The organism is Serratia sp. NA_112.1, assembly GCF_052691715.1.
Genome location: NZ_JBQZFO010000005.1, coordinates 172,224 through 229,894, shown reverse-complemented (window position 1 = coordinate 229,894; position 57,671 = coordinate 172,224). Strand labels below are relative to the sequence as shown.

Here is a 57,671-nt window from a genome sequence, read left to right as displayed (position 1 = left end):
CCAGCAGGCCCCGGCATTCAATGGTGAACTGCAACTGGTTTCCGGCAAGGTTAGCTTCACCAATGGGGGTTACCTGCCGGCGCCGGTGCTAGCGCTGCAGCTCAAGGGCAAGGCGCCGGACAGCTTCCAGTTACAGGGTAAACTGCAGGCGGAACAGATTGGGCCGATAGCGCTGTGGGGCCGCTGGGACGGTGAGCGTTTGCGCGGGGAAGGCTGGTGGCCGAAGCAGTCGCTGAAAGTGTTCCAACCCTTGATCTCACCCGATCTGAATATCAAACTGCGCGACGGCGAATTTTATGCCCAGTCGGCCTTCTCTGCTGCCCGGGAACAGGGCTTTGAAGCCGGTGGTCACTGGGTGGTGAAAAATGGCGGCATGTGGCTGAAAGACGGCGAGATGAGCGGCCTGGATTTTGTGATGTCCTACCGACTGAAAAATCATCTCTGGCAGTTGGGGGCCAAAAAGCCGGTGATGTTACGCATCAAATCGTTTAGCAACCTGTTTGAAATGCAGAATATTACCGCCGATTTGCAGGGGACTTACCCTTACAGCGAACAGGCACCGCTGACGCTGAGCAACGTTGGAATGGATGCATTAAACGGCCATATCAGCCTGTCGGCGCTGCGCATGCCACAGCATGACGCCGCCGTGTTGAAACTGGATAAAGTCGATCTCAGTGCCTTGTTTACCGCGCTGAAACCAAAACAGTTTGCCATGTCCGGGCGGGTGGATGGCGAACTGCCGTTGTATCTAAATCATCCCAAATGGCTGGTACGCAACGGTTGGATCGCCAACTCGGGCATGCTGACGCTGCGGCTGGACAAGGATATGGCCGATGCCATCGGCAGCAATAATCTGGCGACCGGCGCGGCGATCGACTGGCTGCGCTATATGGAGATTAACCGCTCGAAAGCCAGGGTTGATCTCGACAACCTCGGTGAGTTGACGCTAAAGGCGCGCATTGACGGGGTTAATCCGCAAAAAAGTGCCAAACGAGAAGTTATCCTGAACTATAGCCATCAGGAAAACGTGTTTCAGCTGTGGCGCAGTCTGCGCTTTGGCGACAATTTACAGGAGTGGCTGGAACAGGCCCTCTCAAAACCTGGGGAACAACCATGAAAATCATCAGCGGGCCATTGCTGGTCGCCGTGCTGGGCACGTTTTTGCTGAGCGGTTGCGTGCCGCGCATCGAGGTCGCAACGCCTAAAGATCCGATCACCATCAACATGAACGTGAAGATCGAGCATGAGATCCACATCAAGGTGGATAAGGACGTCGATAATCTGCTGAAAACCCAAAGCGGCCTTTTCTAGGAGCCAACATGAAGAAACGTTATTTAGGTTTGATGGCCGTCGCCTGGATGTTCAGCAGCATGGCGATGGCGCTGACGCTTGATGAGGCCAAACAGCAGGGCCGAGTGGGGGAAACGCTCAGCGGTTATATCGCGCCGGTGAAGCAGGATGCCGAAACCTTGACGCTGGTGAAAAACATTAATGCCGGGCGCACCGAAAAATACCAGCAAGTGGCAGACAGCAATCATATCGCCATCGACGATGTGGCACGTATGGCGGGGCAGAAGCTGGTAACGCGAGCCCCGGCTGGGGAATACGTGCGAGGTATTAACGGCCAGTGGCTGAAGAAATAAAAAAACGCGCCGTTGGGCGCGCAATAAAATACAGCATTGGATTTTTATGAGGGTAGTGCAGGTGTGACAGGACTTTAGTCATACGGTGGTGACTTCGCGGGGCATTACGTCCCCGCGAGTGATATCAGGCGGCAACCACATGAGTCAGTAAGGTCTTGGCGTCGGTCTGCGCTTTGGTCGCGACGTCCGGGCCGTAAGCGATGCCTTCTGCGAACACGAATTCAACGTCGGTGATACCGATAAAGCCCAGGAATAGACGCAGGTAAGGTTCTACCAGGTCAGTCGGGGTGCCTTTATGAATGCCGCCGCGGCTGGTCAGGATGATGGCGCGTTTGCCTTTCACCAGGCCTTCAGGGCCGTTTTCGGTGTAACGGAAGGTCACGCCGGCGCGGGCAATCAGGTCGAAATAGTTTTTCAACTGGGTCGGGATGCTGAAGTTGTACATCGGTGCCGCCATAACGATGGTGTCATTGGCCTGCAGTTCAGCGATCAGTTCATCGGACAAGGCCAGTGCTTCGGTCTGACGTGGGGTCAGCGGCGTATCGGAAGGGCGCAGTGCACCAACCAGCTCACCGTCCAGTACCGGAATTGGCTGGGCAGCCAGGTCACGCACGGTAATGGTGTCGTTGCCATGAGTGTTTGCCCATTGCTCAACGAAGAAATCGGCCAATTGGTTAGACTGAGAGTAGCCCGCCAGGATGCTTGATTTAAGAACCAATACTTTGCTCATCGGTAATTCCTTAGGTTAAGACAGTGACATCAGGACGGTGCGTCCCTTGCATGCAGTACACTGTATTCACATTTTACCGGCAGTGATAGCGCAATATTTCGAGACTTTTGTTCGATTTTATTGAATAACATTTTCGGCCTTAAGCGGCGGGATTATGGGGAAAAAGCGGCTTGTGCTATTCTTCGCGTCCAAAGCTAAAAACTGGCTAATTCATTACCAAACCGTTGCTGATGCTTGATACAGCAGCGATGAAACAAGGAATACCGAACGTGAAATCTCCGCTCGCGGCATTGTCTGCCCAACTGGGCGAGCTGATGCTCCGTGATCAACAGCGCCTGCAACGTCGGCTGCAGGGCGCACGAAAAATCAAAAATTCCGATGCTCAATTGGCGGCTGCCGTTGAAATCGAAAGTGACATGGCGCTGGCGTTGCGTAAGGTGCAATCCCGCGCTGCAACCTGCCCGAAAATAACCTATCCTGAAAGCCTGCCGGTCAGTCAGAAAAAACAGGATATTCTGCAGGCGATCCGTGACCATCAGGTGGTGATTGTTGCCGGTGAAACCGGTTCGGGGAAAACCACCCAGCTACCGAAAATCTGCCTGGAATTGGGGCGTGGGGTCAAAGGTCTGATCGGCCACACCCAACCCCGGCGTCTGGCTGCGCGCACAGTGGCCAACCGCATTGCTGACGAACTGGAAACTCCATTGGGCGGCAGCGTCGGTTATAAGGTGCGTTTTAACGATCAGGTTGGGGAAAATACCCTGGTCAAGCTGATGACCGACGGCATCCTGCTGGCGGAAATCCAGCAGGATCGGCTATTGATGCAGTACGATACGCTGATCATCGATGAAGCGCATGAGCGTAGCCTGAATATCGACTTTATCCTCGGCTACCTGCGCGAACTGCTACCCAAGCGCCCGGATCTGAAAGTCATCATCACCTCGGCAACCATAGATCCGCAGCGGTTTTCGCGTCACTTCAACAACGCGCCGATTATCGAAGTTTCCGGCCGCACTTATCCGGTGGAAGTTCGTTATCGCCCGGTGGTGGACGATGCTGACGATACCGACCGCGATCAACTGCAGGCGATTTTCGATGCGGTGGATGAACTTGGCCGCGAAGGGCCGGGGGATATCCTGATCTTTATGAGCGGTGAGCGCGAAATCCGTGATACCGCCGATGCATTGAACCGTCTTAATCTGCCGCATACCGAAGTCTTGCCGCTGTATGCCCGGCTTTCCAACAGCGAACAGAACCGGGTATTCCAGTCGCACCATGGTCGGCGCATTGTGCTGGCAACCAACGTGGCGGAAACCTCATTAACCGTCCCGGGCATCAAATATGTGATTGATCCGGGGACGGCGCGCATCAGCCGCTACAGCTTCCGTACCAAGGTCCAGCGCCTGCCGATTGAGCCGGTGTCTCAGGCCTCGGCCAATCAGCGTAAGGGCCGCTGCGGCCGCGTGTCGGACGGTATTTGTATTCGTCTGTATGCGGAACAGGATTTCCTGTCGCGACCGGAGTTTACCGATCCGGAGATCCTGCGCACCAACCTGGCGTCGGTGATTTTGCAGATGACCTCGCTGGGGCTGGGGGATATCGCCGCTTTCCCGTTCGTCGAGGCGCCGGACAAGCGCAATATTCTGGACGGCGTACGCCTGCTGGAAGAGCTGGGGGCGATTAAAACGGCAGAAAATGGCCATTACCAGCTTACTTCGCAGGGCCGTCAATTGGCACAGTTGCCGATCGACCCACGCCTGGCGCGTATGGTGCTGGAAGCGCAGAAGAGCGGTAGCGTGCGCGAGGTGATGATTATCACCGCGGCGTTGTCGATCCAGGATCCGCGTGAACGGCCAATGGACAAACAGCAGGCGTCGGATGAAAAGCACCGTCGCTTCGCGGATAAAGACTCGGACTTCCTGGCCTACGTGAACCTGTGGGACTGGCTGAAAGAGCAGCAAAAAGAGCATTCCTCCAGCCAGTTCCGTCGGCTGTGTCGCAATGATTTTCTGAACTACCTGCGGGTGCGCGAATGGCAGGATATTTACACCCAACTGCGCCAGGTGGTGAAAGAGCTGGGGCTGCCGGTTAACAGCGAACCCTCTGATTACCGCAGCGTACATACCGCGCTGCTGACCGGGTTGCTGTCGCACATCGGCCAGAAAGATGCCGACAAACAGGAATTCACTGGTGCCCGCAACGCGCGCTTCTCCATTTTCCCGGGGTCCGGCCTGTTCAAGAAGCCGCCGAAGTGGACCATGGTGGCCGAACTGGTGGAAACCAGCCGCCTGTGGGGGCGCATTGCCGCACGTATCGAGCCGGAGTGGATAGAACCGCTGGCTCAGCATCTGGTGAAGCACAGCTACAGCGAGCCTCACTGGTCTAAATCCCAGGGGGCGGTGATGGCCAGCGAAAAAGTGACGCTGTTCGGGCTGCCGATTGTTGCCGCGCGCTCGGTCAATTACAGCACCATTGATCCGCTGCTGTGCCGTGAGCTGTTTATTCGCCATGCGTTGGTGGAAGGTGACTGGCAGACGCGACATGCGTTCTTTGCCGCAAACCTGAAACTGCGTGCCGAAGTGGAAGAGCTGGAACATAAATCGCGCCGCCGTGACATTTTGGTGGACGACGAAACCCTGTTTGCTTTCTACGATCAGCGCATTCCAAACGATGTGGTGTCCGGACGCCATTTCGATAACTGGTGGAAAAACGCCGGTAAGCAAAATTCAGACCTGCTCAGTTTTGAAAAAGAAATGCTGATCAAAGACGGTGCCAATCAGGTCAGTGCGCTGGACTACCCAAACACCTGGTACCAGGGCAACCTCAAACTGCGCCTGACTTACCAGTTTGAACCGGGCACTGACGCCGATGGCGTTACGGTACACATTCCGCTGCCTATTCTTAATCAGGTTGAACAACAGGGCTTCGAATGGCAGATCCCGGGCATTCGTCGGGAACTGATCATTGCCCTGATCAAGTCATTGCCGAAGCCGGTACGCCGCAACTTTGTACCGGCGCCGAACTACGCCGAAGCTTTCCTGGGGCGGGCGACGCCGTTGGAAATGCCGCTGTTGGATTCGCTGGAGCGCGAACTGCGCCGTATGACCGGCGTGACGGTGTCACGTGAAGACTGGCAATGGGATCAGGTGCCCGATCACCTCAAGATGACATTCCGGGTGGTGGGGGAAAAACACAAAACCCTGCGTGAAGGCAAAGATCTGACGGCATTGAAGCTCAAGCTGAAGGATAAGGTGCAGGAAACGCTGTCGGCAGTGGCGGACGATGGGCTGGAACAAAGCAATCTGCATATCTGGAGCTTTGGCAAACTGCCAGAGTTTTATGAGCAGAAGCGCGGTGGCTACTCGATGAAGGCTTACCCGGCGCTGGTGGACGAAAAAGACAGCGTGGCGATCCGCCTGTTCGACAGCGAGCAAGAGCAGCGACAGGCGATGTGGCAGGGCACGCGTCGCCTGCTGCTGTTGAATATTCCTTCGCCTATCAAATATCTGCATGAAAAGCTGCCGAACAAGGCCAAACTGGGGCTGTACTTTAACCCTTACGGCAGAGTGCTGGATCTGATCGACGATTGTATCTCGTGCGGCATCGACAAACTGATCGCAGAACACGGCGGGCCGGTGTGGCAGGAGGAAAACTTTGCCCGTCTGCAGGAACTGGTGCGCGGCGAACTGAATGAAACGGTGGTGGGCGTGGCCAAACAGGTCGAACAAATCCTGACTGCGGTGTTTAACATCAACAAGCGCCTGAAAGGCCGGGTTGATATCTCGTTGGCGCTGGCGCTGTCGGATATTAAAACTCAGCTCGGCGCTCTGGTTTATCGTGGGTTCGTCACCAACAACGGCTGGAAACGCCTGCCGGATACCTTACGTTATCTGCAGGCGATTGAACGTCGGCTGGAGAAGCTGGCCATCGATCCGCACCGTGACCGCGCGCAAATGATACGGGTGGAGCAGGTGCAGCAGGCCTGGCAGCAGTGGCTGAACAAGCTGCCGCCGAAACGCCTGCAGGATGACGAGGTGAAAGAGGTGCGCTGGATGATTGAGGAGCTGCGCGTCAGTCTGTTCGCCCAGCAACTGGGCACACCTTATCCGATCTCAGACAAGCGTATCCTGCAGACTATCGAGCAGCTTTCGGGTTAGGCGGCGCACGCAGGCAGCCTGCACAGCTCAGGCACAGCAGGCTGCACAGTAACAGCGTTGCAGTCAGACTTTGTCCAATGGCGGCCAGAGACAGCCCCGCGCCAATCAACAGATAGTAAAGCAGGCCAAAGACGGCCCCGGCGGTGCCCAGGCGCTGCCGGTAGCGGTTCAGCGCCTGGCTCAACACGTTGGGGATAGCCAATCCGAAAGCCAGAGTGATCAGCATGCAGGGCAATAGCATCATCAGGCTGTGCTGCCAGTAACTTAACGCCAGCGCGGCACCGAGTGCCAGCAGGCTACCCAACAGAATCTGGGTTTTGGCGCAGACGCCTCTGGTCAACAGATAACGGTTCAACAGTGATCCAAGTAAGCTACCCAGTGCTAATACGATGCCGGAATAACCAAACTGCTGGCTACTTAACCCCAGTTGTTCGAAAATGAACGGTGCCAGGCTGAAGTAGCTGAAGACCATGATATTAAAGCCCGCGACCAATAACGCGGAATACCAGATTTGTCGATCGCACAGAATATCCCAGCCGCTGCCTGTGGCGGTTGCAGCCACTGCTACGGTTACCGGCCGCGTTTCCGGCAGGACCCGCCAGCACCAAATCAATAGAACTAGCGCCAGTAGCCACTGGGCGGCAAATATCGCCATACTGCCGCCCCAGGCGACTAACACCCCACCGGTCAACATGCCCAGCACTGGGCTGAGCGACAAGGCGATGCCGAGGATCGAAAAGACTTTTCCCAGCGCCTGTCCCTGATAGACATCACGCAGCATGGTTTGCGTCACTATGGAGCCGACCGCAGCGCCGAACGCGATGCTCGCGCGAGCTATCAGCAACAGCGTGAAGTGCTGACTCAGCAGCGCCATCACGGCCCCGATGAGATAGACCGCCAGACCCGCCAGCATGGTTATCCTGCGGCCCAGGCGATCGCATATTACCCCCCAGAATGCGACACCCAGGGCAAAAGCGAAGAAATAGACTGACAGAGTTTGGCTGGCCTGAGCCGCACTGACGTTGAAGTCGCTACGTATCGCCGTGAGTGCCGGGCTGTAGAGGGTTTCGAGCACCTGGGGCGCCATAATGGTGGCCACCATCAACGGCAGGGGTAAACGTGACATGAGAATTAACCTTTACGGGTGAAGAATCGCGCCAGTATAGGGAAATACTCAGTGTTCAATTACAATCATCAGGACAAAGAATAACGAAAAAAGGACATTGTGATGGCATGGCTCTCCCAACAAGATAGCTTTGATCCGGACGTCTGGTCAGCGCCGGTGTTGGGCATGGCTGCCGAGTTAGTCGGAGGGCATGATTCTGCTGAGCATAGGCATCGCCGTGCACAATTACTCTATGCCCCTCGCGGTTGTATGACGGTGACCCTTACCGATCGCTGGTTGATCCTGCCGCCAACGCGCTGCCTGTGGATCCCTGGTGGCATCCGACACCGGGTGCAACTCCGGGGGCAGGTGGCTTATCGTTCCGTCTGGCTGGACCCTGAGTTGACATCCGTTATGCCGCAAGAATGCGCGGTGCTGGCGGTAAATCCCTTGTTGGCGGCGGTGGTTGAACGTATCGCCTATTGGCCATTCAATCAGGCTGTCAATTGCCCGGCTGCGCGTGATTTGCTGCCCGTATTGGTCAATGAGCTACATGCGGCAAGGTTGGAGAGTACCGGCCTGATATTACCGCGAGATCGGCGGTTGGTTCACTGGCTGGAGGGGCTTGATCGGCGAGATGAACTGCCGGGATTGGCGGTTTTGGCGCAGAGCCTGAACCTACATGCCAAAACGCTGACGCGCATTTTCCAGCGCGAGAGCGGGCTGAGTTACCAGCAATGGAGCCAGCAATGGCGGCTGATGCGGGCAATTGAATTGTTGGCAGAGCTGCCTTCAGTCAGCTCAGTCGCCCAACGCCTGAGTTTTTCCAGTGACAGCGCCTTTATTGCGTTTTTCCGTCAGTTCACCGGTACCACGCCCAGGCGCTTTATGATGGGGGATTTGCCTACGGAGACCGGCGAGGAACCCCACGCCGGTACATGACTGTTTACTTTCCTGCCGCCAGCGCGTCCAGCGCATCGCGAATGCCGGTCACTGCCAGCGCACGGTTATCGGCGCGGTAACGATCTTTGGCTGCCGGTGCAGAACTTTGAATGGCAATCAGCCGCCAGCCGTCGGCAGTTTTCAGTAGTAACGGCGAACCGCTATCGCCGGGCAGGGTATCGCACTGGTGTGACAGGACGCCTTGTTGCGCCCAGCCGGTCACTTTGCAGTTCAGGTGGCTGTAGAGATCGTCCAGATGATCCTCCGGATATCCCGCCTGGGTAATCAGCCGTTTGGCTTGTTTCATTGCCTGGGTCAGCGCCTTGCTGTCGCCTTGCCACAACGGCAACGGCTTAATCGGCAAGGTTTGTTTATCCTTCAGACGGATCAGGGCAAAGTCATAGGCCGCCGCCGCAGGTGGTACAATCCAGCCTTCACCGTCAGGTTTGAGTTTTTTGCCCAGTTTGCGATCAACCAGCGTCTCAAGATTGTCGGTTTGGTATTTCCAGGTCTTATTGCCGGCCACAAAACGTAGCGCAATGGCTTTGTCCAGTTGGCCCGGTGGTGCCAGCACGCAGTGGCCTGCGGTGAGCGCCAGATGCGGAGAGATTAACGTAGCGGTGCACAAATTACCGCTGGCGGTTTCCACCTGTCCAATTGCCTGCCACGGCCAACCGTCGGTTTCCGTCACTTTTATGCGTTCATCCTTGCCAAAAAATAAGCGGGTTTGCTCAGCAGTCGACGCATCGGAAGGGCTGTCGGCCCGTGCTGAGAGGGAGAGTGCGAGCGGGAATGAGCACAGCAACAGCAAAACGGTTATGCGCATAGGTTTCTTGCCTGGAAAATACGGATCATCCATAAACACACGGAATGGTAACTATAGACTGATTTAGTCGCCGTGTGGATGGACAGTGATTGATTTTTCAATAATTTTCAATCCAGAGGGCTGTGCGGCTACAGATAAAAAAAGGCGGCAATCAGTCCGCAGAGGATAAGCGTGGTCAAAATTATTTCAAATAAGTAGCGGCGCAGCATGATGAGAACCCCCGATGAAAAAACACCCGGCGAACCGGGTGTTGGATAACTCAAGCCTGAACGGGTGAGGGGAGCCTCACGTTAGTTGCTGTTATGCCGCTTTTTTGTGGTGTTTTTTAGTTGCCTGGGCTTTCTGAGCAGGTGCTTTTTTGTGGTGTTTTTTGGCTGTCTGAGCTTTTTGAACCGGCGCTTTCTTCACGTGATGTTTTTTCACGTGAGTGGTCTTGGCTGGTGCAGCCGTGGTGGCGGTCGCCGTCGCCGCTGGTGCGGTAGTGGCAGCGTCAGCAGCGAAGGCAACAGAAGACAGACCCATTGCAGCGGCAACAACCAGAGCTAATACTTTTTTCATTGTTGATTCCTCAAATTACTCATCATGTATCAAGCCCACTGCGGGGCCGGTGATAAGATAGTAGGCAAACTGCGGAATGCTTTCCGTAAGTGATTGGTTTCGGCGTGTAACCTAATGTACATCTCGAAAACGGGTGGCTTGACTAACCGGGTACATCGTTCTTTTTGATCCATTTTAGTTACAACATACTTTAAGTGGATAGCCAACCCGCACTCTGCGGCCTGGGTGTCTTGGATAGGGGCCGTACACTATGGAATACTCATGGCAAAGCAGGGGAAAAAGGCACGGGGTTAGCCGTGCCAGGGGATCTTACAGGTAACGGCTTTCCAGATGCTTACGGAAATAGTCTGGGTTCAGGCTCTCACCTGTCGCATTGGCGATCAGGGTATTGGTAGGGAAACGGCTACCGTGCCGCCAGATATTCTGTTTCAGCCAATGGAACAACGGGGTCAGGTTGCCTTCGGCAATGTCACGGTCCAGTGTTGGCAGAGCTTTGCGTACGCTGTGGAACAGTTGTGCAGCATACATGGCACCCAGGGTGTAAGTCGGGAAGTAACCGAAGGCACCGTCGGTCCAGTGAATATCCTGCATACAGCCGTTACGGTAGTTGCCGATAGTATCGAGGCTCAGGTAGCCGTGCATTTTCTCGCCCCATAGCGCCGGGATATCTTCTACCTCGATCTCGCCTTCGACCAGAGCCTTCTCGATTTCATAGCGTAGTATCACGTGCGCTGGGTAGCTCACTTCGTCAGCGTCTACACGGATCAGACCTGGCTTCACGCGTTGATTTAGTCGGATGAAGTTACTTTCTTCCAGCGCCGGTTGCTCGCCGAATTTTTTGACCACCAGTGGACGCAAGATCTTCAGGAAATCGCTGCCGCGTGCCAGTTGCATTTCAAACAGCAGGCTTTGTGACTCATGGATAGCGGTAGAACGTGCCTGGGCTACCGGCTGACCCAACCATTCGCGTGGCAGATTTTGTTCGTAACGAGCATGGCCGGTCTCATGCACGATACCGAGCAACGCGGTCAGGAATTCTTTATCGTTGTAGCGGGTGGTAATACGAACATCTTCCGGTACGCCGCCGCAGAATGGGTGGGCGCTGACGTCCACGCGACCGCTGTCGAAGTTAAAACCGAGCAGTTTCATCACGCTCAGGCTAAGTTGACGTTGAGTTTCCACATTGAACGGCCCCTGCGGAACCAGACAAGGCTCCTGAGCCTGTTTAGCCACTACCTTTTGCAGCAGGTCGGGTAGCCAGGTTTTCAAATCGCCAAAGATGCGGTCAATATCGCGGCTGCGCATCCCCGGTTCGTAAAGGTTCAACAGGGCATCATAGCGACTGCTACCTACCGCTTCGGCACGGATCTGCGCTTCCTGACGGCTCAGCTTGACCACTTCACGCAGATTTTCCGCGAAGCCTTCCCAGTCGTTGGCAGGGCGTTGGGAGCGCCAGGCGTGCTCGCAGCGTGCGCCAGCCAGGGATTTAGCTTCGACCAATGATTCTGGTACCAGCACGGCGTTGTCGTAATGTCGACGCATTTCCAGCAAATTAGCCTGGTCCATGTCGTCCAGCGTTTCTTGCTGCGCGCGTTCAAACAGACGACCGGTTTTATCCGAGGTTAAAATCTGATGTTGCAATACGCTTAGCTCAGCCAGTGCCTCTGAGCGTGCTTTGCTGCCGCCCGGTGGCATCATGGTCTGCATGTCCCAGCCGGCAATGGCGGAGAGGTGACCGAAGCGTGACAGGCGGGTGAAAATGGTACGCAGTTCGTCGTAGGAAGAAGGGGAATGTGCAGATGTCATCGTTTAGCTCCATTTTTTGTAAACCGGATAACTCTTTCGCGTGTTTATGCTGCCACCTAAACGGGGTTACACCGGGTCTGCTTTTAAATTGAAAGTGGGCTTTAGCGGCCAACAGAAGCGGAAGCTGGCACCGCCCAGAGGACTGGCGTCAACGTAGACCTGGCCCTGATAGGCCACGGAAATGGAATGAACAATCGCCAGACCCAGCCCGCAGCCGCCAGTAGCGCGATCGCGGCTGGGATCGAGACGTACAAAGGGCTCGAATACCCGCTCACGTTCTTCCGGTGGAATGCCTGGCCCATCGTCCTCTACCTGCAGGCAGGCGTTGTCACCGTCAAACCACAGGCCGATGCGCAAGCGTTGCTCACTATAACGCAGCGCATTATTCACCAGATTATCCAGCACCCGTTCCATTAGCCGTAAATCGACGCCGCCAAAATCACCGACGTGCGGGATGTTCAATTCGATTTCACGTTCCGGGTGGATCAGGCGCAGGTCGTCAGCCTTGTCTTCCAACCATTTGGGTAAATCCAGCGGTTCTATATTGAGTGTTACCTGCGGACGGTCCAATCGTGCATAGGTCAGCAGTTCGTCAATCAGTGACTCCAACTGACCGATATCGCGATTCAGCGCCTGCTGTTCACTGTCGGAAAGGTTATCGCTCATCGCCAGACGGTAACGTAGCCGTACCAGCGGGGTGCGCAGTTCATGGGCGATACCGTCTATCAACTGTTTCTTGCTGGCGATCAGCGTATTGACGTTATCCGCCATCTGGTTAAAGGCCACGCCAAGCCGGTTTAGGCTGGAGGTAGGGTCGAAATGGGTTCGCTCATCCAGATGCCCGGCCCCCAGACGTTGAGCCGCGTTTTCCAACTTCAGCATGTCCTGCCAGTGCGGACGCATCCACAGAAATACCGGCAGTGCCAGAGACATGCCGATAAACACCAGCAGCGCCAAATCCAACAGCCGCATTTGGTGCAGGTAGAACAGATAAGGGATCGGGCCGACTACCAGCACGTAGTGGCTACGTGGGATGCGCTGCATAAAGGTGTATTGGTCGTCAAGCGCGATGATTTCCCCAAGACGCAGCCGTTTTTTTAAATCTTCACTCAAATCCTGTTTACCGAGCGGCTCGATATGCAGTTTAAACGACAGATTTAAGTCCAGCGTGGCGATGGTCTTGTTCCAGTCTTTCAGCGGAATTTCCCGCAGTTCGCTGCGCATCAGGTACAGCGAGCTTTTCATCAGGTCGTCCATCGACTGGCGGCCTGCGCGTTCGGCGGTGACTTTGTACACCAGACCCACCAGCATCGCCATCACCAGGAAACACACGAAAAGCAGCAGAAAGAACTGCACAAAGAGCTTTCTCATTGCTGCACGAACTCCCAGGCATTTGGAGCGAACAGGTAGCCTTTATTACGGACGGTTTTGACGCGGAAGGGTTCCAGGGCATTGTCGTACAGCTTGCGGCGCAGGCGGGAAATAGCCACGTCGATACTGCGATCCAGGCCGTCGTAACTCACGCCACGCAGGTTTTGCAGCAGGGCTTCTCGATCCATTATTTGCCCGGCGTGGGTGGCCAGTTCCCACAGCAGATCAAAGTCTGAGGTGGAAAGGGTGATGACCTCTTCACCCAGTGTCACCTGCCGGTTGACCGGGTCGATGCATAACAAGCCAAAGTGCAGGGCGTTGTGTTGCGTGAGCGGTTGCGTTGACTCTTCCTTTGGCTGGCCGCCATGCTGACGCAGGTGTAAACGCAGTCGCGCGAGTAACACTGCCGGTGGCGTGGTCTTCAGGATGTAATCGTTAGCGCCCATTTCCAGCGAAAGAATATGGTTCATATCGCTGTCGAGTGAGGTGAGCAGCACGATCGGGCCGGGGAAGGTTGGACGCAAATCACGGCACAGCGTCATACCGTCCTTACCGGGCAACATAATATCCAGCATTACCAGATCCGGCTGCTCCAGCTCGATGCGCGCCTGTGCACTGTCGCCGCGTGGCTCAATCAACACTTCAATGTCGTGCTTGCCCAGATAGGCGGCAATCAGTTTGCCGACTTCGGGATCGTCTTCTACAAAAACAATTTTATGCATATTCAGCGGTTTTATCAGAATAACGAAGTTCAGCATAACGCGGGGTTCCGCGATACGCCATGCAGATCCTGGTGTTAGCGCAGTGGACGTCCGCCGTCGACACCATGGGTGCGGCCGGTGACATAGCGGCTGTCCAGCAGATAGTTCACCAGATTAACCACTTCGCTCTCGCCTGGGGCGATTTTCATCAGTGATTTTGCCAATGCCTGTTGCCGATAATGCTCGTCGTCACCCGGATTGAAAATAATCAGCGCCGGTGCGATGGCATTGACTTTCACTTCGGGTGCCAGCTTGCGGGCAAACGAACGGGTCATATTGTCCAGCGCAGCCTTGCTGGCAGCATAGGCAATGTGTTTGTCGCTGCCTTTCTCCACCACATAGTCGGTCAGATGGATGATATCCGCGCCGGCTTGCCCCTGGCCCAACAGACAAGATTCCAGCAGTTGATTGAGCAGATAAGGCGTATAAACGTGAATTTGCAGCATGGCCGCCATCACTTGCTCCGGCGGCACTTCCGGTGATTCGGCCTGCCAGGCGCTGGCGTTGTGGATCACCGCGCGCAGTTTGGGGGCAGCCAGGCGAACCTGCTCGGCGAAATGATAGATACCGTCGTGCGTTGAGAAATCGCACTGAATGCAGGTTGCTCCCAGTCTTTTCAGTTCGCTCAGCGCCGGGTAGTCGCTGCGATAGGCAATGATCACGGGAATATCGCGTTGCAAGAATGACCTGGCCAAGGCTAGTCCAATCCGGCGTGCGCCGCCCGTAATCAGCACCGGTGCAGAGTTGTGAAGTTCCATCGATTAAAGCTCCTGGACAGACTGGCAAACAATAGGGGAATTATGCCATTATACGGCGGAAATTCGTTAAAGCTTCGCATCGATTATCCATTTCAGGATGTAATACACGGCAATGAGAGGAAGGGATGAACAGCAGTCACCTTGCACCCGTCGCCCGCAGTGAGAAAATCTGTTTTGATTACATGGATTTTCTGTCCGCATCGTGCAAGAAGCACTGGCGCTTTGTTGATGCAATTTATGGCGTGATGCCATTTTTTGGCATGGTATTGAAATCACAGGCTTCCGCTTCGCAAACACGGAAAGAGCAGTTGAAAGCGTTGGCGCTGCAGGTGGTTTCCACCCAGGTTAGCGATGAAACCAACATCGTGCGCCTGATCGATCTGGCCCAGCAGCAGGGGCTGGCAGTATTCGACATTAAGCTGCCTTACGCTTTGGACACGCAGCAGTTGGCGACCATTCAACAAGAGTGCGTTGAGGGAGTGATTATCTCTCAGGTTGGGGAACGCATGACCATCAGTCTGCGCACATCTCAACGTAACTGACCGGGTGATCCCACCCGGCCATTCTTCACTTACTGCAGCATAAACCAGCCGGCCGGGATCGTGGCCATCAACAGCAGAAAGATACTGCTTTTTTCCAGCCGATTCAGCAATTTGACGTCATTATGTCCGCTTCGGGCATAGATAAACACCAGCAGCCCCGGTGCATACAGCAACACCGACATCAGCAGATGCATTAACCCAGAAGCGTAGAGCAGCCAAATACCGTACAGGCAGGCACCTGTGGCGGCGAACATCAGCCGTTTGTCCTGACGACGGATCGCCACCTTAAACAGGAAGGCACCGACCAGGAAATAAGGCACCAGGATCATTTCCGAGGCGATGGTCAGCAGAGAATTATAATTGCTGCCGGTCAGCCAGATCAGCACCAGGGCGAACTGCACGGCAATATTGGTCAGCCAAAGTGAAGCCGAAGGAGCGTGATTCTTGTTCTGCTTGCAGAAAATTTTTGGGAAGGCGCCGTGTTGTGCCGCCAGCAGCGGGACTTCGGCGGCCATAATCGTCCAGCTCAGATAGGCCCCGCAGACCGAAACAATCAGCCCGGCAGCGATAATCACGTCACCCCAGGGGCCAATCAGGTCGACCATCAGCACCGCCATTGAAGGATTGCGCATTTCGGCCAGTTCGCTGCGCGGCACCACCCCCAGGGACAACAAAGTCACCAGCAGGTAAACCGCCAGTGCGGAGATCACCGCCAGCATGGTGGCACGGCCGACATCCTTTTTATGACGCGCCCGTGCTGAAACTACCACTGCGCCTTCCACACCGATAAATACCCACAGGGTAATCAGCATGGTGTTTTTTACCTGTTCCCACACCGGCTTACCGAGAGCGACGCCGTGGAAATCCAGCGTAAAGACGTCCATGTTGAACGCCATTGCCGCCAACACGGCAAACATCCCCAGCGGTAACAGCTTGGCCAGGGTCGCCACCAGATTGATGCTGGCTGCGGTTTGCACGCCACGTAACACCAGCGCGTGGACGATCCACAGCAATACGGACTCCGCCAGCAGCGCCTGCCAGGTATTGCCATCACCCAGAATGACGTTACCGCCGCGGTCGGTGAATAAACTCAGTGCGGCGAACACGATCACCAGATAAGAGACATTGGCGATCACTGCGCACAGCCAGTAACCCCAGGCGGAACAGAATCCCACCAGTTCACCAAAGCCTTCTTTCGCATAGGTAAAGATGCCGCCGTCCAGATCGGGACGCAGGCGGGTAAGCAACAGCATGGCAAAAGCCAGAAACAGGATGCCGACGCCGGTGATCGCCCAACCCAATAGCAGGGCCGCCGGGCTGGCAACCTGCGCCATGTTTTGTGGCAGGCTGAAAACCCCGGCGCCCAGCATTGAGCTCAGCACCAATGCGGTTAACGCGGTAAGACCTAGTTTTTTTTCCAATGACGGATCCTGAACGCAGAATAAACAACTGGAAGGGAACTGCTTGGCAGTAATAACCTAATGACAATTACTGAACGAATAGACAATAGCCCTAAAAATTGGCGCAAATTCTACGGCTGGATGCGTGTGGATGCAATGATTAACTATGCGTGATTTACAAAAAACTATTCAACTGGCAGGGCGGTGGACGACAAAAAAACGGGCAGCTCAATGGCTGCCCGATGGTAAACCGCAAATTGAAACTTATTTGAACAGGTCAGCGCTGACGGTTAGGTTGCCGCCGCTCTTGTTCTGCCACTGGCGGGTCACGTGATAATATTTGGCGCCTTTCTCGGCCGCACGTTTGGCAACTTCGCTAGAGACATCAGTCATGCTGTTGAAGTGGCCAGTGAAGGTCACGGAATCAAACGGCACCATCTGCGCGGCTGTCACATTGTTCACTTCCTGAATCTGAGTACCGTTCGGTAAAGTGACAGTATAACGTTTTCCGGTAGAAGACTGGGTTTCGAAGAAACGGCCTACGTCACGACTTGGTGAGCCAGAAGAGGCAACACCCGGAATTTCAACCTTGGCAGCAGCAGCGCCACCGGCAGCCAGTGCGGCCTTACCGGCTTCAGAGTCGGCTGGAATGGCATCCGGGCTCTGAACGGTACGTTTAGGGGCATCGGCTTTATAGATATAGGCGGTAATGAACTGGTTACCCCCCTGGTTGGCATCAACCTGACGCACGATAAAGTAGGAGGCTGCACCTTTCTTTTTCGCTTCTTTAGTGATGGCATCGTTGATGTCCGGCTGGCTGCGGTAGAAACCGCTGATGCTCACCGTGTCGTACGGCTCCAGCAGGAAGGCCTGTTCCTTCGGCAGCTCGGTCACCCCGTTAATCACGCGGTATTTCGGTTCTTTGCTCACTTCCGGCGCATCTTTATGATAAAGATCTGCGGTGACGCGCCAGTTGCCGCCATTGTTACTGTTGTTGCTGTCCTGGATATAGAAGGAGTCTGCACCCAGTTTGTCTGCACGGCGGGATACGGCATCAACGGCTTCATTGATGGCATTAAAGCGGCCGGTAATCGTGATGCGATCAAACGGCTTCAGCGCCGCTGCTTTTTCAGGAGTTAACTCTTGTGCCGCCTGAGCAGACAGCGCAGTGAGTGATAACAAGGCTGATGCGATGATCGTGTTCTTCAGCTTCATAAAAAATCCTTTCGCCTAGCGCATTAACGTTTATAACGTGCTGAACTGTTTAGGTGTAATTCAGCCGCCGATTATTACATGTAATCTCGGCAGGTGTCTCAGCATTTTATGTCATCGCATGAGACAAATCCCATGAAGGATTGTTTACGTCATTTGCCGTGTCATCGCCATAAGTTTCAATAATAAAGCCTTTGATGGCATAAGTGTTAATTATTCACAATTTTATAACTTCCATTCATTTTTACCGCGCAGGGCCAGATTTCTCCAGGTAAGCGCCCGTCACAATTCTGCAGCAAAAACGGTGTTGTATACGGCTTTTTGACTTTAAATTGCGATTTGTCATGTCGTTGTTTGAATTTTTATGTAAAAACAGACCTGAATGCGTAAGCAATTATGGATCATCGACCATATTTTCAGTAGGTTATAGATGGTGCCTTAATTCGTTGCCGACAAGGTTAATAAAAACCTGTCGGCCGGGGCCATCGCTATGGGTAGGAAGATAATAAACATCATCATAGACAGGTGAGAAGGGAACATTATGCGTATTGGTGTACCAAGAGAACGGTTGGCCAATGAAGCCCGGGTCGCAGCAACGCCGAAAACGGTGGAACAACTGCTGAAGTTGGGCTTTACCGTCGCGATTGAAAGCGGGGCGGGTAAACTGGCAAGTTTTGACGATAGCGCTTATGAAGCCGCTGGGGCAACAATCAACGACACCGCTGATGTCTGGCAGTCGGATCTGATTTTAAAAGTAAACGCACCGCTTGAGGACGAGATTGCGTTAATGCGCGAGGGCAGCACCCTGGTCAGCTTTATCTGGCCGGCGCAAAACCCGGAGCTGATCGCGCAGCTGGCCGCTCGCAACGTCACTGCGATGGCGATGGATTCTGTACCGCGTATCTCTCGCGCACAATCCATGGACGCACTGAGCTCAATGGCCAACATCGCCGGTTACCGTGCAATTGTTGAGGCCGCGCATGAGTTTGGCCGCTTCTTCACCGGGCAAATCACCGCTGCCGGCAAGGTTCCCCCCGCCAAGGTTATGATTATTGGTGCCGGCGTAGCGGGCCTGGCGGCCATCGGTGCTGCAGGCAGCCTGGGGGCGATTGTTCGCGCCTTCGACACCCGTCCGGAAGTCAAAGAGCAAGTACAGAGTATGGGCGCGGAATTCCTCGAGCTGGATTTTGAGGAAGAAGCGGGCAGCGGCGATGGCTATGCCAAAGTGATGTCCGAAGCCTTTATCAAGGCCGAGATGGCGCTGTTCGCCGCCCAGGCGGCCGAGGTCGACATTATTGTCACCACCGCGTTGATCCCGGGCAAACCCGCACCGAAGCTTATCACCAAAGAGATGGTAGCCTCGATGAAACCGGGTAGCGTGATCGTCGACCTGGCGGCGCAAAACGGCGGCAACTGTGAACTGACCGTGGCCGACCGCGTGACCGTTACCGACAACGGCGTGAAAATCATTGGCTATACCGATTTGCCAAGCCGCCTGCCGACGCAATCCTCACAGCTTTACGGTACCAACCTGGTTAACCTGCTGAAACTGCTGTCGAAAGAGAAAAACGGCGAAATTGACGTTGATTTTGAAGATACCGTCATCCGCGGCGTTACCGTGGTACGCAGTGGTGAAGTCACTTGGCCGGCACCGCCAATCCAGGTTTCTGCCCAGCCTAAACTGACGCAGGCCGCAGCACCGGTTGTCAAACCGGCAGCAAAACCGGTTTCACCCTGGCTGAAATATGGCCTGATGGCGCTGGCCATTATCCTGTTTGGTTGGTTGGCCAACGCCGCACCCAAAGAGTTTCTGTCTCACTTTACCGTGTTTGCGCTGGCCTGCGTGGTGGGTTACTACGTGGTATGGAACGTCAGCCATGCATTGCACACCCCGTTGATGTCGGTCACCAATGCGATCTCAGGGATTATCGTGGTCGGTGCGTTATTGCAGATTGGCCATGGCGGCTGGGTGAGTTTCCTCTCCTTTATCGCCGTGCTGATCGCCAGCATCAACATTTTTGGTGGATTCACCGTCACTCAGCGCATGCTGAAGATGTTCCGCAAGAACTAAGGGGTAGCATATGTCTGGAGGATTAGTTACAGCTGCATACATTGTTGCCGCTATCCTGTTTATCTGTAGTCTGGCTGGCCTGTCGCGTCACGAAACGTCAAAGCGGGGCAATCTGTTTGGCGTTGCCGGGATGGCCATTGCGCTGATCGCAACCATCCTCGGACCGGATTCCGGCAACGTGGGCTGGATCATCATCGCGATGATTATCGGGGGCTCCATCGGGGTTTACCTGGCGAAAAAGGTCGAAATGACCGAAATGCCAGAGCTGGTGGCGGTGCTGCACAGCTTTGTTGGCCTGGCAGCGGTGCTGGTGGGGTTAAACAGTTACCTGGATCACGGTGCGCCAATGGAGCCGGTGATGGAGAATATCCATCTGACCGAAGTGTTCCTCGGCATCTTTATCGGTGCGGTCACCTTTACCGGTTCGATTGTCGCGTTCGGCAAGCTGCGTGGCATCATCTCTTCCAAACCGCTGGCACTGCCAAATCGTCACAAAATGAACTTGGCGGCACTGGTAGTCTCCTTCCTGCTGCTGGTGGTGTTTGTTCGCGCCGACAGCGTGGGTTGGCAGACAGTGGCGCTGGTGCTGATGACCGTTATCGCGCTGGCGTTTGGTTGGCATCTGGTGGCCTCCATCGGCGGTGCCGATATGCCGGTAGTGGTGTCGATGCTCAACTCCTATTCGGGTTGGGCGGCAGCGGCAGCAGGCTTTATGTTGAGCAACGATCTGCTGATCGTGACCGGTGCGTTGGTGGGTTCTTCGGGGGCCATCCTGTCTTACATTATGTGTAAGGCGATGAACCGTTCGTTTATCAGTGTGATCGCCGGTGGCTTCGGTACCGATGGATCTTCGACCGGTAATGCGGAAGAAATGGGCGAATATCGCGAAACCACCGCGGAAGAAGTTGCTGAGCAGTTGAAGAACTCCACTTCGGTGATCATCGCCCCAGGCTACGGCATGGCGGTAGCGCAGGCGCAGTATCCGGTGGCAGAAATCACCGAGAAACTGCGCGCTCGTGGCATCAAGGTGCGTTTCGGCATTCATCCGGTTGCCGGGCGTCTACCGGGCCACATGAACGTGTTGCTGGCCGAAGCCAAGGTGCCATATGACGTGGTGCTGGAGATGGACGAAATCAATGACGATTTCGCGGATACCGACACCGTTCTGGTGATCGGTGCCAACGATACGGTGAACCCGGCTGCACTGGAAGATCCGCGCAGCCCAATCGCCGGAATGCCAGTGCTGGAAGTGTGGAAAGCGCAGAACGTCGTTGCCTTTAAGCGTTCAATGAATACCGGCTATGCTGGCGTGCAGAACCCGCTGTTCTTTAAAGAGAACACCCAGATGCTGTTTGGCGATGCCAAAGAGAGTGTGGAAGCGATACTGCGTGCGTTGCAGGCGTAATGCTAAGAAATAAAAACGGGCCTTTTTGGCCCGTTAGGTTGCTGACAAAGCAGGAAAAAACGTGGTTTTTCCTGCTTTGTGGTGAGCAGCCGAAAATCAATAAATTGATTTTCCTGATTTTTATTTATCGGCATCTACTCGTTCTGGACAGGAATGAGTTTTGTCATCAGTCTGACGGGCCTTTTTGGCCCGTTTTTTTATGCGTCAATCATCAATCCTCGTCGTCATGCTCATCGTCTTCGTCGGCTTCGATCGGGCAATTGAAGTTTTCGGGCTTAATCACCAGTAGGTCACATTTCAGATGGTCGATCACATGTTCTGCCGTGTTGCCGATAAACGCTGCCGAAATGCCGGTACGACCGAGCGTGCCCAATACCACCACACCCGCTTGCAAGTGCTCGGCCAAATCGGGGATTACTTCTTCGGGCAGGCCTTTTTCAACGTGGGTAAATTCTTCTTTAATGCAGAACTTTTGCCTTAACGCCTTCATGGCGATCAGGTGCTGCCCGCGAATGGCGTCGTTGTAGACGCTGGGGTCAAAGTCCGGTAGTTCGATAGCAATATTGATGGGGGTAACGGGGTAGGCACCAACCAGGTGAACTTCAGTTTGGTTGACGTTTTGCGCTAGTTCAACGGTTTCCTGCACCAGCTTGATGTTCAATGGGTCATGGTAAGGTTCTTCGCTGGCAAGATTGACCGCCACCACCGCTTTGCTGCCTTCCTGCCAGGGTTGGTCTTTGACCATCCACACCGGGCAAGGGCATTTTCGTAACAGATGCCAATCGGTTGGGGTGAAAATAACGGATTCGAGGCGGTCGTGTTGATGGGCCATTTTTAGCAGCAGGTCGTGCTTGCCGGCGATCACTTCCAGAATAATCGCTTCATAAGGGCGGTTATGCCAAACCACTTTGATTTCAATAGGAACGCCTTCGTCGAGGTAAAAACGGCATTGCTCGTTGATCCATGCGGCACGTTGGCTGATAACGCCTTGTCGCATCGCCGTCCTTTCATCCGGGGAGAGCAAGGTCGTCATCTCGTAAGAGAAGTCGTAAATAGGGAGGAAGGCCTTAATGCGCCCGCCATTTCGTTTAATCAGGTACACCGCCCGGCGCAGCGCCGGCTGGTCATCCTGGTTGGGGTCAATAGCCACCAGAAGATTCTGATACTTCGCCATAGGGCCTCCTTACAGCTGAAAATCAAACAGTCTGTCAATTTACAGAGTAACCCAACATTGAAAAACAGAACAGCAGCAGAGATGTGCCGGGTCAATAATTCTGTTGAATTACTAACCCAGCTTGGGATCAGGCGTTTACGGTCACGTTAATGCGTGGCGTACCGGCCAGCACCGACAGGGCGTCGACGTTTTCGATAGTGATGTATTTGCCTTTAACGCTGAGGATTTCGCTTTTCTGGAAGCGGCCCAGCAGACGGCTGATGGTTTCTACCGTCAGGCCAAGGTAGTTGCCGATGTCGCCACGAGTCATGGTCAGGCGGAACTCACGTGGTGAGAAACCGCGTTCTGCAAAACGGCGCGACAGGTTATAGACGAAGGCGGCCAGGCGCTCTTCGGCATTTTTCTTCGACAACAGCAGGATCATGTCCTGATCGCCTTTAATCTCGCCGCTCATCAGACGCATGATTTGCTGGCGCAGGTTAGGCATTTTACCGGACAGGTCATCCAGAGTTTCGAACGGGATCTCGCACACCATGGAGGTTTCCAGCGCCTGGGCGAAACTTGGATGCTTCAGGCCGCCAATGGCATCAAAACCGACCAGATCGCCCGCCAAGTGAAAACCGGTGATCTGCTCATCGCCTTGCTCGGTGATGGTATAACTTTTGATGGTCCCGGAGCGGATAGCGTACAGCGATTTCAGTTCATCGCCAGCCTTGAACAGGGTCTGGCCCTTCTGGATAGGTTTTTTCCTTTCGATAATGTTGTCGAGCTGGTCCAACTCATGAGCATTAAGGGTAAAAGGAATACACAGTTGGCTGATACTGCAATCCTGACAATGGATCGCACAACCACCAGACTGGATACGACGAATCACGCGTTTTTCCGGGATCATAGATTACGCTCATTCAATAATTGATATGCGTCAATTTTAACATCTTTTGCGGCAGGTGATAAGGGTAGCATTAATAACAACGGGGGAATTCTGTGCGAATTACACGCAACCATACCGCAGTATATTCTGTGGTTTCCTGAAATGTTTTATTTCTTTGGTAGTTATATCAATGTGTAACGCTTACCGCAGTTGGGGTGTTTTGCGATGTCCCGGCTGCGGTGCGATTTGCGATTAAAGCTATTCGTTCTGCAAATAGCCTTCATGCTTTAACAGCCACTGTTTGCGCTGAACCCCGCCGGCATAGCCGGTCAAGGCGCCTTGCGAGCCAATCACCCGGTGACAGGGCACCACGATGCTGATGGGGTTGGAGCCGTTGGCCATACCGACCGCGCGTGAGGCCGTCGGGCGACCTATGCGTTTTGCGAGTTCGCCATAGGTAATGATCTCCCCACAAGGGATCTGGCGTAGTTGCTGCCACACGCTACGTTGGAATTCGGTACCGGCAGTCATCACCGGCAATTGGTCAATAACATCCAGTTCACCTGAAAAATAGCGCTGCATGGCATCGGTCAGACCGCCAGGGTTGGATGTGTCTACCAGTTGGAAGCGATCGGCACGGTAGTGGGTATTCAGCAGTTTCATCAGGCGTACTTCATGCTCAGTCCAGTCGATAGCGCGTAACCGGTCCTGTTCATCGGCAATCAGTACCAGTTCACCTACTGGTGTCGCCATACGGTCAATAAAAAAAGTTTGCATATGATTACTCCTTTCGTTTGATGAGGGGATTATTACACGAAATGCGGGGGAGCGATGGCGGATTCCGGACATGAAGATGGGGCGATAAGAAAGTTCGCCCCATCTCAAGGTATGTTTCGTTCAGCTCGGGATGAACACCATTAATGAATCTGCGGATTGATAAAATAACACTGTATTTCTTCTTGGCTATATTAACACTTATTATCTGCTTTCAAGAATGTGATTTCGTGGTTAATTATAACTTACGGTCACTCTCTTAAGTGATGAGTTATTATTAACGAGTTCGGTAGTTGCGGAGGAAACTAATTCTGATGACATCATCTCTAAAGGCCTTGTGATAAAGCCAAAGGTTTCATCACTGATTTCACGGTAACAGGATGAGATGAGTTTTCCATTATTGTGGCTTATTTCACAGGTGGGGGCGGCTATCTTCCCGGTGAAATGGATCGTCCCGCCCTGTACTGCCTGCAGGGGGGCGGGGAGGAAAGCCAAAAGAGCCAATGCCATGAGAGAGTAGAACATTATTAATTCCCTTTTTAAATGAAGTGATAAAATAAGTATTTCCAATTAAACAAACTTTAAACACCTGTGTGGCGGATATCTATACTCGAAAGTTTTCCGAATGTCCGTGTTAAATGGTTTATATACTATTCTTAATTTTTATTGCCGAAAGACTTGATAATAGAGAGGGAGAGGGAAAAAACTATGATTTAGATCATGGTGACGGTGGCTTAATGATTAGCCGGCGAATGTAGCGGATATACTGTGAACTACGTCACGTTAAAAAAATGGTTATGGCCGCAGTTGAGTCTGAAATGGCGGCCAGGTCTGGTGCTTTATCCTGAGTTACAGCATGCCACTGCTGCCACAGATGCGGATTTTCTCGGCTACCACTTCTTTCATCGCCAGTTTTCCGGGCACGATATACTTGCGCGGGTCGTTAGCGTCCGGGTGCTGAGAGAAATAGCTTTTTACCGCATCGGCAAAGGCGATTTTTAGCTCGGTAGCCACGTTGACCTTGCAAACGCCCAGTGAAATGGCGCGTTTGACCATGGCTTCAGGAATACCGGAAGCGCCGTGCAGTACCAGCGGAATATCGACCTGTTCGCGGATTAGCGCCAGACGTTCAAAATCCAGTTTGGGTTCGCCGTGGTACAGTCCGTGGGCGGAACCAATCGCCACTGCCAGTGAATCGATACCGGTCGCGTTAACAAATTCTCGTGCGGCGGCCGGATCGGTAAAGAAGCTGTCGGTAGAATCGACAATCAGGTCATCCTCCTGGCCGCCGAGCCGGCCCAGTTCCGCCTCCACGCTGGCACCGTAGCGGTGGCACAGCGCCACGGCCTCGGCAACCTTGGCAATATTTTGCGCGAATGGCAGGTGTGAACCGTCGATCATCACCGAGCGGATACCGCTTTTGACTTTATATTCGATGTCATCCATTTCTTCGTGATGGTCCAGGTGCAGCGCCAATGGTAGATCGTAACGATGGGCGGCGGCCTGGCAGATGCCGATCAAATAGTCGGTGCCGGCATAGCTAAAGGTGCCGGGCGTACCCGCCATAATCACCGGTGAGCCCAGTTCGGCGGCGGTTTCTGCCACCACCTGTACGGTTTCCAGATTATGGACGTTGAACGCCGGCACGGCATAACCCTGGCGCTGCGCTTTTAACAGCATTTCGCGGTTGGATATCAGGTACATAGAGACTCCTCACGCCACAGAAGACGGGTAACGGTAAATGGTAACGCCTTTCACCACCCGGTTAACTTCACCGGTCGGGCACGGATTATCCGGCGTCAGGCCAAGTGCCAGCGAACTTTCAAATGCCAGCATCTGGGTGAATAACAGGTAAGGGAACAACAACCAGACGTCATCTTCGGCGTGGTGCAGGTTCAGCATTTGTTCGCACAGCGCCTGAGTACTGCCAGTCAGGCCGACCATCTGCATTGCCAGGCCGTCGCGTTGCAGCTCGTTCCACAGATCGCGATCGTACTGACGGGCATAACCGCCGCTGGAGAACATCAGCAGTACCAGCGTTTGGTTATCGACCATAAATTTTGGCCCATGACGCAGGCCGAGCGGCGAGTCGTAGCGGGTGACAATCTGCCCGGCCGTCAGCTCCAGCATCTTCAGCGAAGCCTCTTCCGCCAGACCGGTAAAACAGCTACCACCCAGTGTGATATAACGCCGGAAACCGTTGGCCGCCAACGCCTTCACCTGAGGTTGCAGACTGTCACGCAGCTCATGGCAGCGCGCTACCATTGCCGTCAGTGGCCGTTGGGCTTCGGCGAGAGAATAGGGGCCGAGCAACAACGCGGCGGACATCATCATGCAGCTAAAGCTGGAGGTCATGGCGAAGCTTTGATCGTTGGAACCCTGTGGCATCACAAGCGAACAGACGTTATCGCGTTGGTGGGCATATTGCGCCAACTGGCTGTCCGGGTTGCATACCAGCATCAGGTGATAGCTTTCCGGCAGCAATTGATCGGCCAGTTCCACCGTCGCCACGCTTTCCGGGCTGTTGCCGGAGCGAGCGAAAGACACCAGCAGCGTAGGGCGAGTGAGGTCGAGATATTGGTGCGGGTTGGCGACAATATCGGTGGTGCCGTAGGCCACTACGTCACGGCCGGTTTTCTCACGCAGCCAGGGGGCCAATGCACGGCCGGCGAAGGCAGAGCTGCCTGCGCCGCACAGCACAATCTGCAGGCGCGGATTAGCCAGCAATGGGGCCAGGAAAGGCTGCCACAGCGTTTGTTGCTCCTGCAATTGCCGGTGCAGGGCGGCCCATAAGTCCGGCTGCTGCCAGATCTCACGTGCGGTATGCAGTGCATGTCGTTGTTCCAGCCAGCCCGCATCGTAAGCAAAATAACCGTTCATGTTGAAACTCCTTAAAAACCGCGGTTAACGGTCGGCGATAATCACGTCGACCCCTAAATGGTTCAGCGCATGCAGGTAGCTTTCCGGGATGCGGCTGTCGGTGACCAAACGCTGGATTTGGCCGATTTCACGGATCATGCAAAAGCTGGTGCGCCCGAATTTGCTGGCGTCCGCTACGGCGATCACTTCACGCGCTACGTCGCACATGGCACGGTTGAGTTGTGCTTCACCGGGATCCGGCGTGGTGATGCCGCTTTGCAAATCAAAACCGTCGACGCCGAGAAACAGCTTGTCGAAGCGGAACTGACGCATGTGCTGCTCGGCGACCGGGCCATACAGTGACCAGGATTTACGTCGTACGCTGCCGCCAACCACCATCAGATCAACCTGTTCGTTATTGGCCAGTTCGAAAGCGATATTCAACGCATTGGTCATCACCACCAGATCCTTTTTACCGACCAGTTGCTGCGCCATTTGGCTGGTGGTCGAGCCGGAGTCGAGAATGATGGCATCACCGTCGTTGACCAGTCCCGCAGCCGCGCAGGCAATGGCGTATTTCACGTCGCGATTGAGACGTCCCTTGTCCTGTAACGGGCGATCGAAGGCGAACTGTTTATTGAGCATCGCGCCGCCATAGGCACGGACTGCACAGCCGTTTTTTTCCAGTTGGCGCAGGTCGCTGCGGATAGTGACGCTGGAAACCGAAAACTGGGCACTGAGTTGCTCGACGCGCACTGAGCCTTCGCGACAAAGCTGGTCGATAATTAATTCCCGTCTTTTTAGGGTATTGATCATTAACGCGTGACTCCTGATTTAGCTGTAGCCATACCCGGCCGCGGCGCAATGCGTCGCAGTTAATCTGGCAGGAGTGCTTTCAGTTGTTCGTGGCGAATTACAGCAAACGAAACAGTGAAATGCAATCGGTTATTTTATTAAAATATATATTTATCAAATGTTTATGTTGTTGTTTTCTTTCGGTTGGCTCCCAACCGAAAGCGACCAGGGAATAAAGTGAAAAGCCGTAATCCGTTATTTATCAGGCGACAACTTGCCGCCTGGGTTAATTTGTCAAAAGCAGGATGAAAGCTGCGCCACTGATTTTTTCCTGGTGATCTTTGCACTATTTTTTATTGCCAATTTGGGCGTAATAACGCAGCTCCTCGTACACCGCTGCTGTCGCCATGCACCGGTGGGTAGATTGCTGCCGGTTCGGTTCCGGGTAACAACCAATGGCTCATGGCTGGGGGCAGCAGTGAATACAGTTCGCCAATGTTGGACAGCCCGCCACCCAGTACGAAAGCATCTACATCCAACAACAGTTGCAGGCTGGCCAGTGCGCTGGCCAGAATATCGACGTACATGGCCATCAGCCGCAGCGCCAGCGGGTCGCCCTGTCGATAACTGGCGATCAACGCCGGTACGTGGTCGGCGTGATGGCCGAAATGGCGGCTTAATGCCAGCAGACCGCTGCCGGAAACGTAGCGTTCAAAACAGCCAGTCAGCCCGCAATTGCAGGTGAATAACGGTAAGTCGTAGCGCTGCGCCAACTGGGCGGAGATCGGCGTGTGTCCCCATTCTCCGGCCAGCCCATTGCGGCCCTTATGCAGCTGCTTGTTCATCACCAGGCCCCCGCCGGCCCCGGTGCCGATAATGGCGCCGAACACCAACGCCAGATGCTCGGTTTGCGGTGTACTGGCCTCGGAAAGGGCAAAGCAGCGGCAGTCATTTTCAATTTCAACCGGTCGCGCCAACTCTTGTGCCAAATCGTCAGCCAGACAGTGGCCGGTGAGGCAGGGGACGTTAACCGCCAATTGCCGGCGGCTGCGTGGATCCGTCACGCCCGGTAAACCGATGCCGATACTGCCCCGGGTGTGCAATTGGTTGTCGGCACTGTCGACCAATTGATGGAGGCAGGACAAGAACTCGCGGTAATCGCCGGTGGGGGTGCTGATCCGCTGGCACAGTACCTGTTTGAACTGCCGGTCGTAGGCCGCCATCTCGATCTTGGTGCCACCGATATCGAAACCGTAGCGTATTTGTGATATTTCCACGTTTTCAGGCTCCACTCAGGGTGATCACCGCAGACTCGCGGCGTGCGCGTTCCGCCGCAAACACCATCAGGTGGCTTTCCAGCGTTTCTGCCGGGCCGGACAGCACCTGTGAAGGATCGTTGGTGCGAATGGCGTCGATAAAATGCTGCATCAGATAGTAATCGCCACCGCCGTGGCCGGACATGGCGTGCAGATCTTCTGCCTCATCGACGTCGTAGACCTTTTCACTGTCGTCGACGAATGAGGTAATGCGAATGTGGCGTCCGTCTCCCTCGAGACAGCCATGACTGCCGAAAATGCGAGTCTGACGATCTTCCAATCGGGTAAAGGCGGTCATGGTGAATGAAGCAGTGCGGCCACCGGCAAATTGCATGTTGACCACCTGATGATCGACCACGTTATTGTCGCAACGATAGACGCAGCGGCCATATTGACCGTAACGCAACGCTGCCTGTAGATGCGGCTGGCTGACTTCTGGGGTTAGCACCCGCAGGAAGCCCGGTGTCGCCTTGTGGTCGTCTCCCAGGTAGATGCGTTTGGCAGAGTAGGGGCAACTGGCTTCCACCGCGCAGTCCAGGCAGTTATCCGCTGCTCCGGCCGGTTGATTTTCCTGGCGAAAATGGCGTAGGCCACCGAATGAGCTGATCTGCTCGCACGGTAATTCCATGATGTAGCGGATCCAGTCGATGTCGTGACAGGACTTCTGCAGCAGCATAAAGGCGGCTTCGCCGTCGTTGCGCCAGTTGCCGCGGACGAAAGAGTGAGCCTGGTGCCAGTAGCCCACCGGTTCCAGATGCTGCAGGCTGACGATGTCGCCAATCACGTTATTGCGCAGCAGCTGTTTCAGCTTTTGTGTATAGCGCGTATAGCGCAGTACGTGGCCGACAGAGAAAATCAGCTTCTGGCGTACCACTTCCTCGACGATGATGCGGCATTCACTGGCGTCCGGCGACAGCGGTTTTTCCAGCAGCATGGCATAACCCTGTTTGGCGAAGGCCAGTGCCGGTTCGAGGTGCAAAGTATCCTGGGTGCAGATCAGCACGGCATCGGCCAATTTGCCGGTTTCGGCGGCCTGCCGCCAGTCGGTGAACACCTTATCTGCCGCGATGGCATGCTGTTCGACAAATTGCTGACGGTAGACATCGCGCGGCTCGGCTACCGCCACAACCTGCATTAAATCCGGGTGTGCCAACGCGTAGCGCGAATAAATTTCTCCACGTGCCCCGGCACCAATCACCAATACCCGAACCGGGCGACCGGCAAAACCATTTTGTTGAGCTGACGACATTGCAGATTCTCCGATCTAATTATTTGAGGTTTTGGCCGCTGATCTGGTCGAACAGGTGGGCACGGGACAGATCGAAAGCCAGGTGGATCTGTTCCCCCAGCCGTGGTTCCCAGTCGGGCTGCGACGCCATGCGCAAAACAAAGCGCAGTCCAGCCAGTTCGCAGTGCAGCAACTCTTCATTGCCCATGCGTTCGATGGTGACAATCTTCGCCGGGAAGCAGTTATTGCTGCCGGGCGCACACAGCCGCAGGGACTCCGGGCGAATGCCAAGGCACACGCGTGGGTGCGGGTAATTTTCCAACTGCTCTTGCAGCGTCGCCGGTAGTTCCAGTGGATGTTCGTCGCCAATGCGTAGCCCGATACCCTGCGTGTTGCGGGTAATCGCCATATCGTGCAGGTTCATCGACGGGCTGCCGATAAATTCGGCGACAAAGCGGTTGGCCGGTTGATGGTAGAGATTGATCGGTTTATCCACCTGCATAATGGCACCCCGGTTCATCACGCAGATGCGATCGCCCATGGTCATTGCCTCTACCTGATCGTGGGTGACGTAGACCATGGTGGCGGCAGCACCTTCCTGCTTGAGTTGGTTGTGCAGTTCAATCAGTTGAACGCGCATCGAGACCCGCAGCTTGGCATCAAGGTTGGACAGCGGTTCATCGAACAGAAACACCTTGGGCTTGCGCACAATGGCGCGGCCGACCGCTACGCGCTGGCACTGGCCACCGGATAACTGGCCTGGTTTGCGCTGCAGCAGATTGGTGATTTCCAGTTTTTCGGCTGCATCCCGCACCCGGCGGTCAATTTCGGCTTTGCTTTCCTTGCCGATCAGGCCAAACGCCATGTTTTTGTAGACCGTCATGTGCGGATACAGCGCGTAGTTCTGGAACACCATAGCGATGCCGCGATCTTTCGGCATAGTGTCGTTGACGCAGCGGTCATGGATTAATATCTGACCTTCACTGACGCTCTCCAGTCCGGCGATCATCCGCAGCAGGGTGGATTTGGCGCAGCCTGATGGCCCGACAAACACCATAAACTCGCCGTCTTTAATATCCAGATCGATCCCGTGCAATGCATTGAATCCGTTGGGATAAACTTTCTTCACACTGTTTAACTGTATACCGGCCATATTATTTACCTTGTGTACGCGGTTAGCCTTTTACCCCAGCGCTGGCGATGCCCTGGATGAAGTAGCGTTGGAAAAGAATGAACAGCATCAGCATCGGGATCACCGCCATCAGTGCACCGGCCATCAGCAGCGGGTATTCCACCCCGGCACGGCTCGATAGCGATGCCAACCCGACCGGCAGCGTCAGTTTCTCGGTGGTGGTGTTGACGATCAGCGGCCACATCAGGTTGTTCCAGCTCCACAGACCGTTGATGATGATGCAGGCGATAATGCCGGGACGGATCAGCGGCAGCATGATGCGCCAGAAGATAGCGAAGTAGCTGTAGCCGTCGATCAGCGCCGCTTCTTCCATCTCTTTTGGCACCGCCAGGAAGAACTGGCGCAGCAGGAAGGTGGCATAAATACTGAAGATGCCCGGCAACACCAGCCCGGTGATGCTGTTCACCAGCCCCAACTTTTGCACCACCAAAAATTGCGGGATCAAAAAGGCTTGCCCGGGCACCATCAGGATGGAAATGCACACCAGAAACACCGCATCACGGCCGCGAAAATGCAGTCGCGAGAAACCGTAGGCGGCCATGGTGGCGATCACCATTTGCAGGGTAACGGTGAAAAAAGTGGCCAACAGCGAGTTCAGGTAAAAATCGGCAAAGGGGATTTCGCGCATGATCTTACCGTAGGCCTGCAGGCTGGGGTGGCCCGGCAGCAGCGTCAGCGGGATCTGGATACTCTCGGCCTGAGTTTTCAGCGAGGTGACCAGCATCCAGATAAACGGCACGACCGAAGCCAACGCCGCCAACACCATAAACAGATACACCAGCGTTCTTTTACTTATGCTCATCGTCGCGGCTCCTCAGCTGACTTTCAGGCGTTTGCCAATCATCATTTGAATCAGGGTGATCAGCAGGGTGACGGCGAACAGCACCACGGTGATGGCGGAGGCGTAACCTTTCTCCTGCAGGTAAAAGGCATACTTGTAGAACAGGTTGGTGACGGTCATCACGTCGCTTTCCACCAGCGCGCGGTCGAACATCAGGAACACCACGTCGAATATTTGCAGGATCTCGATAAAGCTCATCACCGAAACGAAGAACAGCGTTGGCACCATCATCGGCAGGGTGATGCAAAAGAAGCGGCGCAGGGTGCTGATACCGTCAATGTCGGCTGCCTCATACAGTTGACGTGGAATACTTTGTAGCCCGGCCAGCAAAATGATGATCTTCAATGCCAGCGACGACCAGATAATGATGATGGAAACGCTGATGCGCACCACGTCCGGATCGGACAGCCAGGCCACCGGCGAAATCCCCAGCAGGCCAATCGCCTGGTTGATCAGACCGAAATCCTTGTTGAACAACCATTGCCAGACCATCGCCACTGCGGCAGGCATGGTGACTGCCGGCAAGAACAGCAGGGTGCGCAACAGCGCCTTGCCACGGATATTTTGGTTGAGGCCAATGGCCAGCAGTAGCGACAGGCTCAGGCTGACCGGTACACACACCACCACATAGAACAGGGTGTTGCCGGCGGCGGTGTAGAAATCGTCATCTTCAAACAGATTGACGTAGTTATCGACGCTGAGGGTGCTCCAGCGCATAAACTGATTGAGGTCGGTAAAGCTGTAAAAGATGTTCTGCAAAAAAGGGATGAAGTAAAACACCGTCAACCCAATCAACAGCGGTAAAATCATCACCCAACCCCAAAAACGCTCGGCGCGCTCCAGGCGGTTGAGTACCGGGCGTGGGACACTTTTTTGTTGTAGGGGGACCCTGGTTGTTTCTGCCAGCGACATGTTGCCTTTCCTCACCGGTAACTGCTCTGCGGTATTCCGCAGCCGGTGCGCCTTCGGGCAGGCGCTACCGGCTCGGGGTGATTACTGCTCCATCACGCGTTCGATCTTCTTGACCGATTTGTCCATCTCGGCTTTGGCGTCTGCGCCCATAAAGATTTTCTTCAGGCTGGCAATCCACATGTTTTGCCATTTCGGCGTATTGGTACCGGCCGTGGGGTAGGCTTCGGTCACGTTGAGGGTGTCGATATAAGGCGTAACATCGACCTTCTTGATCTCCGCCGCCCAGGCTTTGGCCGCCAGTTTGTTGGCCGGGATCACCGCTTTTGCCAACTCGGTTTGCGAGGTTTCGGAGCTCATAAACTCGATGTATTTCCAAGCTTCCTGCTTGTGGGCACTGTTGGCGGACATGGCAAAGGCCAGGCTGTGTGCCACGCCGGACTGGCGCTCGATTTTCGGCATCATGACCACGCCGATGTGATCGTTGATCAGCGGATTGTTGGCGAAGGGAGCCGCCAACCATGAACCGGCATACACCATCGCCGCGCGGTTGGACTGGAAGATGTTTTCGGTTTTGACTTCGCTCATCTGTTGGGCGCTTGGCATCAAGCCATCTTTCATCATGGATTGCAGCTGTTGATAGACCCAGATGGATTTATCGTTAGCGATGTCGGTGGGTTGACCGTCTTTCGGGACTATGTGGTTGCCGCTCTGGATCAGCAGGTTCATATAGCTGTCCTGACCGTCAATGCTCAGATCCATCACCAGCGGGAAGGCACTGCCTTTCAAGCCGGTTTTCAGCGCGGTGGCTTTGTTTTTCAGATCATCCCAGCTCCAATCGCTGGTCGGGTAGCTGACGCCGGCCTGGTCGAACAGTTTTTTGTTGTACCACACGGCGATCGAGTCAACGTCGCGCGGGATGGCCATCTGTTGGCCGTCATACTGATAGGCTTTTACCGAACTGGCGACCACGTCATTTAGCTTGACGCTGCTGCCGCTAATATAAGGTGTTAAAGGTTGCATAATGCCGTTTTTGGCATATTGAACAAAATAAGGCATATTTATCCAGAATATATCTGGCGCTACGCCTCCGGCTGCGGCGGAATCCAATTTAACGAAGTATTGTGCCGACGGCGTTAATTCTATGGCTATTTTAATGTTTGGGTTTTCTTTTTCAAAGCGCTTGGCGATTTCCTGCTCGGCCGGTAATTGATTCCTGTCCCATACGGCATAGCGCAAAGTTATTTGATCTGCGGCATATAACATGGTCGGCAATAATAATGCCGTCGCAATGGCAGAATGCACCAGAAAACGGCCGGTATTTTTTATCGGTGACATTGCTTTCCCCTCGGTGAACGACGAATAAATATTTTCGTAACGTGAATTCTTTCTATCCCTTAACTTTCAATGTGTCAATACGCCCCGATCTGCCCAAAAAAGGGGCAGGAATGTTTCGTTATTGTTAAAATCGAAAGGGTTGAAGCCTAAAGCGAAAGCGTTCCTTGTTCACAATTTGTTAACCTGCTGGGCCGGTTTTGGCCCTGCCGTCCAGCAACTCCGGGCTGCTGGGGGCATAGGAATAAATGATAACCCTTGCACCATAATGGGGATTAAAAACATTTTTATTGTGCATGCCGGATTATCTTTCATTTTTGTGATGCAAATAAACAAAAAAAACGTATAGGGCAGCCTTTGTCACAGCGTATTGCCGATTTTTGATTGGACTCTATTGTTTACATCGATAAAAGGGTTTAGCCTGAAAATCACTCGCCGGTATTTACCAATAAAAGAGATCTCACCCTATGCGTCTTTCATTGACCTTTACCCATTGTCTGGAAAAGATATTCCACAGCCATAATTCGCCGCAGATTGATCAAATAAATAAGTTGATTGGCCTGAGCAATGAAATGATTTCCTGGCAGGGGGTTTATTGCCTTCACCGGGCAGATAACGAAACTCGACGTGAATTAAGCTACCGTCTTGAGGGATCACTGGCAGAGTATATCAGCGTGCGGCAGGTGCAATCGGTACCCAGCCACTTCCCCTGTTATGCCGAGACCGACGAGAACTATCTGCGCACCGAACCGGGGTTATTTCCCGATCCGCTGATGCCCCTGGTCGATTGGCGTTTCTTTGTCGCCAACAATTATTACGGCTGCCTTTGGCTGACCTATACACCGCCGTCGACGCCTGTGGCAGGCGGGGATTACCCGCTGAACCTGATCTTGTTTGATGTTAGTAGCGGCGAAGCCCTGGCCAGCGCCGCCCTGACGCTACATATTGTCCCGGTCGAACTGCCGCCGCAAACCCTGTTGCACACCGAATGGATGCATACCGATTGTCTGGCGGATTATTACCGCGTGCCGGTGTTCAGTCCCGAATACTGGCTGGCGGTGCGCAACTTTGTTCGCTGTGCGGTCAACAGTGGAGTCAACATGCTGCTGACGCCGATCTTCACGCCACCGCTGGATACCGCCGTCGGCGGCGAGCGCACCACGGTACAGTTGATTGGCGTACAGCGTTCCGCGCAGGGTTATCGGTTTGATTTCCAGCGGCTGGCCCAGTGGGTGGATATGGCGCAGGAAGAGGGGATTGAACATTTTGAGATTGCCCCGTTGTTCACCCAGTGGGGAGCGGCGCATGCGCCAAAAATTCTGGTGGAGATCGAGGGCGCACTTTGCCCGTTGTTCGGTTGGCACACTGACGCCCACGCGCAGGAGTATCAACAGTTTTTGCAGGCGCTGTTGCCGGCGTTGACCGGCTGGTTCCGCGAGCGGCAGTTGCAACAGCGAGTGTGGTTTCATCTCTCTGACGAGCCGACGCTGGAGAACATCGCCGTTTATCAGCGTGCCAGCGCCGCCTTGCGCCCACTGCTGGTCGGTTTTCATACTTTTGATGCGCTATCTGATTATGCATTTTACCAGCAGGGGCTGGTGGAAACGCCGGTGGCTGCCACCGATCATATCGAGCCATTTATTGAAAATCGGGTGCCAGGCCTGTGGGCCTACTACTGCTGCGTACAAAAAACCGAGGTGGCCAACCGCTTCTTCGCCCAGCCTTCGGCGCGCAACCGAATTTTGGGCATCCAACTTTATCTGTACCACATCACCGGCTTTCTGCATTGGGGCTTCAATTTCTATAACAGCGGCCATTCGCGGGAGCGGCTCAACCCCTACGCGGTGACGGATTGTCGCAATGCCTTTCCCTCCGGCGATGCTTTCGTGGTCTATCCCGGTGAGAATCTGACGCCGGTGGAGTCCCTGCGATTGAGGGTACTGCACCAGGGACTGCAGGACATGCGAGCCTTACAGTTGCTGGAAAGCCTGACTGACCGCGCGACGGTAGAGGCTTTGATTGAACAACAGTTGGGGATGAACATCACTTTTAAACGTTATCCACATCAGGCGGAGCCGCTATTGCGGTTACGGGAAGTGGTGAATCAGCGCATCGAAAGTTTAATTTCGGTGGCATAAAATGTGGCGTTGGTGGCGATAGGGGTCACTTCGTCACCAAATTTTCAATAATTTGCTATACCTGATAGTTGAGGGATTTCATTTTTCTGTCATGTTTCTGACATGTTAGGGTCATAGCGCTGGCTTAAGTTTGCAGCGACTAAGCCAGGAGATAACGCGATGTTTAGCTTGGACTCTCTTTTGCATGATGCATTTCCGCACCGCAAGACCCCTGCCTGGCAGCGTAGCCTGCTGAGAACTTTACTCTTCGAAAAAGAATTCAAACAATTTGCCGCCGACTATCCACACCTGAAGGGACTGGATTTGATAGAGCAGGTGGTGGACTACTTTAACCTCAGCTGTGAGTTGGTCGATGGCGACCTGGAAAATATTCCGAGCCAGGGGCCGGTGGTGCTGGTAGCCAACCACCCGATTGGCTCGCTGGACGGACTGGTGCTGCTGCGTGCCGTGGCGGCAGTGCGCCCGGATGTCAAAGTGGTCGCCAGTCAACTGTTGACCTATATAGAACCGTTGCGCAATCTGTTTGTGCCAGTGGACAACGTCGGTAACAAGACCAACCGCAAGCAAATTGAAGGCATGCAGGCCCAGTTGAATAAGCAGGGTGCCCTGATCCTGTTTCCCGCCGGAGAGGTGTCGCGGATGAGCCCGAAAGGCATTCGTGACGGCCATTGGCATACCGGCTTCTTGCGGCTGGCGGCCAAGGCCCGAGCGCCAATCGTGCCGATCCACATCAGTGCGCGTAACAGCAACCTGTTCTATTTCACCTCGCTGGTTTACCGACCGCTGTCCACACTCTTACTGGTACGGGAAATGTTCCAGCAGCAGGGCGGTCGTATCAAAATCCGCGTGGGCGGCCGTATTCCGTTTAGCAGTTGGCACGATGGCCACACCAGCGCCAAAGATTTGGCCGAGCGTTTCCGCCGTCACGTCTACCGTCTGGGTCAGGGCAAAGAAGGACTGTTTTCCAGTGAGTCACCCATCGCCTTACCAGAGGATCGGTTGGAACTGAAGAAGGCGCTGGCAAACTGTGAGCGTCTTGGGGTGACGCCGGACGGGAAAATTATTTTCCTGTATCGCCGTCAGGGTGAGGCGCGAGCGCCTATTTTGCGCGAACTTGGTCGCCTGCGTGAGATTGCCTTCCGCGCTGTGGGCGAAGGTTCCGGTCGCCGTCGTGATTTGGACAGCTATGACGACGACTATTACCACCTGGTGCTGTGGGATGCAGATGAGCTGGAGATTGTGGGTGCTTACCGCTTTATTCCGACGGCCGAGCAGTTGGAACAGAAGGGCCTGGAAAGCATCTACAGCAACAGCCTTTTCCATTATGACCGCGATATGGCACCGATTTTGGCGCAGGGCATCGAACTGGGGCGTAGCTTTATTCAGCCGGCCTATTGGGGTAAACGCGGTCTGGATTACCTGTGGCTGGGGATTGGCGCTTACCTGGCAAAATATCCGCAGTACCGCTATCTGTTTGGCCCGGTTTCCATCTCTGGCGGCATGCCGGTGACGGCGCGTGATCTGTTGATTGCCTTCTACCGACTGTACTTCTCGCCTAATCATGCCCTGGCGCAGTCTCGTAAGCCTTATCCTGCTTCGTTGCCGCAGGTATTGGCACAGTTTTCCGGCGATAACTATCAGGAAGATCTGGTCAGGCTGAAAAGCCTGCTGAGCAACATCGGCTGTTCGATACCCACGCTGTATAAACAATATACCGAGTTGTGTGAGCCTGGCGGGGTGCAGTTTATTGATTTCGGTACCGATCCTGCCTTCAACAACTGTATTGATGGCTTGGTACTGGTCGATCTTTCCCGGCTTAAACCGGCGCGGTTCCAGCGTTATATTGCGGTGCATCAACCACAGGACGCCTGTATAGAGTAATTGGCATGCGCTTCATGCTTTTTTGATCTAACCCGAAACTTGGCAACGGTGGTGGGGTATAGCCTAAGATAAGGCTTTGTTTCGCCACCGGAGTTGTTCATGCCACAGTCGTTCGTCTCGTCTTTGTTATCCGCTGAAGATCCCGCCGCCGTGGCGATTGAAACGCCCAACGGTGTCGCGCCCTTTTTATTGCTTTGCGATCACGCCGGCCGGGCGATACCCCGGCAGTTGGGCGACCTCGGCCTGCCGCCCGGAGAAATCGACCGTCATATCGGCTGGGATATCGGCGCATTAAAGGTTTCACGCCATCTTGGCCGCCAGTTGGACAGTACGTTGATTCATCAGCGTTACTCACGTTTGGTGATTGACTGTAACCGCACGCCTGGCATCAATAGTTCTATCCCGCCGCTGTCGGAATTGACACCGATTCCCGGAAATATCGGCATTGATGATAATCATGCTCAGGCACGCGAACACGCCATTTTCAGGCCTTATCATCAGGCAATAACCGACCATCTGGATGAGCGGCAGCGCAGCGGGTTGCCAACGGCGGTTATCGCTATGCACAGCTTCACGCCGGTATTTAAAGGCAACGAGCGGCCGTGGCAGGTGGGGCTGCTGTTTAACCGTCAACCGGAGTTTGCGTTACTGCTGGCAGAGCTGCTGCGAGAGGAAGGGGATTTACAGGTCGGTGTCAACGAGCCTTATGCCATGACTGACGCAACGGATTACACCCTGCCGGTGCATGCGGAACGCCGCCAACTGCCTTACGTTGGCATTGAGATCCGTCAGGATTTAATCGCCGACCAACAGGGACAGCAAGCCTGGGCCAAACGCTTCGCCAGGCTGCTGCCACAGGCCTGGCATCGCTGGCAAATTTGACTTTAGGAATATTCCCAGTGATGATAACTGTAAGGAACCTGTAAAGCGTCATTGGGAAGAGTCAGGAGCGACGAGTGGAGCAGAATGATTACGGATTGTTTATCAAACAGGAGCGTTTTGAGGTACTGGCGATACTGCGTGAAATTTGTAAACAGCGCACGCCACTGAAGGTGATCAACGATCAGCAGCAGTTTCAAAGTCTGTTGTTGAGCGTCGGGCCGGATAATATTGTGTTCAGCAGCAATGGGGCGGACACAACGCTCGATGGCGAATGTACCATTGTAATTGAAAGCCACGACGCAAAGATCGAATTCTCCGTAGGTCAGGCCGAGTTTACCGAGCATCGAGGGGTTAACGCCTGTTCAACTCGATTACCGAAAGAACTGGTTTACATCCAGCGCCGTCGTCAATTTCGTGTCACTACGCCCCACTGGCGTGAGTTTCTTTGCAGCGGCGAATATGCCGATGGCAGTGAGTACCAGTTGAGGATCCACGACCTGTCTGCCGGTGGCGTTGGTTTGCGTGTTGACGGCCCACTGCCGGAAAACCTCCAGCCCGGTTTCCAGTTTAAAAAGGCCTTGTTGGATCTGGGCAGCTACGGCAGTTTCAAGGTCAATATGGAACTGGTGGTGATCAACGAAGCTCACGAACTCGGTGATGACGACAACATGGTGCACTTCTCGCGCCTGTCGTGCCGTTTTTTGAATCTGGGCCTGGCAATGGAAAGAAAAATTCAGAGCGCAGTGTTTGCTTTCGAATTGGATTTCAATAAAAAGAAAAAACGCTGATAGGCGGCGTCGCGTTTGCCATCTCCTTTCATTGAAACGCATTATTCAGAGGGGTTCCGATGCCCAGACGCGTCTGGCATAGTGCGGAACCTCATCCTCTCCCCCTCCATTAAAATTAATCATACCGATTAATTTTGAATTTTCATTTGTCCTTTTGTTATGCAATGCTTAAGACTTCGTTAAGAAAAAGGATTCTGCGTGATGCCTGACTGTTCCCGTTGTACCTTTACCGAAGGCAGCGTTGCTCTGCCGGAAGGCTACAGCGATCGCACCGTCAACGTGCTGTTGGCCGGTGATGATATCTCCCCCTCTCTAAATATTTCCCGTGATGCATTGCAACCTGATGAAACCCTGAACGGTTACATTACGCGTCAGCTTGAAACCCTGTCCCTCAGCCTGAAAGGCTGGGTGCTGAAGGGGCGGGAGTCTGTGACTTTAGGCCGCAATGGCTTGCCAGGGGAGTCTGTGCACGCCAGCTATCTGCGTGATGGCAAACGTATCTGGCAACGACAGGCGGTGTTCGCGCTGATGGATGGGCGTGTACTGGTATTTACCCTTGCGCAACCACGTAAACTGGCTCCTCAAGATGAAACCTTATTGCTCCAGGTTTTGGACAGCTATCAGCAGATACCGGACGTAAGTGGTCAGCGATAAGGAACATTTATGAGTGAAGCGGCACGCGTCGGCGATACCATCGGGCATTCCCATGCCCTGGCCGGTATGATTGGCGGCACAATAGTCGGTGGCCTGATCGCGGCCGCCGGAGCGGTAGCGGCCGGTGCCCTGTTCGTCGCCGGGCTGGCCGCATCCTGTATCGGAGTCGGTGTGTTGCTGATTGGTGCCAGCCTGGCGGTGGGTTATCTCACCGGGGAGGCGGCCACCGCAGCCCGAGACGGCATTGCCGATGCCGGTGCCGGCAGCCTGTCGCCGACAGGCAAGATCGTTACCGGTTCCCCCAATGTATTTATCAACAGTAAACCTGCCGCAATCGCTACCCTTAGTCAGGTCGCCTGCAGCGATGACGGCCCGAGCATGCAGATGGCACAGGGCTCCGACAAAGTCAGCATCAACGACCAGCCTGCTTCCCGCGTGGGTGACAAAACCAACTGCGACGCGCAGGTGATGGAGGGGGCGCCCAATGTGTTGATCGGTGGTGGAACCGTCACCACATTGCCGATTAAACCCGAAGTGCCGGACTGGCTGTACAAAGCCTCTGACCTGACGCTGTTGTTCGCCGGCTTGGTCGGTGGCGTCGGCGGTGCAGCAAGCAAATTGGGCGCACTGGGTAAAATGCTGAGCAAGCTGCCCGGCATCAACAAACTGGGGCGGATCGCCTGCCGTTTTGGCACCTTGATGACCGCCACGGCCGCCGCAGGCATCATTGCCCGCCCGGTGGATATCATCAGTGGCCAGAAGTTTTTATCCGGCGATGACGAACTGGATTTTGTGTTGCCATCACGTCTGCCGGTAGCCTGGCAACGTTACTGGCGCAGTGGCAACCCCGGTGACAGCGTATTGGGTCGCGGTTGGAACCTTTTCTGGGAGAGCAGTTTGCAGCCGTACCAGGACGGCCTGGTGTGGCGCGCGCCGTCCGGTGATTATGTTTCCTTCCCGATGGTACCCCGTGGTCACAAAACCTATTGCGAAGCCGAAAAATGCTGGCTGATGCACAACCCCGACGGCAGTTGGCAACTGTTCGATGTTGGCGAGCAAAGCTACCACTACCCGCGCCTGGACGGTGAACAGCCGAGCCGGTTATCTATGCTGACCGATGCCACCGGCAACACCACTTCGCTGTTTTATGATGACCACGGCCAACTGATTGAGTTGGTCGACAGTGCCGGCCAGCGCTTAACCTGCCGCTATTTGACTACCGTTAACGGTCTGCTGCGCCTCAGCGGCGTATTGCTGCATGCCCCAAACGGTGAACGGCCGTTGGTCAGCTACGGCTACGACGATGAAGGACAACTGATCACAGTGACCAATGGTTCCGGCGAAATCTGCCGGCGCTTTAGCTGGCGTGATGGGCTGATGGCCAGCCATCAGGATCAAAATGGGTTGCTCAATGAATACCTGTGGCAGGAGATTGAAGGATTACCCCGGGTCAGCGCCTGGCGTCACAGTGCCGGCGAAGAACTGACGTTGCACTACGATTTTGTCGGTGGTGTGCGGCGAGCTGTGCGGGATGACGGTAAACAGGCGTTGTGGCAACTTGATGACGACAACAACGTGGCGCAGTTTACGGATTTTGACGGCCGTAAATCGGCATTTATCTATGAGCGAGGTGAGTTGTGTGGCGTGGTATTGCCGGGCGGCGCTCAGAGATACAGCGAATGGGATAACTATGGTCGCTTGCTGAGTGAAACCGACCCGCTGGGCCGTAAAACGACCTACCAGTATTCCCGCAACAGCGGCCGCTTGTTCTCTGTGACCTCCCCAGACGGCAGCCAGACGTTTCAGCATTGGGATACCCAGGGGCGGCTAACCAGACAGATTGATGCGCTGGAGAATACAACTTCCTACGACTACCCTGATACGGAAGAGAGTTTGCCGGTGCGCATCACCGACGCTCTGGGGGGCGTGGTGAGACTTGACTGGAACAGTCAGGGGCTGTTGACGCGTTATACCGACTGTTCCGGCAGCGTCACCGCCTATGCGTATGACGTGCTCGGCCAGTTGATACAGCGTACCGACGCGGAAGGCCACCTGACCCAATATCGTTGGGATGCTGCCGGTCGCCTGCAAGCGTTGCTTCATCCGGACGGCAGCGAAGAGCGGTTCGTCTGGAATGCGCAAGGCCAGTTGGCTCGCCATCAGGACTCGCTCGGTAGCGAAACCCGCTGGGTGTATAACCTGCTTGGCCAACCTGTCAGCATCACTGACCGCATCAACCGGACGCGCCACTACCATTACAATAACCGGGGCTGGTTGACGAACATTGAGAACGGCAACGGTGGGAGCTATCACTTCAGCCACGATGCCGTCGGCCGGATAATGGGTGAGAGGCGTCCAGACAATACCGACCACTTTTATCGTTATGGCCCCGATGGCCAACTGACCGAGCATCGGGAAACCGGGCCGCTGGATACCTCGGTATCTCCAGCTCAGCGCCTGCATCAATTCCGTTATGACGAAGCGGGTCAACTGGTCTGGCGCGGGAATGACTGCGCCCAATGGCAGTATTGCTATGATGCTGCGGGCAGGCTGAATACGCTGACGCGTACGCCAACAGCCGTTGGCGCGGCGTTGGGTATTGAAACCGACTGCGTGCAATTGCAATACGATGCCGCCGGCAATCTGCTGACGGAACAGGGCGTAAACGGTGAGTTGCGTTATCAGTGGGATGCGCTGGCCAACCTGCAGGCGCTGACGTTGCCGCAAGGGGATCGTTTACAGTGGCTGTACTATGGCTCCGGCCACGCCAGTGCCGCAAAGTTTAACCAGCAGCTGGTGAGTGAATTCACCCGTGACCGCCTGCACCGGGAAACCGGCCGCACGCAGGGCGCGTTGCAGCAACAGCGTCAGTATGATGCGCTCGGGCGCAGAACTTGGCAGAGCAGCACCTTCAGCCATGGGCAGATAGCCAAACCTGAAGACGGTGTGTTGTGGCGGGTATTCCGTTATACCGATCGGGGTGAGATTGAGGGCGTCAGTGATGCGCTGCGCGGCGAGGTACACTACGGTTATGATGCCGAAGGGCGTCTGTTGCAGCACCGGGAGCAGAGCCTCGGCAAGCCAGGTAACCGGCTGGTGTATGACGCCGCCGATAATTTGTTGGGTGAGAAAGGCCCGGACAGTGACGTCGAAAGGTATTTACCGCTGGCCTCCATCGTCAGCAACCGCCTGACACACTGGCAGCAGTTATTCTACCGTTACGACGCCTGGGGCAATCTGGTCAGTCGGCGCAACGGGATGTATGAACAACATTATCGTTACGATGCCGACAACCGGCTGATACAGGCCCATGGTCGTGGCCCGCAGGGAGAGTTTGAGGCGCAGTACCATTACGACGCGCTGGGCCGTCGCAGCCGTAAGCAGGTGCGCTACAAAGGTAAACCGGAACAAACCACGTGTTTCCTGTGGCAGGGGTATCGCTTGCTGCAAGAGCAGCGCGACAACGGCACGCGCCGGACATGGAGTTACGATCCCGCCAGCCCATGGACACCGCTGGCGGCGCTAGAACAGGCCGGCAGCAGCCCGCAAGCGGACATCTACTGGCTGCATACCGATCTCAACAGCGCACCACTGGAAGTGACCGACGGCGCTGGCAATTTGCGCTGGTCTGGGCAGTACGATACTTTCGGTAAGTTGCAGGGCCAGACGGTTGCCGGTGCGGAACGCCGCAAAGAGGCTGTCTACGACCAGCCGCTGCGCTATGCGGGGCAATATCAGGATGATGAAAGTGGATTACACTATAATCTGTTCCGTTACTACGAGCCGGAGGTCGGCAGATTCACCACACAGGATCCGATTGGCCTGAGTGGTGGGATGAACCTGTACCAGTACGCACCTAATCCTTATGGTTGGGTGGATCCACTGGGTTTAGATCGCTTCCCTTCGTGGATGGATACCACTCAAGGGTACCAACGTCAGCATTTAATTCCTTACTCACTTAGGAATCATCCTGTTTTTGTGCAATCAGGGATGAGTATTAATGGTGCATCAAATATGATGCGGCTTCCTGTTGCAAAAGGAATAGATCCTAATCCAGACTTGGGACTTCATCGTGGCTGGACAAAAGAGCATGCAATATATAATGAAATGATGAAGTCAAAACTAGATGCTTTGGAGAGAGTTGCAAATAAAGAAAAATGGGATTATCGCCGAATACAAAATGAAGTGTTGAGCCTACAGCATGAGGCTCGTAAAGGATTCAAAACAGGAAAACTTACATGTGCTTGATTACGAGGATAATGGCATGAACATCTATACTATTAGTAGTTTCTCATTGGGCAATGGTGTTATTGACTTCTCAGACCCAAAGTCAAGATTGTCAAATTTTTTCATTTGGAATGAAGGGGATGGTAAGTTTCTCTCATATTCACTACCAAAAGGTAAGGTACAAAGCACTATGCGGAGTGATAAACTGATGGTTTCAGATTATTTTCCTGCCAATATCGGAGTTCCAGTTTTTTCGCAGAGAGCGAATTCTATATTTGAACGTAGAATTTCCTCTGAAATGTCCTTCTATAAGTGTACTGTGGAAAATACTAGTGAAACGATGTTTTTATGTAAAGTGAACAATTACCTTCCAATTATTGATGAGGAGAGAACAATATTTAGAGAGCTTATTGATGGTGCTAAAATAATCGATGTTCCCGTTTACAAATGTGATAAAGATTTCTTTATAGCGAGAGATGGTGTCTTTTGTGAGCGAATGATTGTCTCTCAATTATTTGTCGATTTATGTAATGAAGAAGGATTGAATATTGAATTTTTACAATGTTAATGAAGTATCTGGTTTCTAATGGAAAATGGTTTTTTTAAATTGAGAAAAATAAGGAGGGTTTAAAGAAAAAATCAGATTACGAGACACGCTCTTTAAAAATAAGAATGAACTGGTCTATACAACCCCCCAGAGCGACATCGACGCGCACCTGGCACCGATCGTCGATAACCGGCTGACGCACTGGCAAAAACTGTTTTACCGTTACGATGCCGACAACCAGCTGATACAGGCCCATGGCCGTGGCCCGCAGGGTGAGTTTGAGGCGCAGTATCATTACGATGCGCTGGGCCGTCGCAGTCGCAAACAGGTGCGCTACAAAGGTAAACCAGAACAAACCACCTGTTTCCTGTGGCAGGGATATCGCTTGCTGCAAGAGCAGCGCGACAACGGCACGCGCCGGACCTGGAGTTACGATCCTGCCAGCCCATGGACACCGCTGGCGGCGCTCGAACAATCTGTTCCGTTACTACGAGCCGGAGGTCGGCAGATTCACCACACAGGATCCGATTGGCCTGAGTGGTGGGATGAACCTGTACCAGTATGCGCCGAACCCGCTGATGTGGGTGGATCCGCTGGGTTTGGCCAATCGACCAGCTAACGGCAAATATCATATATTCCAAGAGCACACTATTGCTCCTGGGAATATTTACTCCAGTGATGCGGTTCAATTTAACCGCGCAAACACAGAGTTTATTGCAAGAATGGATGCTGATCCTTCTTTCAGACGGGATATGTTGGGCCGATATCCGGAATTGGGGGAATGGATGAAAAGCCCGAATAAAGCCTCAAGTCCACCAATATTAACTTGGCATCATCATGAAGATGTAGGTCGTTTGGTGTTGGTTGATCGCGTAGATCATGCAGATAATCACGCTCTTTACCATCCTACGGGTAAAGGCGGACGCGAAATGTGGGGTGGTGGAGAGCCCGGAAGACGAGGTAAGCTGGATGGTGCCACGGGTAATCCTAAGCCCGCCAGAGCCAGGAGTAGAACCGGAGGGGGATGTTAATGAAAGAGCTAGAGTACATGACGCCTTACAGCCTAGAGAACCTGATGACTAAAATCGTTCAAGAGGGTTATACAAAGGATAATTTCTGCCTTTATACCAAAGAGTACGAGGCCACTGCTGCACCCGGACTGACATGCTATCTTGAGCGTTATCCACAAGTCAGTGATGATGATGAAGAAGTGTATCCTGACTATGTAGTACAAAATGAGTTGGAGCTGTTTTTTTATGGTGATCAGTTCATGGATGTGCTCAGAAGCGCGCTGAATCAAAAGCCAAACGCAACTATGGAAGAGCTGATATCGGGGTTGAATTATTACCTGGAGAATGATGCTTTTATTACGTATTCATAGGCATAAAAATCTTCGTACTTCAGTAAAGTCTCCTTTACTGCCTTCTGAGCTATCCGTAGCACCCTGTGTGGAGCCTATCCACGCAGGGTGAATGATACTCATCTACTGATGTCGGTATATCCGTGACTACGGCCTATTTCAAGGCACGCAGGCTGCCGATTTCCTCCAAACCGAAATGCTGCGCTTCAGTCAGCACATCGCAGACCTCACCGCTGGCGGTCAGTATCGCCTCATAGAGGCTTTTACCGTGCAACAAATGGCTGACCAGCAACGCGGCGAACATGTCACCGGTGCCTTTAACCTTCGACTGGATCCTGGGATGGGTATAGCTTTGCACCTTGTCGTGGCTGACCAACAGTAAGCCAATCTGCTCGTCATTTTCCGCCACGCCCGGTGCACTGGTCACCAGCACCCACTCGGTGGTGTCATTCAATAACGCCTGTGCGGCATGCTGCGTTTGCTCTAGGCTGGTCAGCGGATGCCCGCAAAGCTGCTCCAGTTCGAAACCGTTGGGGGTGAGGCCATTAGCCAGTTGCAGGAAAGGGGAGCGATAACAACTGACGATACGTTCATCCACGTAAACGCCTTCACCGTAATCGCCCATCACCGGGTCGATATAGATTTTTATCTGTGGATTGATAGCGCGCACGCGCTGTAGCCAGGTATGCAGGAAATGGCATTGGCCGACGTCGCCCAGATAACCGACGATCACCGCCCGGGTGCGTTTCATCACGCCACGGGTCAGTAAATCCTCGAGAAAACCGCTGAACCACTCGGCCGGTATCACGCCACCGCTGGGCGCGCCATAATAGGGCGGGCAACCGAACAGCACGCTGGGCACCTGTAGCGCTTCCAGCCCCTTTTTCAGCAGGGTGCGATAGGCGATACCGTTGCCGACGCTGCCGTACACTACCTGCGATTGAATACTGATCACATCAATCTGTGGGGGTTGTAATTGAGAAACCTGTTGCATCTATAACATCCTTGGTTCGATTTTACCCAGCCACCGCGTAAATACCTGACGGGCGCGCTGTTCTAATTTTGTACCGTAGCGAGCGGCCTGTTGACGCAAGCGTTGTGGCAGAATACCGGCCAACTCAAGCTCACAGGCATGGCCCACCAGCCAGCGTTCCAGGTCCTGATGTTCGGCTTCCAGATGGAACTGCAGACCAAGGGCGAAGTCCTGATATTCAAATGCCTGATTAGGGACGATTTCAGTACTTGCCAGACAAGTCGCCCCCCGGGATCATAAACATATCTCCATGCCAGTGTAACACCGGCGTGGTTGCCAGAGGTGCCAGCACCGAGCCTTCATGTTCTGCCAATGTTAAGGGTTCGAAGCCGATCTCTTTCACGTCGAGCGAAACCACGTCGGCCCCCAGGGCATGAGCCATCACCTGTGCGCCGAGACAGACGCCCAACGTAGGCCGTTTTGGTTACCAGTGCTAATTCATCGGTGAGAAATGCATAGTGCTGCTGGCCTGCTGGTGCGGGCGCCGTAGTGAACTGATTGGGCAGGCTCAGGCCTGCGCCAACAGTTGCAAAGAGGTCAAACGGGCGACAGGTTCGCTGATCGGCGTGTCTATCACAAACTCTTCCACGCCATATTGCTGCTGCAATTGATCCAACTGACTCCGTACCTGCCGGGCAGTGCCGAGCAGGATGTGGCTTTCGCGCGGCTCAATACGGTAATCGGTAGCTCCGGCCTGCTGAACATAACTCTCTGCCTGCTCAAGGCTGCCGACCGTCACGCTTTGTCCGCCGGTCACATGCACCCGGTATTGCTGGAACCCGGCGGCCAACGCCTGAGCCTGCTCGGGGGCGTTGGCAACGATCACCGCGACGGCCAGCAGGGCTTTGCGTCCACCGCTTTGTTCGGCGTAATGAGCCAGCGCGCTCTGAATATCGGCCGGGTTACCATTGAGCTGCGCGGCAAAGACAAAGGCCCAGCCGTGTTCTGCAGCCAGTTGAGCACTTTCTTTGCTGGCGCCCAGCAGGAAGCGTTGTGCGGGCTGCGACGGTTGCGGTGTGGCACTCAGGCCGGGTTGCGCGTCATCATTGAGGTAGGCGTTGAGCTGGGCAAGCTGCTGCGGAAAGTCCGGTTTATTCTGCTGATCGTGGGCGGCTTGCAACGCCTGGGTAGAGAGCGGTAGGCCGCCGGGGGCTTTACCCACCCCCAAATCGACCCGCCCCGGTGCCAGAGTCGCCAGCAGATTGAAGTTTTCTGCCACTTTATAGGCGCTGTAATGTTGCAGCATGACCCCGCCGGACCCAATGCGGATGCGGGACGTTTGCCCGAGTAAATAAGCGATCAGCACTTCGGGGGAAGGGCAAGCGAGCTGCGCGGTATTGTGATGCTCGGCCAGCCAAAAACGACGGTAGCCCCAGATTTCCGCCTGCTGCGCCAAATGCAGCGTGCGCGTCAGCGCCTGGGCGGCGCTCTCTCCTTCGGCAATCGGACTTTTTTCCAACACGCTCAGGGCATAAGCCATTTTCCTGCTCCTTTATCATCATTTATTGATGACAAATACCATGCCCGGTCCCACAGGCTTAATATTGATTGGAGATAGGATATTCCATTGATAAAAAAAGGATTTAGATATGCACAGAACGGTAAAGAGGCACGTGATTAACGCGGCCCAAATCAGGATTCAAGCCAGGCTTTCAGGCGAATGGCGTCTTTATAGTGGCCGTAGCGTTGCTTCGAACCGAGCAGGATGATCACCACCGGTTGCCCTTTAATCAGGGTACGCATCACCAGACAGTGCCCGGCTTCGTCGGTGAAACCGGTCTTTTGTAACTGGACTTTCCAGGCGGGATTGTTGATCAGTCCATTGGAGCTACGGTAGACCAATTGACCCCGGCCAGGACGCACGATTTGCTGTTTGTCGGTACTGAAACGGCGAATGGTCTGATAACGGTAGGCGTGATTAACCATTTTCAGCAGGTCATTGGCACTGGCGACATTGCGCGGTGTCAGCCCGGTCGGATCGTAGAAGCGAGCGTGTTTCATGCCAATGGTGCGCGCTTTCTGATTCATTTTCGCCACGAAGGCTTTACGACCACCAGGATAGTTGCGGCTCAGTGCCGAAGCGGCGCGATTTTCCGACGACATCAGCGCGATATGCAACATGTCACGGCGGCTGAGAGTAGAGCCGATCGTCAGGCGTGAGTGGGTTTTCTTCAACAAATCACGGTCGGCGGCGGTGACCATCATCCTGTTGCCCAGCGGGCGCTTACTGTCCAGCGTGACCATGGCAGTCATCAATTTGGTTAGTGAGGCAATGGGCTGCACCCGATTGGCTTGTTTCTGATACAGGGTTTTCCCGGTTCGTTGATTGACCACCAATACCGATTTCGAGTATAGCGCCAGCGGCGCAGCGGCTTGTGCCGCGGGCAGAATGAACAGCAGAGTGAGAACCAAAATGGCGCCTAAGCGGCGTGCGGGAAAACGGATGAGGGAATTAAATAAAGACATGGCAGACGTGACTATGATCCTGAAAGGTGAATGAATATCAGCAAGAGTCTGCACGGCAAATGTGGAGAAAATAGGGGGGGGTTGTAACGGGATGATAATCCGGCAGAGGCCAGGGTTGACGAAATTCGTCACGGTTCCCATACCACACGCTGTACGTCCTGACGGTGATCACCGTATTGGCATTGCCGATCAATATCGCTGCCGGTTTCTTCGGTATGAATGTGGGCGGGATCCCGCTGGCCAGCAATCACCACGGTTTTATCCTGTTGGTGTTGCTGGTCGGTGGTTTACGCTGGTGACCGGCTATCTGGCATTCAGACGCCGGGATGAAGGGCGATCAGAGTCTGGCCCGGTACTCCTCTTCCAGCCTGGCGTGGGTACTCCAGAAGGGTTGAGGTTGCCGGTCATGCAGACGGTCGACCAGAATATCCAGATGGGTATGCCAGCCGCCGGCCACGCTGAGCATTTCGTCACGGTTGGCCAGGCGACGATGGGTCACCGTCAACAGCACCGCGTTCCCCTGTTCGGTCAACTCGAAGGTCACTTCGGAAGGACGGTTTTGCCCCTGTTCCGCCCAGGTAAAGCTCAGCAGCCGCGGCGGGAACAGGCAGGTGATATGGCCGACGTTGCTGACGCTGCAACCGAGGTTTTTATATTTGGCCGGCGCGGGTTCATGCTCACCGGTCAGGTCGGAATTGCGGAACACCAGCTCAACCTGGGCACCGTTTTCCAGCTTCATATCGCCAGCGGCCAGCCAGGTGGCGCGTTTGTCGGATTCCGTCAGATAAGCCCAGACCCGTTCGATCGGGCCGGGCAGCAGCCGCTGAATGCGCAGCGTGCCGGTTTCAATAATCATGCCGTAGTCGTTCATAGTTCACTCCTTGGGAGGATTCGGTTCGGGCTGCAGCAGCGCTATTTCCAGCGCGTCCAGCCGCTCTGTCCAGAAATGCTCGTATGTTTTCAGCCATTGCATGGCCTGTGCCATTGGTTCGGGTTCAAGCCGGCAGATATGGTTTCTTCCCTGCACGGTACGCTGCACCAGCCCAGCAAGCTCCAGTGCCTTGATATGCTTGGATGCGCCGGCAAACGACATCTGCAGCGGCGCGGCCAGTTCACCAATGCTGTGCTCACCGCCGGCCAACGCACGCAGTATGGCGCGCCGCGTTGGGTCGGAAAGTGCACGAAAAATGGCGTCCAGCTGTGAGGAAGATAATTTAACCATATGGTTGAATATAGAACAGGTGGGCTAATATTCAACCAGTTTGTTGAATATTTTTTTCCAGGCCCCGGGTGAACCAGCGGGGCAACGGGGTCACGCACGGGTCTCAACCAGTCAGCAATCTCTCGATATTCAGATCAGGGTGCTCAAAGATGCGGGCGTGAAAGCCAATCGTATTTTTACCCACAAGGCATCGGGCGGTTCAACCGATCGGGAAGGTCGGGGGGCATCAGAATATCCCGGCAGCTTAACAGTGCCCACTCAACTGTTTATAAAATATAGAAGGTGATGATACGTAATAGAGATATTTATTCAGAGCACCTTTTGCAAAATACTACTCTCCTCGAATAAACTATTTAACTAAAACTTTTGTAGTGTGATAATGAAGGGGGGGGTATTAATGGTTGGCATCATTATTTTAAAGATAAGGTGAATATTTTAGTTGTTATGAATTCCATTTTATTTAACCCTCTCCCCGGCAGGGAAGCATTAATACAAACCAATCAATTGTTAGCAATGTTAAAGTTAAGTTGGTTTTTTATTGTAATAGTTAATAAGGTGTTGGTTGGATTTTTTATTTAAAATACCATCGTGCATTAATAAACAAATTACTTAAATCATATAAAAACCTTAAATTACATGTGGTTACTTTATTTGATAAAAGTAACTATTTTTTTAATGGCAAATAGTGTGTTAAAGTTTGTTTTATTTAAAGGGATGTGACTATTGATGAAGAACACACCGAAATTAATGATACCATTATTCTTTCTGAGTTGCTCAGTGGAATCAGCCCCATTATATTTTAACTCTACAGAAGTAGTTGAGACTGGCACTTGGGACTGGAAAAGCAAAGGATATATCATAGGTGGAGGAGATGGTAATTATGGTAATCTTACATTAAAAGGTTCATCTGGTTATAATCACTCATTCAATGTTGGTGTTGATGGCGGAAATGGTTTTTTAACTATATCTGAATCCACTAAAAACTTGGAAAAAAACACCTATTTTTCAACAGGGACTGTATCAAATGGTAATAATTCAGTTAGTAATACAAAAGGAACGATTAATATTATAGGCTCAGAAACTGGGCCTATAACTACACTTGACCTAAGTGTAGGGAGTAGTGGCCTTATGGACTGGAATACACAGCGCAATAGTCAGGTGACAGGTTCGCTAAACATTTTAGACGGTGCAGTTCTAAATGTTGGTGAGTCTGAAAATTTCTCAAACAATAGAGCTTATATAGGGTTTGGAAATACCAGTAATACGGGAGTGATTAACGTTTCGGGTTCTGGAAGTGAACTTAATTTAATAAATAACGCTCCGTATCTTGGGGATTCTGCAGAGAATGGTTCATTATACCTTGGATTTATTGGTTCAGGCATCCTTAATATAACCGAAGGCGGTATGCTGTCGGCAGGAAGAATAAGTGCTTCAACTACACTTGTTCAGGATGATTCAGTTTCTGCACTGAAGCCTCCTTCAGCTGAAATCAATGTTTCCGGTGCGAACAGTCAACTCATCGTCCGGAGCCAGATGTCACTTGCAGCAGATGCCCTTGATACCCTCCAGGCGATTGACGTTCATTATTCCCAAAAAGGTGCCGGCTCAGCCGTTCTCAATGTAGATAACTACGCTGACGTAATATTTGAGGGCAAGGCTAACACCGATCTGGATGGTTTCGAAAATCCCGTCTCAGGCCTTTTTATGGCCAGTGGTGTAGAAACATCTGCAACTGTTAATCTTAATCAAAATGGTTACATGACGATTGCAAACAGTAACTTGTCGCCTGAAGAAGATGCTATCGTTGCAGGTGATGGCACATATGCTTTTAATTTGAACGGCGGCACCCTTCGTGTTAATGATTGTAAATATTGCGATAACCGATTATCCACAAAAATTAATATGAACGTTCTCTCTGAATCTGTTCTTGAAGCCGGTGACGCGAAAGAGATGTATCTTAACGGCTCATTATCGGGTAAAGGGGGGATAGTAAAATCAGGCGAAGGTCTGGTGGCGTTATCCGGAATGAATAGCTATTCGGGTGGAACCCGGATTGAAAGTGGGGAACTACGTTCAGATGGTGAAGGCGCATTCGTTAATAATACCTCCTATACAGTGAATGCAGGGAAGCTGAATCTCAATAATCATAATTTAATTATGTCACTGCTTTCTGGTAAAGGAGGGGTTGTCGATGTAACAGAAGCTAGCCTTATTATCGATCAGAATGTCGATAGCCTTTATGTTGGTTCATTTGCAGGAACCGGTCAGTCTGAAAAAAAAGGAACATCAACATTATATCTTAGCGGTGACAGCAAAAATTACAATGGAGATTTCTCTGTCACCGGAGGAGGTGTAGACTCATCAGTAGCCCTGGGGGGAAATATCTTTGTTCGTAATGGAGGTATATTATCTGCTGAGGGGTATCTTGGGAATACTGATGTTAAAGAGGGCGGTGTATTAAGAGTGGGTAGTTATTATTCTGAAAAATTCAATCCATCTCGGCTTGTTATCGATAATAAAATTATAAATGACGGGAGCATTATCCTGGGCAAGAGCGGGAATATATCAAAAGAACACGTCGGTAACGAACTTATTGTATCTGGTGATTATAAGGGTAATCAGGGACATATCTATTTCAATACTGTACTGGGTGATGATTCCTCACCGACTGATAGGATGAAAATCGGTGGTGATACATACGGGACAACTTATGTGCATGTGAATAACGTTGGTGGGTCAGGGGATTATACAACTCGGGGAATCGAACTTATAAGTGTTGGCGGTCAGTCCAAAGGAGTTTTCTTGCAGAAAGACCGTATTGTCGGGGGGGCCTATGAGTATTTCTTAAGTCGGGGCAAAGATGCTGACTACAGTAACTGGTATCTTGTAAATACCAAACCAGAGCCGAAGCCTAATCCAGAGCCTAACCCTCCAATAATTCGCCCGGAAGGAAGCGAGTATGCAGCAAATCTTCTGGCCGTAAATACGTTATTTGTTCACAGATTACATGATCGACTGGGCGAAACTCATTATGTTGACGCGCTGACCGGTGAACAGAAAGTAACCAGTATGTGGTTACGAAATATCGGTGGACACACCCGGTTTAAGGACAGTACTGGTCAGTTGAAAACTCAGGCAAATCGATATGTTATGCAATTGGGAGGGGACGTTGCCCAGTGGAGCAGTAATGCTAACAATCGCTTTCATTTTGGTGTTATGGGTGGATACGCTAATCAACAAAGCAATACCCGTAGTAGTTACAGTGGTTACAGGGCTGATGGGAGCGTCAGCGGTTATAGTGTTGGCATGTACGGGACCTGGCTTCAGGATAACCAAGAAAAAACGGGGGGGTATGTTGATTCCTGGATGCTCTATAACTGGTTTAACAATTCTGTGAGTGGCGAGAAACTAGCGTCAGAAAGTTATAAATCAAAAGGGATAACTGCATCTGTTGAAGCAGGTTATACCTGGAAGACCGGTGAGAAAAATACTCGAGAAAGTTATTACGTTCAACCTGTGGCACAACTGACATGGATGGGAGTAAAAGCTGATGACCACCATGAATCTAACGGAACTTTGGTGAGTGGTAAAGGGAACGGAAATATTCAATCCCGACTAGGTGTAAGAGCCTTCATTAAAGGACATAGCGTTATTGATGAAGGTAAAAACAGAGTATTCGAACCCTTTGTGGAAATTAACTGGCTGCATAATACAAAAACTTTTAGTACGCAAATGGATGGTGTCGAGGTTAAACTGGCCGGGACCCGAAATATTGGTGAGATTAAAACGGGTGTTGAAGGGCAGCTCAGTCCAAATGTTAATCTGTGGGGTAATATTGCCCAGCAGCTCGGCGATAAGGGGTACAGCGACACACAAGCTATCATAGGTATAAAGTATATTTATTGATATGCGAAAAAGAGCCTGTCAGTAATTCTGTATAACTGCCAATATATTAAAGGTGATCGCTCAGGCGGTCACCGAACTCGATAATAAAACGGCTCATTGCTAACCTCCAGTTTTGAGCGCATTGGGGCATATCCGCGCTGCCAGCTCCTGTTCGATCCGAGCCACTTCGTGCTGCAGCAACTGAACTCTCTGGATTACATCGATATTTACAAGGACTTCATCCGCACGTTACGACAGTTGCCACCGGCGACCATTCTGAGTTGTGAGTACGATCCGTTGCGCGATGAGGCCGAGCATTATGCCCTGCGTCTGCGGGAGGATGGGGGCACGGTGCGCTGTGAGCGGAAAGAGACAGAACCCTCTCCCAAAGGAGAGGGACTGTTAATTAGCGCCCGGCAACGGTGACAAAGCGGGTTTCCAGATAGGACTCGATGGCTTCGCTGCCGCCTTCGGTACCGTGGCCAGAGTCTTTAACCCCGCCAAACGGCGTTTCCGGCAGGCCGAAACCGATATGGTTGATGCTGAGCATGCCGCTTTCCACATCCCGGCCCAACGCCGTCACCGTAGCGATACTCCGGCTGTAGGCATAGGCCGCCAGACCGTAAGGAAGGCGATTGGCTTCGGCAATGGCTTCCTCATAGCTGGCGAACGGGCGCAGCAGGGCGATCGGGCCAAAGGGTTCTTCAGACATCGCTCGCGCACTCAGTGGCACGTCGCGCAATACCGTCGGTTCGAAGAAGTTGCCGGGGCCGGCCACGCGCTTGCCACCGGTGGTGGCTTTGGCGCCTTCGGCGATGGCATCCTTCACGAAGGCCTCAATGGCGTCCACGCTGCGTTGCAGCACCATCGGCCCCATAGTCACACCGTCCTGCAACCCATTGCCCATTTTGATTTCACGCACCGCAGCGGTGAACTTCTCGACAAAGGCCTCATAAACGCCTTGCTGGATCAGGAAGCGGGTTGGGGCGATGCACACCTGGCCAGCATTACGGAACTTGGCCTGCGCCAGTTCTTTCGCAGCCGTATCAAGATCGGCATCGTCAAAAATCAGCACCGGTGCATGACCGCCCAGCTCCATGGTGGCTTTTTTCATATGCTGCCCGGCCAGTGCCGCCAAATGCTTGCCCACGCGGGTTGAACCGGTGAACGAGATTTTGCGAATGGTCGGATGCGGGATCAGGTACTCGGAGATTTCAGCCGGGGTACCGTACACCAGTGCGATCACACCGGCAGGAATGCCCGCGTCGGCAAAGGCTCTGATCAGTTCCGCCGGCGAAGCCGGGGTTTCTTCCGGGCCTTTAATGATGATGGAACAACCTGCGGCCAATGCGGCAGAGAGTTTGCGGACGATCTGGTTGATCGGGAAGTTCCATGGGGTAAACGCGGCAACCGGCCCCACCGGCAGCTTCAGGGTTTGCTGCTGAACGTCCTGGCTGCGGGACGGGATTATCTGGCCGTAGGTGCGGCTGGCTTCTCCGGCAAACCAGTCAATCACGTCCGCCGAGTTAAGAATTTCCACCTTGGCCTGCGCCACAGGTTTGCCTTGTTCCTGGCTCATGATTGCGGCAATTTTATCTGCACGCTCACGAAACAGTGCCGCGGCTTTACGCATCAGATTGGCCCGCTGGTAAGCGGAAGTTTCGCGCCAGACTTTAAAACCGCGTTCGGTTGCGGCCAGCGCCAGATCGAGGTCGGCTGTGGTGGCGTGTGCCACGCTGCCAATCACCTCATCGGTAGCGGGGTTGGTGACCTGCGTGGTTTTACCGGCGACTGCGTTGCGCCATTGTCCGTCGATATAGAGTTGAGTATCTGGATACATTGTTGCCTCTTACTTTCAGGGGGTTAAAGACTGGTTTCCCACTCTGCGGCAGGATAATCAAGGCGTCGATGCTGACTGGCAGGCATTGAACATCGGATAAAACACCCTACGCGTAATGAACCGCAGCGTCCAGCGCACCGCGTGCGCCACTACTCAAACTATGCCGC

46 protein-coding genes and 5 pseudogenes (1 of these 51 only partly in view) are annotated in these 57,671 nt (G+C 53.6%); 21 read left to right on the top strand and 30 right to left on the bottom strand.

All coding sequences use genetic code 11. From position 1 onward, the window contains the following. The 3 genes in view from ACUTQ5_RS13295 to ACUTQ5_RS13285 are tightly spaced (at most 8 nt apart) and all read left to right on the top strand, a layout consistent with a single transcriptional unit that may run on beyond the window. Positions 1-1,117: the 3' end of a YdbH family protein gene (locus ACUTQ5_RS13295; RefSeq protein ID WP_445651635.1), read on the top strand. The gene continues 1,496 nt to the left of window position 1, outside the view; the window shows 1,117 of its 2,613 coding nt (coding positions 1,497-2,613); its start codon lies off the left edge, out of view; it ends in the stop codon at positions 1,115-1,117. Beyond that, positions 1,114-1,311 (top strand): YnbE family lipoprotein, encoded by a 198-nt coding sequence (locus tag ACUTQ5_RS13290; protein WP_012145326.1) that lies wholly within the window; start codon positions 1,114-1,116, stop codon positions 1,309-1,311. Before ACUTQ5_RS13295 ends, ACUTQ5_RS13290 begins: the two co-directional genes overlap by 4 nt. Positions 1,312-1,319: 8 nt before the next feature. Further along, positions 1,320-1,643: a YdbL family protein gene (locus ACUTQ5_RS13285; RefSeq protein ID WP_445651634.1), complete on the top strand. Its 324-nt coding sequence runs from the start codon at positions 1,320-1,322 to the stop codon at positions 1,641-1,643. Between the two features lie 124 nt (positions 1,644-1,767). Here the strand turns inward: ACUTQ5_RS13285 and ACUTQ5_RS13280 are convergent, their stop codons facing one another. After that, the gene (locus tag ACUTQ5_RS13280; protein ID WP_445651633.1) at positions 1,768-2,373 is read right to left on the bottom strand and encodes an FMN-dependent NADH-azoreductase; all 606 of its coding nucleotides are present in this window, start codon (positions 2,371-2,373) and stop codon (positions 1,768-1,770) included. Between the two features lie 269 nt (positions 2,374-2,642). On the opposite strand from ACUTQ5_RS13280, the gene hrpA reads away from it, so the two are divergent. After that, complete coding sequence (gene hrpA / locus ACUTQ5_RS13275) at positions 2,643-6,530, top strand: ATP-dependent RNA helicase HrpA (RefSeq protein ID WP_445651632.1); 3,888 nt, start codon at positions 2,643-2,645, stop codon at positions 6,528-6,530. On the opposite strand, the gene ACUTQ5_RS13270 is transcribed toward hrpA, so the two are convergent. Beyond that, positions 6,508-7,656 (bottom strand): MFS transporter, encoded by a 1,149-nt coding sequence (locus ACUTQ5_RS13270; protein WP_445651631.1) that lies wholly within the window; start codon positions 7,654-7,656, stop codon positions 6,508-6,510. The genes hrpA and ACUTQ5_RS13270 overlap by 23 nt on opposite strands. 102 nt (positions 7,657-7,758) lie before the next feature. On the opposite strand from ACUTQ5_RS13270, the gene ACUTQ5_RS13265 reads away from it, so the two are divergent. Continuing rightward, entirely contained in the window at positions 7,759-8,577 is an 819-nt protein-coding gene (locus ACUTQ5_RS13265; protein WP_445651630.1) for an AraC family transcriptional regulator, read from the top strand. Between the two features lie 4 nt (positions 8,578-8,581). Here the strand turns inward: ACUTQ5_RS13265 and ACUTQ5_RS13260 are convergent, their stop codons facing one another. The 6 genes from ACUTQ5_RS13260 to folM form a co-directional block, all read right to left on the bottom strand. Further along, positions 8,582-9,403 carry a trypsin-like serine peptidase gene (locus ACUTQ5_RS13260; protein ID WP_445651629.1) on the bottom strand — a complete coding sequence of 274 codons (822 nt, stop codon included), beginning with the start codon at positions 9,401-9,403 and terminating at the stop codon, positions 8,582-8,584. A 300-nt stretch (positions 9,404-9,703) separates the two neighbouring features. After that, the gene (gene asr / locus ACUTQ5_RS13255) at positions 9,704-9,961 is read right to left on the bottom strand and encodes an acid resistance repetitive basic protein Asr (protein WP_445651628.1); all 258 of its coding nucleotides are present in this window, start codon (positions 9,959-9,961) and stop codon (positions 9,704-9,706) included. Between the two features lie 309 nt (positions 9,962-10,270). Then, entirely contained in the window at positions 10,271-11,767 is a 1,497-nt protein-coding gene (locus tag ACUTQ5_RS13250) for a carboxypeptidase M32 (protein ID WP_445651627.1), read from the bottom strand. A 66-nt stretch (positions 11,768-11,833) separates the two neighbouring features. After that, a complete protein-coding gene (rstB, locus tag ACUTQ5_RS13245; protein WP_445651626.1) occupies positions 11,834-13,138 on the bottom strand; it encodes a two-component system sensor histidine kinase RstB in 1,305 nt (434 codons plus the stop codon). Continuing rightward, complete coding sequence (gene rstA, locus ACUTQ5_RS13240) at positions 13,135-13,860, bottom strand: two-component system response regulator RstA (protein WP_445651688.1); 726 nt, start codon at positions 13,858-13,860, stop codon at positions 13,135-13,137. The genes rstB and rstA overlap by 4 nt, the downstream gene beginning before the upstream one ends. A 74-nt stretch (positions 13,861-13,934) precedes the next feature. Next, positions 13,935-14,657 carry a dihydromonapterin reductase gene (gene folM / locus ACUTQ5_RS13235; RefSeq protein ID WP_445651625.1) on the bottom strand — a complete coding sequence of 241 codons (723 nt, stop codon included), beginning with the start codon at positions 14,655-14,657 and terminating at the stop codon, positions 13,935-13,937. Positions 14,658-14,782: 125 nt separating this feature from the next. On the opposite strand from folM, the gene ACUTQ5_RS13230 reads away from it, so the two are divergent. Continuing rightward, on the top strand, positions 14,783-15,199 hold the full coding sequence (locus ACUTQ5_RS13230; protein WP_445651624.1) for a hypothetical protein: 417 nt from the start codon (positions 14,783-14,785) through the stop codon (positions 15,197-15,199). A gap of 29 nt (positions 15,200-15,228) precedes the next feature. Here the strand turns inward: ACUTQ5_RS13230 and ACUTQ5_RS13225 are convergent, their stop codons facing one another. Together ACUTQ5_RS13225 and ydgH are read right to left on the bottom strand one after the other, a co-directional pair. Further along, positions 15,229-16,620, bottom strand: coding sequence for an amino acid permease (locus ACUTQ5_RS13225; RefSeq protein ID WP_445651623.1), 1,392 nt, complete (start codon positions 16,618-16,620; stop codon positions 15,229-15,231). Between the two features lie 243 nt (positions 16,621-16,863). Next, complete coding sequence (gene ydgH, locus ACUTQ5_RS13220) at positions 16,864-17,814, bottom strand: DUF1471 family protein YdgH (protein ID WP_445651622.1); 951 nt, start codon at positions 17,812-17,814, stop codon at positions 16,864-16,866. A 538-nt stretch (positions 17,815-18,352) separates the two neighbouring features. On the opposite strand from ydgH, the gene pntA reads away from it, so the two are divergent. Both pntA and pntB read left to right on the top strand, forming a co-directional pair. Continuing rightward, entirely contained in the window at positions 18,353-19,882 is a 1,530-nt protein-coding gene (gene pntA, locus ACUTQ5_RS13215) for a Re/Si-specific NAD(P)(+) transhydrogenase subunit alpha (RefSeq protein WP_445651621.1), read from the top strand. 10 nt (positions 19,883-19,892) lie between these two features. Further along, complete coding sequence (gene pntB / locus ACUTQ5_RS13210; RefSeq protein ID WP_445651620.1) at positions 19,893-21,287, top strand: Re/Si-specific NAD(P)(+) transhydrogenase subunit beta; 1,395 nt, start codon at positions 19,893-19,895, stop codon at positions 21,285-21,287. A gap of 211 nt (positions 21,288-21,498) precedes the next feature. Here pntB and uspE read toward each other — a convergent pair whose 3' ends face one another. From uspE to ACUTQ5_RS13145, 13 genes are all read right to left on the bottom strand, one after another. Further along, complete coding sequence (gene uspE / locus ACUTQ5_RS13205; RefSeq protein ID WP_445651619.1) at positions 21,499-22,461, bottom strand: universal stress protein UspE; 963 nt, start codon at positions 22,459-22,461, stop codon at positions 21,499-21,501. A gap of 127 nt (positions 22,462-22,588) precedes the next feature. After that, a complete protein-coding gene (locus tag ACUTQ5_RS13200; RefSeq protein WP_012145310.1) occupies positions 22,589-23,353 on the bottom strand; it encodes an FNR family transcription factor in 765 nt (254 codons plus the stop codon). 237 nt (positions 23,354-23,590) lie between these two features. After that, positions 23,591-24,109, bottom strand: a complete 519-nt coding sequence (gene ogt, locus ACUTQ5_RS13195; RefSeq protein WP_445651618.1) for a methylated-DNA--[protein]-cysteine S-methyltransferase — start codon at positions 24,107-24,109, stop codon at positions 23,591-23,593. Positions 24,110-24,340: 231 nt separating this feature from the next. After that, positions 24,341-24,631 (bottom strand): hypothetical protein, encoded by a 291-nt coding sequence (locus ACUTQ5_RS13190; RefSeq protein WP_445651617.1) that lies wholly within the window; start codon positions 24,629-24,631, stop codon positions 24,341-24,343. 324 nt (positions 24,632-24,955) lie between these two features. Then, the gene (locus ACUTQ5_RS13185; RefSeq protein WP_445651616.1) at positions 24,956-25,810 is read right to left on the bottom strand and encodes a tagatose bisphosphate family class II aldolase; all 855 of its coding nucleotides are present in this window, start codon (positions 25,808-25,810) and stop codon (positions 24,956-24,958) included. Between the two features lie 9 nt (positions 25,811-25,819). Beyond that, a complete protein-coding gene (locus ACUTQ5_RS13180) occupies positions 25,820-26,986 on the bottom strand; it encodes an SIS domain-containing protein (protein ID WP_445651615.1) in 1,167 nt (388 codons plus the stop codon). Between the two features lie 24 nt (positions 26,987-27,010). After that, complete coding sequence (gene agaR, locus ACUTQ5_RS13175) at positions 27,011-27,781, bottom strand: transcriptional repressor AgaR (RefSeq protein WP_445651614.1); 771 nt, start codon at positions 27,779-27,781, stop codon at positions 27,011-27,013. Positions 27,782-28,113: 332 nt separating this feature from the next. After that, the gene (locus ACUTQ5_RS13170) at positions 28,114-29,022 is read right to left on the bottom strand and encodes an ROK family protein (RefSeq protein ID WP_445651687.1); all 909 of its coding nucleotides are present in this window, start codon (positions 29,020-29,022) and stop codon (positions 28,114-28,116) included. 19 nt (positions 29,023-29,041) lie between these two features. Further along, positions 29,042-30,325: a Gfo/Idh/MocA family protein gene (locus ACUTQ5_RS13165; RefSeq protein WP_445651613.1), complete on the bottom strand. Its 1,284-nt coding sequence runs from the start codon at positions 30,323-30,325 to the stop codon at positions 29,042-29,044. 19 nt (positions 30,326-30,344) lie between these two features. Next, complete coding sequence (locus tag ACUTQ5_RS13160; protein ID WP_445651612.1) at positions 30,345-31,457, bottom strand: ABC transporter ATP-binding protein; 1,113 nt, start codon at positions 31,455-31,457, stop codon at positions 30,345-30,347. Positions 31,458-31,479: 22 nt separating this feature from the next. Continuing rightward, the gene (locus ACUTQ5_RS13155) at positions 31,480-32,298 is read right to left on the bottom strand and encodes a carbohydrate ABC transporter permease (protein WP_445651611.1); all 819 of its coding nucleotides are present in this window, start codon (positions 32,296-32,298) and stop codon (positions 31,480-31,482) included. A 12-nt stretch (positions 32,299-32,310) separates the two neighbouring features. Further along, positions 32,311-33,249 carry a carbohydrate ABC transporter permease gene (locus tag ACUTQ5_RS13150; protein ID WP_445651610.1) on the bottom strand — a complete coding sequence of 313 codons (939 nt, stop codon included), beginning with the start codon at positions 33,247-33,249 and terminating at the stop codon, positions 32,311-32,313. 81 nt (positions 33,250-33,330) lie between these two features. After that, complete coding sequence (locus tag ACUTQ5_RS13145; RefSeq protein ID WP_445651609.1) at positions 33,331-34,584, bottom strand: ABC transporter substrate-binding protein; 1,254 nt, start codon at positions 34,582-34,584, stop codon at positions 33,331-33,333. Positions 34,585-35,048: 464 nt separating this feature from the next. Between ACUTQ5_RS13145 and ACUTQ5_RS13140 the strand changes: the two genes are divergently transcribed. The 9 genes and pseudogenes from ACUTQ5_RS13140 to ACUTQ5_RS13100 all read left to right on the top strand — a co-directional run bounded on the left by ACUTQ5_RS13140 (position 35,049) and on the right by ACUTQ5_RS13100 (position 47,079). Further along, positions 35,049-36,719 (top strand): DUF4091 domain-containing protein, encoded by a 1,671-nt coding sequence (locus ACUTQ5_RS13140; protein WP_445651608.1) that lies wholly within the window; start codon positions 35,049-35,051, stop codon positions 36,717-36,719. 159 nt (positions 36,720-36,878) lie between these two features. Beyond that, the gene (olsF, locus tag ACUTQ5_RS13135) at positions 36,879-38,600 is read left to right on the top strand and encodes an ornithine lipid synthase OlsF (RefSeq protein WP_445651607.1); all 1,722 of its coding nucleotides are present in this window, start codon (positions 36,879-36,881) and stop codon (positions 38,598-38,600) included. Positions 38,601-38,699: 99 nt separating this feature from the next. Then, the gene (locus tag ACUTQ5_RS13130) at positions 38,700-39,482 is read left to right on the top strand and encodes an N-formylglutamate amidohydrolase (protein WP_445651606.1); all 783 of its coding nucleotides are present in this window, start codon (positions 38,700-38,702) and stop codon (positions 39,480-39,482) included. Between the two features lie 74 nt (positions 39,483-39,556). Further along, on the top strand, positions 39,557-40,270 hold the full coding sequence (locus ACUTQ5_RS13125) for a flagellar brake protein (RefSeq protein ID WP_445651605.1): 714 nt from the start codon (positions 39,557-39,559) through the stop codon (positions 40,268-40,270). Positions 40,271-40,471: 201 nt separating this feature from the next. Continuing rightward, complete coding sequence (locus tag ACUTQ5_RS13120) at positions 40,472-40,924, top strand: DcrB-related protein (RefSeq protein WP_445651604.1); 453 nt, start codon at positions 40,472-40,474, stop codon at positions 40,922-40,924. A 9-nt stretch (positions 40,925-40,933) separates the two neighbouring features. Continuing rightward, positions 40,934-45,172: an RHS repeat-associated core domain-containing protein gene (locus ACUTQ5_RS13115; RefSeq protein ID WP_445651603.1), complete on the top strand. Its 4,239-nt coding sequence runs from the start codon at positions 40,934-40,936 to the stop codon at positions 45,170-45,172. 16 nt (positions 45,173-45,188) lie between these two features. Continuing rightward, positions 45,189-45,719 (top strand): imm11 family protein, encoded by a 531-nt coding sequence (locus ACUTQ5_RS13110; RefSeq protein WP_445651602.1) that lies wholly within the window; start codon positions 45,189-45,191, stop codon positions 45,717-45,719. A 103-nt stretch (positions 45,720-45,822) separates the two neighbouring features. After that, positions 45,823-46,729: pseudogene (locus ACUTQ5_RS13105) on the top strand (RHS repeat-associated core domain-containing protein); the annotation flags it as partial. Beyond that, positions 46,729-47,079 (top strand): DUF7716 domain-containing protein, encoded by a 351-nt coding sequence (locus tag ACUTQ5_RS13100; RefSeq protein ID WP_445651601.1) that lies wholly within the window; start codon positions 46,729-46,731, stop codon positions 47,077-47,079. The pseudogene ACUTQ5_RS13105 and the gene ACUTQ5_RS13100, both read left to right, overlap by 1 nt. A gap of 133 nt (positions 47,080-47,212) precedes the next feature. On the opposite strand, the gene pdxY is transcribed toward ACUTQ5_RS13100, so the two are convergent. The 4 genes and pseudogenes from pdxY to pbpG all read right to left on the bottom strand — a co-directional run bounded on the left by pdxY (position 47,213) and on the right by pbpG (position 50,557). After that, on the bottom strand, positions 47,213-48,052 hold the full coding sequence (gene pdxY / locus ACUTQ5_RS13095) for a pyridoxal kinase (protein ID WP_445651600.1): 840 nt from the start codon (positions 48,050-48,052) through the stop codon (positions 47,213-47,215). After that, positions 48,053-48,564, bottom strand: a pseudogene (locus ACUTQ5_RS13090) (glutamine amidotransferase-related protein); the annotation flags it as partial. Between the two features lie 35 nt (positions 48,565-48,599). Beyond that, positions 48,600-49,571, bottom strand: coding sequence for an LLM class flavin-dependent oxidoreductase (locus tag ACUTQ5_RS13085; protein ID WP_445651599.1), 972 nt, complete (start codon positions 49,569-49,571; stop codon positions 48,600-48,602). 152 nt (positions 49,572-49,723) lie between these two features. After that, entirely contained in the window at positions 49,724-50,557 is an 834-nt protein-coding gene (gene pbpG, locus ACUTQ5_RS13080) for a D-alanyl-D-alanine endopeptidase (RefSeq protein WP_445651598.1), read from the bottom strand. A gap of 146 nt (positions 50,558-50,703) precedes the next feature. Here pbpG and ACUTQ5_RS13075 point away from each other — a divergent pair. Beyond that, positions 50,704-50,888, top strand: a pseudogene (locus tag ACUTQ5_RS13075) (CorA family divalent cation transporter); the annotation flags it as partial. Positions 50,889-50,894: 6 nt separating this feature from the next. Here the strand turns inward: ACUTQ5_RS13075 and ACUTQ5_RS13070 are convergent. After that, positions 50,895-51,428, bottom strand: a complete 534-nt coding sequence (locus ACUTQ5_RS13070; protein WP_261109361.1) for an SRPBCC family protein — start codon at positions 51,426-51,428, stop codon at positions 50,895-50,897. Between the two features lie 3 nt (positions 51,429-51,431). Then, positions 51,432-51,779 carry an ArsR/SmtB family transcription factor gene (locus ACUTQ5_RS13065; protein WP_012145284.1) on the bottom strand — a complete coding sequence of 116 codons (348 nt, stop codon included), beginning with the start codon at positions 51,777-51,779 and terminating at the stop codon, positions 51,432-51,434. 726 nt (positions 51,780-52,505) lie between these two features. Between ACUTQ5_RS13065 and ACUTQ5_RS13060 the strand changes: the two genes are divergently transcribed. From ACUTQ5_RS13060 to ACUTQ5_RS13050, 3 genes and pseudogenes are all read left to right on the top strand, one after another. Continuing rightward, on the top strand, positions 52,506-55,685 hold the full coding sequence (locus ACUTQ5_RS13060; RefSeq protein WP_445651597.1) for an autotransporter outer membrane beta-barrel domain-containing protein: 3,180 nt from the start codon (positions 52,506-52,508) through the stop codon (positions 55,683-55,685). 114 nt (positions 55,686-55,799) lie between these two features. Then, a pseudogene (locus tag ACUTQ5_RS13055) lies at positions 55,800-55,910 on the top strand (sugar phosphate isomerase/epimerase); the annotation flags it as partial. Beyond that, positions 55,911-56,030: pseudogene (locus ACUTQ5_RS13050) on the top strand (alpha/beta hydrolase fold domain-containing protein); the annotation flags it as partial. 40 nt (positions 56,031-56,070) lie between these two features. Here the strand turns inward: ACUTQ5_RS13050 and ACUTQ5_RS13045 are convergent. Then, positions 56,071-57,504, bottom strand: coding sequence for an NAD-dependent succinate-semialdehyde dehydrogenase (locus tag ACUTQ5_RS13045; RefSeq protein WP_445651596.1), 1,434 nt, complete (start codon positions 57,502-57,504; stop codon positions 56,071-56,073). Between the last annotated feature and the right edge of the window lie 167 nt (positions 57,505-57,671).

Coding starts and splice junctions, on each gene's coding strand:
- ACUTQ5_RS13290 (WP_012145326.1), top strand. CDS start 1,114: ATGAAAATCATCAGCGGGCCATTGCTGGTCGCCGTGCTGGGCACGTTT.
- ACUTQ5_RS13285 (WP_445651634.1), top strand. CDS start 1,320: ATGAAGAAACGTTATTTAGGTTTGATGGCCGTCGCCTGGATGTTCAGC.
- ACUTQ5_RS13280 (WP_445651633.1), bottom strand. CDS start 2,373: ATGAGCAAAGTATTGGTTCTTAAATCAAGCATCCTGGCGGGCTACTCT.
- ACUTQ5_RS13270 (WP_445651631.1), bottom strand. CDS start 7,656: ATGTCACGTTTACCCCTGCCGTTGATGGTGGCCACCATTATGGCGCCC.
- ACUTQ5_RS13265 (WP_445651630.1), top strand. CDS start 7,759: ATGGCATGGCTCTCCCAACAAGATAGCTTTGATCCGGACGTCTGGTCA.
- ACUTQ5_RS13260 (WP_445651629.1), bottom strand. CDS start 9,403: ATGCGCATAACCGTTTTGCTGTTGCTGTGCTCATTCCCGCTCGCACTC.
- asr (WP_445651628.1), bottom strand. CDS start 9,961: ATGAAAAAAGTATTAGCTCTGGTTGTTGCCGCTGCAATGGGTCTGTCT.
- ACUTQ5_RS13250 (WP_445651627.1), bottom strand. CDS start 11,767: ATGACATCTGCACATTCCCCTTCTTCCTACGACGAACTGCGTACCATT.
- rstB (WP_445651626.1), bottom strand. CDS start 13,138: ATGAGAAAGCTCTTTGTGCAGTTCTTTCTGCTGCTTTTCGTGTGTTTC.
- rstA (WP_445651688.1), bottom strand. CDS start 13,860: ATGCATAAAATTGTTTTTGTAGAAGACGATCCCGAAGTCGGCAAACTG.
- folM (WP_445651625.1), bottom strand. CDS start 14,657: ATGGAACTTCACAACTCTGCACCGGTGCTGATTACGGGCGGCGCACGC.
- ACUTQ5_RS13230 (WP_445651624.1), top strand. CDS start 14,783: ATGAACAGCAGTCACCTTGCACCCGTCGCCCGCAGTGAGAAAATCTGT.
- ydgH (WP_445651622.1), bottom strand. CDS start 17,814: ATGAAGCTGAAGAACACGATCATCGCATCAGCCTTGTTATCACTCACT.
- pntA (WP_445651621.1), top strand. CDS start 18,353: ATGCGTATTGGTGTACCAAGAGAACGGTTGGCCAATGAAGCCCGGGTC.
- pntB (WP_445651620.1), top strand. CDS start 19,893: ATGTCTGGAGGATTAGTTACAGCTGCATACATTGTTGCCGCTATCCTG.
- uspE (WP_445651619.1), bottom strand. CDS start 22,461: ATGGCGAAGTATCAGAATCTTCTGGTGGCTATTGACCCCAACCAGGAT.
- ACUTQ5_RS13200 (WP_012145310.1), bottom strand. CDS start 23,353: ATGATCCCGGAAAAACGCGTGATTCGTCGTATCCAGTCTGGTGGTTGT.
- ogt (WP_445651618.1), bottom strand. CDS start 24,109: ATGCAAACTTTTTTTATTGACCGTATGGCGACACCAGTAGGTGAACTG.
- ACUTQ5_RS13190 (WP_445651617.1), bottom strand. CDS start 24,631: ATGTTCTACTCTCTCATGGCATTGGCTCTTTTGGCTTTCCTCCCCGCC.
- ACUTQ5_RS13185 (WP_445651616.1), bottom strand. CDS start 25,810: ATGTACCTGATATCCAACCGCGAAATGCTGTTAAAAGCGCAGCGCCAG.
- ACUTQ5_RS13180 (WP_445651615.1), bottom strand. CDS start 26,986: ATGAACGGTTATTTTGCTTACGATGCGGGCTGGCTGGAACAACGACAT.
- agaR (WP_445651614.1), bottom strand. CDS start 27,781: ATGATCAATACCCTAAAAAGACGGGAATTAATTATCGACCAGCTTTGT.
- ACUTQ5_RS13165 (WP_445651613.1), bottom strand. CDS start 30,325: ATGTCGTCAGCTCAACAAAATGGTTTTGCCGGTCGCCCGGTTCGGGTA.
- ACUTQ5_RS13160 (WP_445651612.1), bottom strand. CDS start 31,457: ATGGCCGGTATACAGTTAAACAGTGTGAAGAAAGTTTATCCCAACGGA.
- ACUTQ5_RS13155 (WP_445651611.1), bottom strand. CDS start 32,298: ATGAGCATAAGTAAAAGAACGCTGGTGTATCTGTTTATGGTGTTGGCG.
- ACUTQ5_RS13150 (WP_445651610.1), bottom strand. CDS start 33,249: ATGTCGCTGGCAGAAACAACCAGGGTCCCCCTACAACAAAAAAGTGTC.
- ACUTQ5_RS13145 (WP_445651609.1), bottom strand. CDS start 34,584: ATGTCACCGATAAAAAATACCGGCCGTTTTCTGGTGCATTCTGCCATT.
- ACUTQ5_RS13140 (WP_445651608.1), top strand. CDS start 35,049: ATGCGTCTTTCATTGACCTTTACCCATTGTCTGGAAAAGATATTCCAC.
- olsF (WP_445651607.1), top strand. CDS start 36,879: ATGTTTAGCTTGGACTCTCTTTTGCATGATGCATTTCCGCACCGCAAG.
- ACUTQ5_RS13130 (WP_445651606.1), top strand. CDS start 38,700: ATGCCACAGTCGTTCGTCTCGTCTTTGTTATCCGCTGAAGATCCCGCC.
- ACUTQ5_RS13120 (WP_445651604.1), top strand. CDS start 40,472: ATGCCTGACTGTTCCCGTTGTACCTTTACCGAAGGCAGCGTTGCTCTG.
- ACUTQ5_RS13115 (WP_445651603.1), top strand. CDS start 40,934: ATGAGTGAAGCGGCACGCGTCGGCGATACCATCGGGCATTCCCATGCC.
- ACUTQ5_RS13110 (WP_445651602.1), top strand. CDS start 45,189: ATGAACATCTATACTATTAGTAGTTTCTCATTGGGCAATGGTGTTATT.
- ACUTQ5_RS13100 (WP_445651601.1), top strand. CDS start 46,729: ATGAAAGAGCTAGAGTACATGACGCCTTACAGCCTAGAGAACCTGATG.
- pdxY (WP_445651600.1), bottom strand. CDS start 48,052: ATGCAACAGGTTTCTCAATTACAACCCCCACAGATTGATGTGATCAGT.
- ACUTQ5_RS13085 (WP_445651599.1), bottom strand. CDS start 49,571: ATGGCTTATGCCCTGAGCGTGTTGGAAAAAAGTCCGATTGCCGAAGGA.
- pbpG (WP_445651598.1), bottom strand. CDS start 50,557: ATGTCTTTATTTAATTCCCTCATCCGTTTTCCCGCACGCCGCTTAGGC.
- ACUTQ5_RS13070 (WP_261109361.1), bottom strand. CDS start 51,428: ATGAACGACTACGGCATGATTATTGAAACCGGCACGCTGCGCATTCAG.
- ACUTQ5_RS13065 (WP_012145284.1), bottom strand. CDS start 51,779: ATGGTTAAATTATCTTCCTCACAGCTGGACGCCATTTTTCGTGCACTT.
- ACUTQ5_RS13060 (WP_445651597.1), top strand. CDS start 52,506: ATGAAGAACACACCGAAATTAATGATACCATTATTCTTTCTGAGTTGC.
- ACUTQ5_RS13045 (WP_445651596.1), bottom strand. CDS start 57,504: ATGTATCCAGATACTCAACTCTATATCGACGGACAATGGCGCAACGCA.